Below are 50,366 nucleotides of genomic sequence, written 5' to 3' on the forward strand. Positions count from 1 at the left end.
GCCCAGCTCCTGATCGACAACGACTTCTACCGCGAGGTCAACGAGATCACCCGCCGCCAGCCCCGCAGCTGACCGGGATCGCGTCGGGAGTTGACCGCCCGGCCACGTGCGAACGGTCGCCCGCTGCTGGCCTGCGCACTTCAGTAGGCTCCGGAGCCACCCAGGACGGCACGTCCGGTCTTCCACAGGATCATCAGGTCCATCGTGATCGACCAGTTGTCCACATACCGCAGGTCCAGGTGGATCGACTCCTCCCAACTCAGGGACGCACGGCCGCTGACCTGCCACAGCCCGGTGAGGCCCGGCCGCACATGGAGCCGACGAAGCACACGGTCGCGGTAGCCGTCGACCTCTTCCGGGAGCGGCGGCCGGGGACCGACCAGCGACATGTCCCCCGTGACCACGTTGAGCAGCTGGGGAAGCTCGTCGATCGAGTAGCGCCGCAGAACCTTCCCGACCCGGGTCACCCGCGGGTCGTCCAGCATCTTGAACATGAGGCCGTCGCGGTCGGAGTGCTCGAGCAGCGCAGTCCGCCGCGCTTCGGCGTCCACGTACATGCTCCGCAGCTTCCACATCGTGAACTTCGTGCCATCGACGCCGACCCGCTGCTGCTTGAAGAACGCGGGGCCTGGACTCGTGGCACGGACGGCCACTGCGGCGGCTGCGATCACGGGGGACGCCGCGAGCAAGATCAGCCCGCCGAGCACTCGGTCGAGGACGGACTTCGCGATCATCCGGCGCCGCGGGGAGGCCGTCTCGACCTCGAGCAGTGACAGCCCGGCGGTCGGACGCAGCGACACGCGCGGGCCGAGGACCTCGACCAGCCCCGGGGCAACCACGAGCTGTGCGCCGACGCGGCCCAGCGCCCACGACAGGCGGCGCAGCGGCTCGCCGGACAGTTCACCACCCGCGACGATCACCACCTCGGCGGCGTGGTCGTAGGCGACCTGCGGGATGTCGGCGAGCGCCCCAAGGGTGCGCAGGCCCACCTGGGGCGCCGTGTCAGTGACCGACGGGAGGCAGATGCCGATCACCTGGTAGCCGTGGTGCGGCGCCGCTCTGAGATTGCGCACGACGCCTTCGACCGACGCCGGGTCTCCGACGACGAGCGTGCGCGACATCGACTCACCAGCGGAGCGGCGCCTGTGCAGCGCCTGCCGCAGGAGGTGCCGCCCGACGAATGCGCCGAGCACCAGGAGGACGAGCTGGGACGCCACGAGGACCCGGGGAACTTCCAGCTCCAGGGCGACCGCGACCAAGGCGATCGCGGCGAGGGCCAGGCCACCAGCCCGCAGCACCGCCTGGAACTCTCCCGGACCGTCGCCGAGCACCCGGCGGTCGTAGCCCCGTGCGACAGCGACCATGCCCAGGAACGCGACGAGCACGCCCACCCCCCAGGCGACGCTGCTCAGGGAGAGGGCGGATGTCGCGGCCAAGGTCAGCCCGATGACCCCGATGCCCACCACGAGGTCCATGCTGGCAACCGACCGCGCGTACCCCACCGCCTGGTCACGCCAGCGGACGCCCGACTCCTCTGAGCCAGCCAGCGGACGCGGTCGGGCGACGAACGGCTGGGCTGATGCCCACGAGAGGTGCGTTCCGGACGCCGTGCGTCGACGGTCCGCTTCACCGGGATCGCCGAGTGACTCTCGATCATCAAGCAGCGTCATGGTGGTCCCATCGGGTGTTCGGCTTGTCTCAGCCCAACGCTAGGCGGGACTTCGTGCCGGTAGGGACCGGTATGCCCGATTTCACCCACTCGGCGGCGAATTCTTACACGAGTGGATCAACCGTCGGCAGGAGACAAGGCGAGCTTCGGGCCAGCATCGCCGACGACCGGGCTAGGCGTTCTTCGTGTGGACCGTGAGCTGAGCCTTTTCGAGGCCCTGGGTGACCACGAGCTCGGTCGCGTCGGCCGCGGCATCGATGAGCCAGGGCAGCTCCTTGCGCTCCGCCGCAGCGAAGTCCCTGAGCACGTAGTCGGCCGCTTCCATCCGACCGGGCGGACGCCCCACGCCGACGCGCACGCGGACGTAGTCCTTCGTGCCGAGCGCCTTGGTGATGTCCCGGAGCCCGTTGTGGCCACCCTCGCCGCCGCCCGTCTTCAGCCGGAGGTCCGCGAACGGGATGTCGATCTCGTCGTGCACGACGACGACGTGATCCGCGTCGACGCCGTAGTACTGCGCGAGGCCCGCAACCGGGCCGCCGGAGACGTTCATGTAGGTCGACGGCTTCGCCAGCACGACCCGCGGACCGGGCACACCACCCGGGAGCATCCCGAGGCGCGCCTCCGCGGTGGCAGCGCGTGCCCCGCCGATGGCGCGCGCGGAGAAGGTCTCTCCCGCGCGACGGGCGAGCTCGTCGAGCACCATCTGCCCGACGTTGTGCCGGTTGCCGGCGTAGTCGGGTCCGGGGTTGCCGAGCCCGACCACGAGCCAGAGCCCGTCAGACATCGTGCGTCCTTCCGTTGCGGACAGGGGGACCGAACGCCGCAGCGCCCGGCACCGAGGTGACGGTACCGGGCGCTGCAGGTCGGTCTACGACCGAGGTTCGAGCAGGATCACACTGCCGGGGCAGCCTCAGCGGCCGCAGCGGAGGCGGCGGCCTGGACGGCAGCAACCTCGGCGTCGGCAGCCTCGTCAGCGGCCGAGCTCTGCGGGACGGCGATGGTCACGACGATGCCCTCGGCGGACTCGGCGAGCGTGGTGCCCTCCGGAAGGACCAGGTCGGCGACGCGGATCTGCGTACCGGCCTCGAGGCCCTCGATCGACACCTCGATGGCGCTGGGGAGGTTGGTCGCGTCGGCCTCGACCGCGATGCGCTGCATCTCGACGAAGTGGATGGTGCCCGGGAACGCCTCGCCGACGATCTTGACGGGGACCTCGACGGAGACCTTCTCGCCCTTCGCGACGATGAGCAGGTCGATGTGCTCGATGACGTCCTTGACCGGGTCGCGCTGGATGTCCTTGGCGATGGCGAGGTGGGCCTTGCCATCGAAGTCGATCGAGAACAGCGCGTTGGTGCGCTTGAGCGCGAGCATCGTCAGGTGGCCCGGCAGGGACACGTGCAGCGGGGCCTCGCCGTGCCCGTACAGGACGGCGGGGATCAGGCCGGCACGGCGGGTGCGACGGGCTGCGCCCTTGCCGAAGTCGGTGCGGGCTTCGGCGCTGAGCTTGATCTCGGACATGGTGACTCCCAGAAGACGAGGTGCGTGAAACTCGGGTGCTTGCTGACTGCCTAGCTACAGTGCGCAGATGTATGGCCTCGACGCGGGGCGCAGGACGGGCACGCGGAGGCGACCGCCTTGTCGATCACGGGATCGAGCGGATCAGAGAATCCTGACCGTCCGACCTCCCTCGCCGAGGCAACCTGAGAAGTCTACCTGGCGAGGGGACCGGTGCGAAACACGGTCGCCGAGAGACGGCGTCGCGACGCCGATCAGAGGCCGGCTCAGGCCTGACCGTCGAAGAGCGAGGTCACCGACCCGTCGTCGAACACCTCGCGGATCGCGCGGGCGATCAGCGGGGCGATGGACAGCACGGTGAGCTTGGGGAACCGGTGCTCGTCGGGGATGGGCAGCGTGTCGGAGACGACGACCTCGGAGATGCGCGAGTTCTTCAACCGGTCGACGGCGGGCCCGGACAGCACCGCGTGCGTCGAGGCCACGATGACCTCACCCGCACCGTTGTCGAACAGCGCGTCGGCCGCCTGCACGATGGTGCCGCCGGTGTCGATCATGTCGTCGACGATCACGCACGTGCGGCCCTTGACCTGACCGACGAGCTCGTGGACCTTCGTCTGGTTCGGGACGGACGGGTCGCGCCGCTTGTGGATGATCGCGAGCGGGGCACCGAGACGGTCGGCCCACTGGTCGGCGAGGCGCACGCGCCCGGCGTCGGGCGAGACCACGGTGAGCTTGCTCGAGTCGACCCGGCCGCGCACGTAGTTGGCGAGCAGCGGAAGCGCCATCAGGTGGTCGACGGGGCCGTCGAAGAAGCCCTGGATCTGCGAGGTGTGCAGGTCCACGCTCATCAGCCGGTCGGCGCCGGCGGTCTTGAACAGGTCGGCCATCAGGCGGGCCGAGATCGGCTCGCGACCGCGGTGCTTCTTGTCCTGCCGGGCGTACCCGTAGAACGGCACGATCACGGTGATGGTCTTCGCGGACGCGCGCTTGAGCGCATCCACCATGATCAGCTGCTCCATGATCCAGACGTTGATCGGCGCCGCGTGGCTCTGCAGCACGAACGCGTCGGCGCCCCGGACGGACTCCCCGTACCGGACGTAGATCTCCCCGTTGGCGAAGTCGTACGCGGTCGTGGGGATCAGCTCGCTGCCGAGCTGCTCCGACACCGCGGCCGCAAGATCAGGGTGGGCACGTCCCGACACGAGGACCAGACGCTTCTCGTGCTCGTGCGCGGCAATCCCGGTCATCACTGGAGATCCTTCTCGGTCGCGGCGGGCGCGGTCTGCGGAGGGCGGACCACTGGTTGGGGCAACGTGGGCGGTGGGGTCGGGGGCGTGGCCTGGGCGGCCTCGCCGGCGCGGGCGCGCTCGGCACGGGCCTGCGGCGACAGCGAGTCGTCGCCGCCGCGCTCAGCCAACGCCTTCGCGGCGGCCTCCGCCGCGGGAGTTCCCGACCGGCTGCGCAGGACCCAGCCCTCGATGTTGCGCTGCGCGCCGCTGTTCACCGCGAGGGCGCCCGGCGGCACGTTGCGCCGGATGACCGAGCCCGCACCGGTGTACGCGCCGTCGCCGACGACGACCGGAGCGACGAACATGTTGTCCGAGCCGGTCCGCGCGTGCGACCCGATCGTCGTGTGGTGCTTGGAGACCCCGTCGTAGTTGACGAACACCGAGGACGCCCCGATGTTGGTCTGCTCCCCGATCGTGGCGTCGCCGACGTAGGTCAGGTGCGGCACCTTCGAGCCGGCCCCGATCACGGCGTTCTTCGTCTCGACGAAGGTCCCGATCTTGCCCTTCTCGCCGAGCACCGTCCCGGGTCGCAGGTAGGAGAACGGACCGACGAGGGCACCGGCGCCGATCACGGCGCTCGAGCCGTGCGTCCGCACGACGGTCGCCCGCGCACCGATCTGGACGTCCGTCAGGGTCGTGTCCGGCCCGACGACGGCGCCCGTGGCGACCCGGGTCGTTCCGAACAGCTGGGTGCCGGGCAGCAGCGTGACGTCCTGCGCGAGCTCGACGTCGACGTCGATCCAGGTCGTGGCGGGGTCGACGATCGTGACGCCCGCGAGCATCCAGTCGTCGAGGATCCGTCGATTGAGCTCGGCCCGCAGCGTGGCGAGCTGGGTGCGGTCGTTGACGCCCTCGACCTGCAGCGGGTCGTCCGTGCGCACGGCCCGGACGGCGCCGCCGTCGGCGTGGGTGATCGCGAGCACGTCGGTCAGGTAGACCTCGCCCTGCGCGTTGTCGCGCCCCAACCGGCCGAGCGCGCTGCGCAGCGCCGCGGCGTCGAAGACGTACACCGACGTGTTGATCTCCGTGATCGCCCGCTGGGCGTCCGTGGCGTCCTTCTGCTCGACGATCGCGACCACGTCCCCCGTGCCGGGCTCGCGCACGATCCGGCCGTAGCCGGTCGGGTCGACGACCTCGGTGGTGAGGACCGTGATCGCGTTCCCGTCGGCGGTGTGGGCCGCGAGCAGCTCCGCGAGCGTCGCGCCGTCGAGCAGGGGCACGTCCCCCGCGATGACCACCACGGCGCCGTCGACCACGGCATCGGTCGGCTCGGCGGGCGTCTCGAGGCGCGCCAGGTCGGCGTGCGCGGCGGCGTCCAGGATCGACAGCCCGCACTGGACGGCCCGGCCGGTGCCGGGGATGTCGTCCTGGTCGGCGATCAGCGCGTCGGGGTCGAGGCCGCGGACGTGCTCGGCGACCAGGTCGCGGCCGTGGCGCACGACGACGACGACCCGTTTGGGCTCCAGCTCACGGGCTGCGGCCAGGGCGTGGCCGAGCATGGATCGCCCGGCCAGGGTGTGCAGAACTTTCGGAACGGCGGACCGCATGCGCGTTCCCTCGCCTGCGGCGAGGACGATGACGGCTGCGGGGCACAGGGCGGTCACGACTGAAGGACTCCCAGCGAATCTGCCCGAGAAAAGCCCCCGGGGGCGCGGATATGTCGCTGCGTCACTCTACCGCCGCACGGCACCCCCCAGGTCCGACGGCGGCTCGCTGCGCTCCGCCCCCAGGATTCGAACCTGGACTGCAAGGCTCCAAAGGCCTGCGTGCTGCCGTTACACCAAGGCGGATCGGCCACGCCGAGCGCAGCAGAGCACACAGTCTGCCAGGCCAAACACGGCATGATGGCCCCGTGGCATCCGAGAGCAAGCGACCCCCCCGGGCCCGAATGACGGGCAAGGAGCGTCGGGAGCAGCTTCTCGCCGTCTCCCGCAAGCTGTTCGCGGAGAAGGGGTTCGAGGGCACGAGCGTCGAGGAGATCGCGGCGCGCGCCCAGGTGTCCAAGCCCGTCGTCTACGAGCACTTCGGTGGCAAGGAGGGCATCTACGCGGTCGTCGTCGACCGGGAGATCGAGATGCTCACCGGTGCGCTGACGGATGCCCTGATGCTCGGCGGGCACCCCAAGGCGGTCCTCGAGCGCACCGCGCTGGCCCTGCTGACCTATATCGAGTCGAACACCGACGGGTTCCGCATCCTGGTCCGCGACTCGCCCGTGGCGCAGGCGACCGGGACGTTCTCGTCCCTGATCGGCGACGTCGCCACGCAGGTCGAGCACCTTCTCGGGGAGCAGTTCAAGCGGCAGAACCTCGACCCGAAGACGGCCCCGATCTACGCGCGGATGCTCGTCGGGATGGTGGCCCTCACCGGCCAGCACTGGCTCGACACCCGCAGCCCGGCGAAGACCGACGTCGCGGCGCACCTCGTGAACCTCGCCTGGAACGGCCTGAGCGGGCTCGAGCGCAAGCCCACCCTCGGACGCCGGACGGACGAGTCGGGGACGAAGGGCTGAGGTCGCACGCCGGACCGCCCAGGCCCGGGCCCGCCCCGAACGCAAACTATCTCGACGTCGAGTAACCTGGCGAACATGCCAGCGGCCCCGGACGTGCACCTGCCCCGGGGTGAGGACGAGGTCGACCGGATCGTCGCCGCGTGGCACCGCGAGCGCCCCGACCTCGACATCGAGCCGCTGACGGTCTTCTCCCGCGTGACGCGGCTGGCCCGCCACCTCGACCTGGCGCGGCGCGGATCCTTCGCCCGGCACGACCTGGAGCCCTGGGAGTTCGACGTCCTGTCGGCCCTGCGACGGTCCGGCGCGCCGTACCGGCTCTCCCCCGGGGTGCTGCTCACCCAGACCCTGGTGACCTCCGGGACGATGACCAACCGGATCGACCGGCTCGCCGAGCACGGCCTCGTCCAGCGGCTGCCGGCGCCCGGCGACCGTCGCGGGGTGCTCGTCCAGCTCACCGATCGCGGTCTCGCCCAGGTCGATGCGGCGATGGCCGAGCTGCTCGACGTCGAGCGCGCCCTGCTGGCCGACCTCTCCGCGGAAGACCGGACCCGCCTGGCGCAGCTGCTGCACGACGTCGTGGCGCCGTTCGACGCCCTCTGACCTCGTACCTGCCGGCCCTCCTGCCGACCTCGCTACCTACCGACCTCGCACCTGCCTACGCAGACTCGGACAGCTCGAGCCACAGCTCCTCGAGCTCCCCGCGCTCGGCCGCCAACGCCCGGAGCTCGGCGTCCAGCGCCGCCACGGCCACGAAGTCGGTGGACTGGTCGGCGAGCTTGGCGTGCAGCGCCTTGACGAGCTGGGCGATCTTCGCCAGCCGCCGGTCGATGCGGGCGAGCTCCTTGCGGGCGGCCCGCGACTCGGCCGCGCTCGGCGCGGTGTCGTCCGTGTCCGCCTGGGCCACCACGGGCTCGGCGCGCGCGACGGGGGACGACTCCGCCGCCAGCTCGGCCGCGTGCCGCAGCTCGAGGTACTGCTCGACGCCGCCGGGCAGGTCCCGGATCGCGCCGTCCCCCATCAGCGCGACCTGCCGGTCGCAGACGCGCTCGAGCAGGTACCGGTCGTGCGAGACGACGATGAGCGTGCCCGGCCAGCCGTCGAGGAGGTCCTCGAGCGCGGCGAGGGTGTCCGTGTCGAGGTCGTTGGTGGGCTCGTCGAGCAGCAGCACGTTCGGCTCGCCGACCAGCAGCCGCAGGAGCTGCAGCCGGCGACGCTCCCCACCGGACAGCTCGCGCACGAGCGTCCGGGCGCGTTCGTTCGTGAAGCCGAGGCGTTCGACCAGCTGGGCCGCGGTGAGCTCCTTGCCCCCGACGGACACGACCCGCTTCTCGCTCTCGATCACCTCGACCACCGACAGCCCGGCCACCGCGTCGAGGTCCTCGACGTCCTGGGTGAGCTCGGCGACCTGGATGGTCTTGCCGCGCTTGACCCGGCCCGACGTCGGCGTGAGCTTGCCGGCGAGCAGGCGCAGGAGAGACGTCTTGCCCGACCCGTTGACGCCGACGATGCCGTACCGGTCGCCGGGACCGAGCCGCCAGGTGAGGTCGTCGAACAGCACCTTCGGCGGCGCGCCGGGCACGTCGCCCCCGAACCGCAGCGTCACGCCCTCGAGATCGAGCACGTCCTTGCCGAGCCGCGACGTGGCCATCCGGGTCAGCTCGAGCGGGTCGCGCGGCGGCGGCTCGTCCGCGATGAGGGCCTCGGCGGCGTCCATGCGGTACTTGGGCTTGGTGGACCGGGCCCGCGCGCCGCGGTGCAGCCACGCGAGCTCCTTGCGCAGCAGGTTGTTGCGCTTGTCCGCGCTCGACGCGGCGGACCGCGCCCGCTCGGCCCGCGCCAGGACGTACGCGGCGTAGCCACCCTCGTACTGGGCGACCTCGCCGAAGCCGATGCTCCCCGTCACCTCCCACATGCGGGTGCAGACGGCGTCGAGGAACCACCGGTCGTGGGTGACCACGATGAGCGCACCCTTGCCCTGCGAACCGCGCCCGAACCGCTCGGAGAGGTGCTCGGCGAGCCACGCGACCCCCTCGACGTCGAGGTGGTTGGTCGGCTCGTCAAGCGCGATGATGTCGTGGTCCCCGACCAGCAGCGCGGCCAGGGCCGTGCGGCGGCGCTGCCCGCCCGAGAGCGTCGCGACGTCGCTGTCCAGGTCCAGGTCGGACAGCAGCCCGGCGTGCACGGACCGGACCCGCGGGTCGGACGCCCAGGTGTGCTCGGCGGACGCACCATGGACGAGCTCGCGGATCGTCGTGCCGGCCGGGAGCTCGTCACGCTGGTCGAGCAGCGCGACGTCCGCGCCGCCGGCCCGGGTGATGCGGCCGGCGTCGGGCAGGCCCCGCCCGGCGAGCATGCCCAGCAGGGTCGACTTGCCCGCGCCGTTGGGGCCGACGACGCCGATCCGATCGCCGTCGTCGATGCCGAGGCTCACGGAGTCGAACAGCGTGCGGGTACCGAGGGTGAGCGAGATCGAGTCCGCTCCGAGCAGGTGGGCCATCGAATCATTTCGTCGAGAAGGGGTGGGTGGGCGGACCGGGCGCCGGGCGCCCGGTCGAAGTCAGTCGGAGTCGTCGGTCCCGCCGACGGCCGCGCTGCCGCGGGTGGTCTGGATGACCCGGGCGCCGGGCACCGGCCCGACGGCGGTCATGACCTCGTCGGCGACCCCGGCGGCCGTCATGGCCGCGGCGATCACGAGCGCGTGCTGGCGGCTGCGGGCGAGGGCCGCCACGGTGGGTCCCGAGCCGGAGACGAGCACGCCGAGCGCACCGGCATCCTGCGCGACCGCCAGCGGTTCGGCGAGGGAGGGGGCGAGCTCGAGCGCGGCGTGCTGCAGGTCGTTGTGCAGGGCCCGTCCGAGCGCGTGCGGATCCCCGGCCCGCAGCGCCTGCATGAGCGCACGGTCGGCCTCCGGCTCGAGCCCGGTCGCCCCCGCGATGAGCTCGTCGAAGACCCCGAAGACCCGCGCCGTCGACAGCCCCTGCTCCCGGACCGCGAACGCCCAGTGATACTCGCCGCGACTCATCGCGGGCGCCAGCAGGTGACCGCGACCGGTGCCGATCGCGGTGTGGCCGATCAGCGGGAAGGGCACGTCCGAGCCGAGCTGCGCGGCGAGCTCGACGAGCTCCTCCCGGGGCAGCCCGGTTCCCCACAGCGCGTCGCACGCGACCAGTGCCGCGGCCGCGTCCGCCGAACCCCCAGCCATCCCGCCCGCGACCGGGACGGCCTTGTGCAGGTGCAGGTGCACGCCCGCCTCGATGCCGGTGTGCGCGGCGAGCAGCTGGGCCGCGAGCAGCGCGAGGTTGGTCATGTCGGTCGGCACGCGGTCGGCGTGCTGACCCGAGACGGTCACCCGCAGGTCGTTCGACGGGCGCGCGACCACCTCTTCGAAGAGCGAGACCGCCTGGAACACCGTCGCCAGGGGGTGGAAGCCGTCGGACTCGCGCGCACCGACGCGGAGCGACAGGTTGACCTTGCCGGGCGCACGTACTCGCACCTCACGGTCTGCGCGGGGCGGACTGGCGGGAATCACGCCTCCACTGTGCCAGGTTCGCGGCTCGGGTCGCCTTCGGAGCCCGCCGGCGCTGCGCCGTCGGTCGGGTCGACGGTCTCGGCGATGGCCTGGGCGATGCGAGCGAAGTCCTCGATCGCGAGCCGCTCCCCGCGCGCCTGGGGATCCACCCCCGCCGCGGTGAGCACCTGGACGGCCCGCTCGGGCGAGCCCGCGAGCGAGGCGAGGGCCGAGCGCAGCATCTTGCGTCGCTGCGCGAAGGCCGCATCCACGACCGCGAAGACCTCCTGCCGGGAGGCGGTCGTGGCGGGCGGCTCGCGCCGCTCGAGGGCGACGAGCGCGGAGTCGACGTTCGGCACCGGCCAGAACACGCTGCGCGAGACGGTCGACGTGCGCCGGGCCGAGGCGTACCAGGCCGCCTTGGCGGAGGGCACCCCGTACGTCCTGCTCCCGGGCGGGGCGGCCAGACGATCGGCCACCTCGGCCTGGACCATGACCACGACCCGCTCGAGGCTCTCGAACCGCTCGAGGAACGTGAGCAGCACCGGTACCGAGACGTTGTACGGCAGGTTCGCCACCAGGGCGGTGGGCGGCGGCCCCGGCAGCTCGGTCACGTTCAGCGCGTTCGCGAGCACGACGTCGAGCCGGTCGCAGGTGCCGTCCTCGCGGGCGAGGCCGGGCAGGTGGGCCGCGACCGTGGCCGGCAGCTCGCGGGCGAGCAGCGGATCGATCTCGACCGCCACGACGGACGCGCCCGCCTCGAGCAGTCCCAGGGTCAACGAGCCGAGCCCGGGGCCGACCTCGACCACACGCTCGCCCGGTGACACGCGCGCCGAGCGGACGATCTTGCGCACGGTGCCGCCGTCGATCACGAAGTTCTGGCCGAGCGTCTTGGTCGGGCGAAGGCCCAGGCGCCCCGCCAGGTCCCGGATCTCGGCCGGGCCCAGCAGGGCGCCTGGGATGTCAGTCATGGTCAACGAGCCTAGGGCCACGACCGGAGTGCTCCCGGACCGCGCCCGTCCGCAGGCGTTTCCTCAGCTGAACAGCCGCGGGCCGCAGTGCGGCCACTGGCCGGCACCCGAGCGGTTGTAAAGCATCTTGGCGCGCATGGTCTGCTCGTCGGCCGGGGCCGCCGAGGGCAGCCCCGAACCGCCGACCGAGCCCCAGGTCGACACCGAGAACTGGTACAGGCCGTGGTACGCGCCGCTGGCCGAGACGGCCGTCGGGCGGCCACCGGACTCGCACGCGGCGAGGGCAGCCCAGTTGAGCGAGTCAGCGCTGCCGCCGACGTTCGGGTCGGCCGCGGCGCCGCTGCTGGCTGCCGGGGCCGGGGTGGCCACGACCACCGGGCGCACCTTGGTGCCGACGCTCACGATCTGGCCGACGGGTGCGGCCACGACGGCGTCCGAGATCAGCTCGCGAGCGGTCTCGACGCCGTCGACGGTGGTGATCCGGTTGACGATCGTGCGCTGCCCCTCGACGCCCACGGTCGTGACCTTCTTCTGCCCGACGTAGCGGGCCGGGTCTGGCTGGTCGACCGACTCGAACGCGATCGGCTGGCTCTCGGCGACATCCGCGACGACGACCCGGGACACCACGATCGTGACGGCGCCGGTGGTCGAGTCCTGCACCGAGACGCGGTCGTACTCCGTCAGCACGACCCCGAGCTCGTCCAGCACCGCGGCGAGCCCGAGCGAGCCGTCGCGGGCGGTGAGAATCTGCCCGTCCACGGCGACGTCGACCGGCCCATCGAGCGTGAGCTCGATCGGCAGGGCCGCACGGCCGCCGGCGGCGGAGCGGCTGGCCACGAGGCGGACGTCCGCACCGCGGCTGGCCAGGGTGGTGAGGGCCTCGTCGGCGCTCAGCGCCGTGGTCCAGACCTCGGTCTGGACGCCGTCCACCTGCACGTCGACGCGCTTCGCGTACCGGACGACGATCTCGGAGCCGTCGGTCAGCGCGCTCGAGGTCTCGGGGGCGACCGTGTCGCGCTCACCGACCTCGATGTCGTTCTTCTCGAGGAAGCCCTCGACGCTGCCGGCGTACGTCGTCACGCGGGTGACCTTGCCGTCGACGTCGAGCGTGATGGTCTTGTTGGCCGCGCCGAAGGCGACCGTGCCGCCGGCGACGACGGCCGCCGAGGCGACCAGTGCGGCGATGGCGAAGCCGCGACGGCCTCGCGGGGCGCCGGGGCGGTCAGCCCGCGCGGCGCGATGGGTGCGATGGGATCGGAGAGGGGCGGACAGGGCGGAGGTGAACGAGGTGATGGGGTGCACGCGGATCCAGTCGTCGAGCTACCCGGGCACGTGGGATGGGCCACGCCCACTAGGAGCGCACAGCGTCCGGACGACGAGTCGCCACGAATGGTTCTCTCCCGTGTACCGGGTCGAACCTGCTGGGCCCGGATCCCCGATCCGGCCGTCATGGCACGGGGCTGAAGGGCCCCGAACCAGGTGTCAGGCGACGCGAGGCCCGCATAGCATGCGGGCCAATACCACCAGTGCGACACGCCAAAGTAACCGATTCGTGACCTTCGTGCCAATCGGCGAATCAGTTCCAGCCCTCGGCTGTGTCAGTACCAGCCCTTGGCGGTGAAGGACTGCCAGGCCCCGCACGGGGTCCCGTAGCGGCCGCCGATGTAGTTCAGACCCCAGGTGATCTGGGTCGCCGGGTTGGTGCGCCAGTCGTCGGCGACGGTCGCCATCTTCGAGCCCGGCAGGGCCTGCGGGATGCCGTAGGCGCCGCTCGAGGTGTTCTCGGCGGAGACGTTCCAGTGGCTCTCGTGGTTCCAGAGCTCGACCAGGCAGGAGAACTCGTCGTCGCCCCACCCGCGGGCCGCAGCGAGCTCCTTGCCGATGGCCTGCGCGCTGCCGGGGGTCACCGATGGGGCATCGGGGACGACCCGCGTGCCGACCGTGACGACCTGTTCGACGGGCGCATGCAGGACGACCTCGGCGATCACGGTGCGCGCGACCTCGGCGCCGCCGAGCGAATCGGTCGCGAAGGTGATCTGACGCTCGCCGGCCCGGCCGGTCGTCGTCACCTTGCGGGTACCGGCGGCGATCGAGTCGTCCTCGACGATGCGTTCGGTGAACGGCATCACCTCGCTCGTGGTGCCGCTGCCCTGGGCGGCGCGCGTGACGAGGACCACGAGCCCGTCCACCGAGGTCGCGGCCAGGGGCACGGACACCTGATCGCCGTCGGCGAGCACGAGCCCGATCTCCTTGAGCGCCTCGCGGACGGTCGGGGCGCTCGTGAGTCCGTCGATGACCTGACCGTCGACGGCCAGGTGGATCGTCTTGAGCGTCGACACGCGCAGCACGGCGCCGCGCCCGAGCGTGGCGGACCGCGACGCGGACAGACGCGCACCGTCGCCGCGGACCCCGAGGTCGGCCACGGCCTCGCCCACGGTGAGTGCGGTGGTCCATACCGTGCGGTCCTCGCCGTCGAGCGCCACGGTGATCTCGCGACCATGCCGCACGACGATCTCACCGCCGTCGGCGATCGCGTCGGCGAGCGCGGGGGCGACGAGGTCTCCCTCGCCGACGTCGATCCCGGCGCCGGCCAGGACGTCGTCGACCGTGCGCCCGAAGGCGCTGACCTGGCGGGCTGCGCCGTCGACGTCGACCGAGACGGACTTGTGCATGACCGCGAACGCGCTGCTGCCGCCGGCGACCAGGGCGAGGACCACGCCCTGCGCGGCCAACCGGCTCGCGCGTTCGGCCGGGCGCCAGGCGAGCAGTCGCGCGAGGGGCGAGCGGGGACCGGCACCGAGGCCGACGAGTGCGCTCTCGCGCCCCTCGGCGATAGTCCGGTCCGGCACGCGATCGCACCCTTCGTTGGTTCTGGCTCGGGGACTGCGGGGAACTGCGCCTTGCAGGTGGTCACGGGTGCTGCCTCTCGGCGGCAACCGGCGCTCGACCGTAACCGATCCGTGACCAGGACCGTTAACCGGGCCGGCTGCGGTGTGGATGACGATTCGGGGCAATTCGCCCGGCCGACGGCGCTCGGCCACCCGTCCGGCGCAATCGTCCGCAATCGTCCCGTCCGACCAACCTCACCAGGATCCGTAGACCTCGGTGGACGTCGCGGCGAGCGTGCGGCACATCTGGTCCAGGTCGACGCCCCGGACCTCCGCGACGGTGCGGACGGTCAGCGGCAGGAGGTACGGGGCGTTGGGTCGACCGCGGTACGGGTGCGGGGTCAGATAGGGCGCATCGGTCTCGACCAGCACCTGCCCGAGCGGCACCTCGCGGAGCGCATCGCGCAGCGCGGCGTTGTTCGGGATCGTGACCGGGCCGGCGAACGAGAGGTACCAGCCCTGCGCCGCGCAGAACCGCGCCATCTCGGCGTCCCCCGAGAAGCAGTGGAAGACGGTGCGCTCGGGCGCCCCGTCGCGCGCGAGGACGTCGAGGACGTCGGCGTGCGCGTCCCGGTCGTGGATCTGCACCGCCAGGCCGAGCTCCTTCGCGAGGGCGAGGTGGGCCCGGAACGCGGCGACCTGGGCGACGCGACCGTCCGGGCCGCAGCGGAAGTAGTCGAGCCCGGTCTCGGAGATCACCCGGATGCGGTCGTTGGCCCGCGCGAGATCGGCGATCTCGGTGATCGCCGCATCGAGCCCCCGGGCGTGCTCGGGCCGCGCCTGCGGGGCGAGCCCGTCCGGGCCGACGTCGCGCGCGCCGGCGAACAGCGTCGCCTCGTTCGGGTGGATGGCGATCCCGCCCAGCAGCTCCGGGTGCACCCGCACGACCTGATCGGTCCACCGGGCCGCGGCGAGGTCGCACCCGATCTGCACCATCCGGGGCACCCCGACAGCGGCTGCGCGGGCGAGCTGTTCCGCGAGGGTCGGGGCGGTCTCCCCCGACGGGAGCTCGGCGGCCGAGTCGAGGTGCGTGTGGTTGTCCACGACGTCGGCCGGCAGCCGTTCGGGCGCCTCCGGCCAGCTCCGGTCCCGCGCCCGCCGACTCACCGGCACCGCCCGCCGGCGCGAGGGTCGGTCACGTCAGGGGCTCTTGGGGGTCTTCCAGCCGGGGGAAGAGGGCGGCACCCTTCGTGATCGGGGTGCCCGCCGGAAGCTGGCCGAACACGCCCGCGGCGGAGACCTGCTGCTCGGCCAGCGGACCGAGCGGACCCTGCGCGCCGAGCAGCGTCCACAGCTCGGCGGCGGCCTTCGGCGTGACCGGGTTGAGCAGCACGGCGAGCGCGCGCAGGGCTTCGGCAGAGGTGACCAGGATGGTGGCGAGGCGACCGCCCTGGCGGAAGGCGCCGGCGTCGGGCAGCCCTGCGGAACTCTCCCGCTCTGCTGCGCCTTCCCGCTCTGCTGCGCCTTCCCTCTCTGAGGGATCCTTCGCCACCTGCCACGGTGCCTGCTCCGTGATGTACCCGTTGGTCGCCTCGACGATGGTCCAGACGGCGTTGATCACCTCGTGCAGGGCCATCCGGTCGATCGCGTCCTCGGCGTCGGCCACCGCCTTCGCCGCGACGTCGGCCAGGGCGAGCTCCCCCGGCCCGGGCTCCCCGGCGGCCGGCAGCGCGCCGCCGAAGTACTTGGCGACCATCGCCGCGACGCGGGAGGCGAGGTTGCCGAACCCGTTCGCGAGCTCGGCGTTGTACCGCGCCGAGAGGTCCTCCCAGGAGAACGAGCCGTCCTGGCCGAACGGGATCGCCCGCAGGAAGTAGTACCGGAACGCGTCGGAGCCGAAGTGGTCGATGATCTGGCTCGGCGCGATGCCGGTCAGCTTCGACTTGCTCATCTTCTCGCCGCCCACGAGCAGCCAGCCGTGCGCGAAGACCTGCTTGGGCAGCGGGAGCCCGGCGGCCATCAGCATGGCCGGCCAGATCACCGCGTGGAACCGCAGGATGTCCTTGCCGACGAGGTGCACGCTCGCGGGCCAGGTCCGCTCGAACCGCTCGCGCTCGGCCGGGTCGTCGCTGCCGTAGCCGACGGCGGTCGCGTAGTTGAGCAGCGCGTCGAACCAGACGTAGAGCACGTGGGTGGTGTCCCACGGGATCGGGATGCCCCAGTCGAACGTGTTGCGCGAGATCGACAGGTCCTGCAGGCCCTGCTTGACGAACGCGAGCACCTCGTTGCGCGCGCTCGGCGGCTGCACGAAGGTCGGGTTGGCCTCGTAGAAGTCGAGCAGCTTCTGGGTGTACTCGCTCATCTTGAAGAAGTAGTTCTGCTCGGCCAGCATCTCCACGGGCCGGCCGTGGAGGGCGCAGACGAGCTCGCCCTCGTACTCGCCGGTGCCCGGGACCAGATCGCCCGGGAGCTTGTACTCCTCGCAGCCGACGCAGTACGGACCCTCGTACGACCCGGCGTAGATCTCGCCCTTGTCGTGCAGGTCCTGGATGAACGTCTGGACCCGGGTCGTGTGCCGGTCCTGCGTGGTGCGGATGAAGTCGTCGTTGCGGACGTCGAGCACGCCCAGGACGGGCTTCCAGGACGCCTCGACGAGCCGGTCCGCCCAGGCCTGCGGGCTCACGCCGTTGGCCTCGGCGGTGCGCATGACCTTCTGCCCGTGCTCGTCCGTGCCGGTCAGGAACCAGACCGGCTCCTGCCGCTGCCGGTGCCAGCGCGTGACCATGTCCGCGGCCACCGTCGTGTACGCGTGCCCGATGTGTGGGGCGTCGTTCACGTAGTAGATGGGCGTGGTCAGGTAGAAGGGCTTGCGGGGATCGGGCATGGGGTCATCGTAGGGCTGGCCGGACAGCAGGCCGCCCCGGGTGTCGCAGGGCGGGCAGGAGGGCCGGACGGCGGTCCGGCGGGCGGCAAGGCGGGCTGCTGGGCTGGCGGCGGGCGGGCGGGCGGGGGCGGGCGGGTCGTCCGGCCGGCGGCCGGGGCGGCGGGCGTCAGCCGACGGTGACCCGCACGATGCGATCGTCGCCCGGTCGGGGGTCGCCGCGACCGTCGGTGTTGTTCGTCATGACCCAGAGCGACCCGTCCGGCGCCACCACGACGGCCCGCAGCCGGCCGAGCTCGCCCGCGAGCAGCGCCTGGGGGCGGCCGACGCCGTCGGCCGTCAGGGGCGCACGCCAGAGCCGGGCGCCCCGCAGGCCGGCGAGGTAGACCCCCTCCGAGGTGACGGCGAGGCCGCTCGGCGAGGCGTCCGACGTCGGCCAGGTGATGAGCGGGTCGGTGAAGCCGCGGTCGGTGCCGCCGGTGCCCTCGACCACCGGCCAGCCGTAGTTCGCGCCCGGCACGATCGCGTTGAGCTCGTCGAACGTGTTCTGGCCGAACTCGGCGGCGAACATGCGGCCGTCCGGCGCCCAGCCCAGGCCCTGCACGTTCCGGTGCCCGAGCGTCCACACCGGCGAGCCGGGGGCCGGGTTGCCGGGGGCCGGGTCGCCGTCGGCCGTGATGCGCAGGATCTTGCCGCCGAGGTTCGCCGGGTCCTGCGCGTTCGCGGGGGTCGCCGCGTCGCCGGTGGTGACATACAGGAAGCCGTCGGGACCGAACGCGAGCCGACCGCCGTCGTGGTTGGCAGCCTTGGGGATGCCGTCAAGGACGGGCTGGAGCGCTCCGAGCGTGTCGCCCGCGAGGGTGGCTCGGACGACCTCGTTGCCGTCCGCGACGGTGCGGTAGAGGTAGACCTCGCCGGCGTGCGGTCCCCCGGCGGGGGCGATCGCGATGCCGAGCAGGCCCGCTTCGCCGTCGGGCATGGTCGTCGCCGCGAGGTCGGCTGCGCCCGGTCCGTCGACGCGCGTCACGTCGCCCGCCGGGCCGACGACGACCACCCGCGCCTCGTCGCGAAGCGTCACCAGCGCGGCCCCGTCGGGGCGGAAGGCCAACCCCCAGGGGGCGTCCAACCCGGTCGCGACGTCGGTCGCGCTCGTGACGTCGACGGTCGGGATCTCGACGACGGCTGGCGGCGTCGGGGCAGCGGTCGCGGTCGGAGCTGCCGGGCTGGCGGGGGTGGCCGTCGGCGAGTCCTGCGAACCGGCCGTGGTGCCCGCTCGGGGGGCCTCGCCGGTGCCGACGCAGCCCGCGAGCGCGACACACCCCGCGACGACGGCACCAAAGCCGGCTGCGCGCCAGGGCCGTCGCCCGGCCCCGCCCGCACGCACGGCTCCAGGCCGATCTGCCCGCCCGCCGGGAGCGTCCCCGCCAGCGGCGCCGCCCACCATCCTCGGGACGATCCCCATCTGCCCCCTCCGCCGCCGTTCTGTCGAAGTCATGCTGCCAACGTCATGCTGCCAAAGTCATGCTGCCGCAGTTCGGCACCTGCCCAAAGCGATGCCCACAGCCGCGCCTGGTGCGAGTGCGGCGCACGAGGCCACTGGGACTCCACTCTGGACACTGACTGACTCATTCGCCACTGGCGCGGCTGTCAGCACCGGCGAGGGTCGCGAGAACGGCGCGCACCACGATCTGCGGATCACGGACCACGTCTTCGAACGTGAACCGAAGCACGACGTACCCCTGCCGCACCAGCTCCCGGTCCCGGCGCCGGTCCTCCCGGTACTCGGCGCGGCCGGAATGGTAGGCGAACCCGTCCAGCTCGACGACGATCCGGCCCGCGACCAGGAGGTCGACCCACCCGACGCCCAGGATCCTGACGGCTGGCTCGGCCGACAGGCCCGCTCGGGTGAGAGCGAGGCGGGCAAGGGTCTCCGTCAGGGACTGGCTCCGCCCGTCCGCCTGGCGGAGCGCGGTCAACGCCCGAACCCGCAGAGGGCCACGCACGTGAGCGGCGATCTGGTCCACCGTGACCCGCCGGGCCGCGAGCGCTGAGTCGATCGTCACCAGGGCCGCATCCGAAGGGACGCACGTCAGCATGCGAGCGAGCGTGTGTGCCACCGCTGCGACCGGTCCGCGCGCGTCCTGCGCCAGCTCGCTCCCATCCTCGCGATGGAGCACGGCGGGCCAGGCTTTCCGAACCCGGGAGGGTGTGCGGCCCCTCGAGCGGGGGACGGACAGGTGCGGGGCGGGCGGGACCGTGAGCACCGTGAAGCCGTACAACACAGCGGCGGTCACACAGGTCACCCGTGCCCGGTGCACGCAGGCCGAGACGAGAGTCGCGTCTACACCGGCGCACGCGTAGACGCCCTGCGCAACCCGCACGACCTCCCCCACCTGCACCGATCGGGCGAGCTGTCTCGCTTCAGCGGAGGTCGCGGCGAGGTCAGACCAGCGCGCGACCCCTCCACGGCTCATCAGATTCTCGAGTGGGTCCATGGCCGAGAGGCTCACCCCACAACCGGCCAGCCGGCCCGAGGCAGACGGCCGGGTGTGGAGAGCCGTGCGCAACCCCAGACCGGGGACGGGTCAGGACCGGGAGACGCGCCGGCCCGACACGCACACGGGAACGGGGCGGGTCCGGCAGACGAGCTGGCCCGACACGCGAGCGGGAACGGGTCGGGACCGGCAGACGGGCCAGTTCCACCCGTGCACGGGAACGGGTCGGGACCGGCAGACGAGCTGGCCCGACCCGCGCGCGGAGACGGGACGCGAGTCGGGCCGACTGGCGGGGTGTCGGAGCACGGAATGCGGCCGAGGCGCGGTCCGGACAGCCGCACCTGTGACGGGTGGTGCTCGAGGACCTCACTGGGGCGCCCCACTTTCCCCACCGGTCACGTGAGCACCACGCGCGGCTGTCCGCACCGGAGACGGGACGGTTCGGGGCGGGGGGGCGGGGCGGGGCACCGGGGACGGCGGGCGGGGCGGGGCGGCCCGGAGGAGGAGGGCGGGTTGTGGGGGGGGGCTACTCGAGGCGGGTGAGGCCCTTGCGTAGGCCGCGGACGGCCTGGGCGATCCGCTGCTCGTTCTCGATCAGGGCGAATCGCACGTACTCGTCGCCGCCCGGGCCGAACCCCAGGCCCGGTGAGACGGCCACGTCGCACTGCTGGACCAGATGCGTCGCGAACTCGATCGACCCCATGTCCCGGTAGGGCTCCGGGATCCGCGCCCACACGAACATCGTGCCCCGCGGCCGGTGGACCTCCCAGCCGATCCGGTCCAGCCCGTCCACCATCGCGTTGCGGCGGGACTCGTACACCGCGTTCACCTCGGCCGGGAACTGCCCCGCTTCCTGGAGCACGACGGTCGCCGCGATCTGGATCGGCTGGAACGTCCCGTAGTCGAGGTAGCTCTTCAGCTTGGCGAGCGCGGCCACCACGTCCGGCCGGCCCGCGAGGAACGCCACGCGCCAGCCGGCCATCGAGAACGACTTGGTCATCGAGTACAGCTCGACGGCCACGTCCTTGGCGCCGACGCACTGCAGGATCGACGGCGGCCGCCAGCCGTCGAAGGACACGTCCGCATACGCGAAGTCGTGCACCAGCACCACGTCCCGCTCGCGGGCCCAGTCCACCAGCCGCTGCAGGTCGGCGAGCTCGACGGTGGTCGTGGTCGGGTTGTGCGGGAACGAGAGCACCACGACGCGCGGCCGCGGCCACCCGAGCTCCCAGGACTCCATCACCCGGTCGATGTACCCCGAGCCGCCGGTCCCGCCGCCGATCGGGACCTGCCGCGTGTCGGCGCCGGCGAGGTACGGACCCCAGATGTGGATCGGGTAGCTCGGCGTCGGCACGATCGCCGCGTCACCCGGCTGGAGCAGCACCCACATGAGGTGGCTGAACCCCTCCTTCGCCCCGATCGTCGAGAGCACCTCGGTGTCGGGGTCCAGCACGACGCCGAACGAGCGCAGGTAGTGGTCCGCGAGCGCCTGGCGCAGCTTGGGGATGCCGCGGGACGCCGAGTAGCGGTGGTTGCGCGAGTTTCGGGCCGCCTCGCCCAGCTTCTCGACAGCGATCGCGGGCGACGGCAGGTCCGGATTCCCGAACCCGAGGTCGACGACGTCGCGACCGGCACGACGGGCCTCGAGCTTGATCCCGTCGATGATCGTGAACACGTAGGGCGGCAGGCCGGGGATGCGTCGGAACTCCATGACCGAACGCTAGTCGCCCGCGGGAAGTCCCGACCGCCTCGCGGCGTTCTCACTGTGAACGACGCCGAGAAGAGGAACCCATGCCCCCCACGACGCACCCCGGTTCCGGTTCCGGACGAGAGGCGACCCATCGGGCCCTGCTGGTGGTCGACGTGCAGCCGACGTTCTGCGAGGGCGGATCGCTCCCGGTCGACGGCGGCCACGACGTCGCGGCTCGCATCGCCGACTACGTGAAGGCGAACCGCGACCGCTACGACCTGGTCGTGACGACGCAGGACTGGCATGTCGACCCCGGCACCCACTTCGCCCGCCCGCCGGCGGTCCCCGACTTCGTCGACACCTGGCCCCCGCACGGCATCGCCGGCACCCCGGAAGCCGAGCTGCACCCCGCGCTCGCGGACCTGCACCCCGACGCGAGCGTCAAGAAGGGCGCGTACGTCGCCGCCTACTCGGGCTTCGAAGGGGTCGACGACGTGAGCCGGTCGTTGCGGATCATCCTGACCGACGCCGCGATCACCGACGTCGACGTGGTCGGCCTGGCGGAGTCGCACTGCGTCCGGGAGACCACGATCGACGCGCTCCACCTCGGGCTGCGGGCGCGCGTGCTGACCGACCTGACCGCGCCGGTGAGCCCGGCGCAGGGTGCTGCCGCGCGCGCGGACATGGCGTCGGCCGGCGCAACCCTGGTGCCGTCGACGGCGCTCTGACCTGCGGACCGATCGTCGGCGCGGTCCCGACGGGACTCAGTTCCCGGCGGGCCGTGTGCTCCCGACGGGCCGCGAGCGCTGCGCGATCGCAGCGGCGTACAGCTCGCGCTTGCCGACGCCGGCCGCCTCGGCGACCTCCGCGACGGCTTCCTTGAGACGCTCGCCGTTGTCGGCCCGGGTGAGGACCTCCGCGACGACGTCGGCGACCGACGCCGTGCGGGTCGGCGCCCCACCGACCACGACCGAGATCTCGCCGAGCACCTCTCGCGCCGCCGCCCAGGCCGCGAGCTCGCCGAGCGGGAGCCGGACGACCTCCTCGTAGGTCTTGGTCAGCTCGCGGCACACCGCCGCGGGCCGGTCGGACCCGAACCCTGCGGCCATCGCGACGAGCGTGTCCGCGAGCCGGCGCGGGGACTCGAAGAAGATCATGGTGCGGCGTTCGCCGGCGAGGTCGGCGAACGCCCGGCTGCGCTCGCCGGACTTGCGCGGCGGGAACCCCTCGAAGCAGAAGCGGTCGGTCGGCAGCCCTGACAGCGCCAGGGCGGTGAGGACGGCGCTCGGTCCGGGCGCGGCCGTGACGGGCAGCCCCGCCTCGACCGCCGCGCCCACGACGCGGAACCCCGGGTCCGAGACGGTCGGCATGCCGGCGTCGGTGACGACCAGCACCGTCCCGCCGCCGCGCACGACGTCGAGCAGCTCGCCGGCCCGTGCGACCTCGTTGTGCTCGTGGAAGCTGACGACCCGCCCGCCGATCTTCACCCCCATGCGTGCCGCGAGCGCGTGCAGGCGCCGGGTGTCCTCCGCGGCGACCACGTCGGCCTCGGCCAGCAGGCGGCGCAGGCGGAGCGAGGCGTCCTCGACGTCGCCGATCGGAGTCGCGGCAAGGACAAGGCGGCCAGCGGTCATGGGCCTGAGTTTCCCATGCGCACCGCCGGGGAGGCGCACGCGCCCGGGTCGCCCACCTACGATGACGGCGTGACGATCAGCCCAGGGGCCGGCGGCGAGACCGGTCGTTCCCCTCATGGACGTCACCTGGCGGTCCACCCGGTGCAGCACCCCGATGGCGAGACGTCCACCGAGCCGGCCGAGCTGACCGAACTCCCCGAACCCCCGGAACCCCCCGAGCCCACCGAGACGCGCCTGCTGCGCCGCCTGCTCGGGGACGCGACGCTCCGCCTCGGCACGACCCGCACCGACCGGCTCTGGGGCTGGCTCGGACCGGCGCTCGTCACCGTCCTGGCGGCGTTGGCCCGGTTCCCGAACCTGGGCCGCCCGCACAAGCTCGTCTTCGACGAGACCTACTACGTCAAGCAGGCGTACACGCTGCTGCGGGTCGGCTACGAGGCCCGCTGGGGCACCGATCCGAACCCGGCGTTCGAGGCCGGCGACGTCGACACGTACCTGTCCCGTGCGGATTACGTCGTGCACCCGCCGGTCGGCAAGTGGATGATCGCCCTCGGCATGGAGGTCACCGGACCGACCAGCTCGGTCGGCTGGCGCCTGTCGGCCGCCGTCGTCGGCACGCTGAGCGTCTTCATGCTGGCCCGCATCGCCCGCCGCCTGTTCGCCTCGACCCTGCTCGGCACGATCGCGGGCGGGCTGCTCGCGGTCGACGGCGAGGCGATCGTGCACTCGCGCACCGGCCTGCTCGACGCCTTCGTGATGTTCTTCGCGCTGGCGGCGTTCGGCGCGCTCCTGATCGATCGCGAGCAGGCCCGACGGCGGCTGGCGCACCTCGTCGCGGGCCGACTCGACTCGGGCGGCGCGCTGACCGGGTGGGGTCCGGGTCTGTCGATCCGCTGGTGGCAGGTCGTGGCGGGGGTCCTGCTCGGGCTGGCGATCGGCACCAAGTGGTCGGGCCTGTACTTCCTGGCGGTGTTCGGGCTGCTCACGGTGGCCTGGGACGTGTCTGCTCGGCGTGCGGTCGGCGTCCGGCAATGGCTCCCGGCCGGGATCCTGCGCGACGGCGTGCCCGCCGCCCTGACCCTGGTCCCCCTGGCGGCCGTGACCTACCTGGCGAGCTGGTTCAGCTGGTTCCGGTCCCCGGGGGCGTACCTGCGCGACTGGGCGGCCACCCACCCCGGCGAGGGCGTGGCCTGGCTGCCGGAGTCGCTGCGCTCGCTGTGGAAGTACCACGGAGACATGTGGGAGTTCCACAACAACCTGGCGACCGCGCACTCGTACGCGGCGCACCCGCTCGGCTGGCCCGTGCAGTGGCGGCCGACGTCGTTCTTCTACGAGACTCCCGTACCGGCGAACGCGGCCTGCGGCTCCGACCGCTGCTCGCAGGCGATCACCGCGCTCGGCAACCCGATCCTGTGGTGGGGCGCGACCGTGGCCATCGTGGCGGTGGTGTGGTGGCTGGTGCGCACCCGCGACTGGCGCGCCGGTGCGGCCCTGTCCGGCATCGTCGCCGGCTGGTTGCCGTGGTTCGCGTACGCGCACCGCACGATCTTCACGTTCTACTCGATCGCGTTCCTCCCGTGGATGGTCCTCACGCTCACGTACGCGATCGGAAAGGTCCTCGGCAATGCGAGCGACGCCCCCGCCCGCCGCCGCCGCGGCGTCCGCTGGGTGGCCGGCTACCTCACGCTGGTGCTCGTGGTGAGTGCGTTCTTCTACCCGGTGTGGACCGCGCAGGTGGTGCCGTACTGGTTCTGGCGGCTGCACATGTGGTTCTCGACCTGGGTGTGACGGCTACCAGTCGACCTGCGGGCTGCGGTACCAGGCGAGCCCGGCGTGGTCCCACAAGGCGGCCTGTCCGGCCACCCGGGTCCGGAAGCCCTCCCAGTCCCGGCTGTCGGCCGGCGACCAGGCCACCTCGGCGACCGCCGCCAGCCGCGGCAGCAGCATGCCGAACAGGTCGTCGCCGGTCGTGATCGTCTCGGTCCAGACCGCGGCCTCCACGCCGAGGATCGACCCCGCCGGCAGCCCCGGGATCAGGTCCTCGGGCTCCCACTCGTAGGCGTCGCGCAGCTCGATGTGCCCGGCCCACTCGAGGCCGAGCTCGGTGGCGGCGTCGTACTTCATGTCGAGGTACACCTTCGAGCCGGGCGAGAGCAGCAGCGTGGCCCCCGCGAGGGCCGCCGCCACGAACGGCTCGGTGGCCACCCGCGTGTCCCAGTACTGCACGACGGCGCCCGGGTCGAGCGGCGCGCCGACGATCTCCTGCCAGCCGACGACCTTCTTGCCGGCCGCGTGCGCGATGTCCTGCGCCGTGCGCACGAACCAGGCGTACTCCGGCGCGCCGAGGCCGAAGACCTCGTCGCCGCCGATGTGCAGGTACTCCCCCGGCGTCATCGCCGCGAGGTCGGTGAACACGTCCGTGAGGAAGCGTGCCGTCGCGGGCAGGTCCGGGTCCAGCTGGCTGAAGCCCACCTCGATGCCCGTGTACGCGCTGGTGGCCTCGCCGGTCGGGGTGAGCTCGCCGTACGCGTGCAGCGCCGCATTGATGTGCCCGGGCATGTCGATCTCGGGCACGATCGTGATGTGCCGCGCCGCCGCGTAGGCCACCAGGGTCGCGTAGTCCTCGGCGGTGTAGAACCCGCCCGCGCCCCCGCCGACCTCGCCCTGCCCGGAGAGCTCGGTGAGCAGCGGGCGCGACGGCAGCGCGATCCGCCACCCCTGGTCGTCCGTGAGGTGCAGGTGCAGCACGTTGAGCTTGTAGTCGCCCATCACGCTCAGCACCGCCTTGACCAGGTCGACGCTCAGGAAGTGCCGCACGACGTCCAGGCTCAGCCCCCGCCAGGCGTACCGGGGCCCGTCCTCGATGACCACCGCGGGCACCTCGAGCACGCCGTCCGCGCCGCGCACGCCGAGCTGGCGCAGGGTGGTCAGCCCACGCAGCAGGCCGGCCGGCGTCGGCGCCGTGATCTCGATCCGGACGTCGGTCACGGTCAGTGCGTACCGCTCGGCCGCCTCCGCGCCCGCCGGACCAGCCTGCGGGTCGAGTGCGAAGGCGATGACCTGCCCCTCGCCGTCGGCCCCCATCACCAGGTCGATCGGGTGACCGACCCGGCGCCCGACGAGGTCCGCCGCGAGCACCCCGAGCGAGATCTCCTCGGGGGTGTCCCCCGTCACGAGCCGCAGACCGGGTCCGAAGCGGAAGGCCGGCCCGTCGACCCGGACGAGAGAAGAGGGCACGGGGACGAGGGCGATCGAGTCGGGCACGGTGACCATTCTGGCGAGGTTTCGGTCCGGGGTCGGGCGGGCCGGCACGTGGACGGTGCTCAGGATCCGCACTCGTCGGGGACGACCGGGCCGGTCCGCGGGAGGGCCCGTTGGCGCTGGTCGACCGCCTCGAGGCCGGCGGAGATCGCGAGCGCGATCACGCGGAGCAGTTCGACCTGGTCGGGTCGCAGCGGGTCGAAGACCCCCGCATGCACCGCCTCGACATGGCCGGGGGCCGCAGCCACCAGGACGTCGAAGCCGACGTCGGTCAGGACGGCCACGTAGCCGCGCCCGTCGGTCGGGTGCCGCTCACGACGCACCCAGCCGGCCTCCTCGAGCCGGGCGACCGCGTGGGAGGTCCGGGAGGCGGAGGCGTTCAGCAGGCCCGCGAGCTCACTCATCCGCAGCGACCTGCCCTCGGCTTCGGAGAGCATCGCGAGGACCAGGTAGTACGCGTGCGGCATCCCCGAGGTGTGCTGGAGCTGGCGGTCGAGCACGGCCTGCAGGGTCCCGCTCATGGTGATCAGCGCGCGCCACGCACTCTGCTGCTCGTCGGTCAGCCAACGGGTCTGGGTCACTGCCACATCGTAGAGCCGCGGACCCTGCGCGCCCTGCCGAAGCACGCCTGGGTCTGCGCGGAGCATCCCTGGGCTCGGAGGGCACCGGCTGCTTACAGTGGAAGTGACGACGATCCCTTCGCCCGTGCGTTCGCCCGCGAGAGGAGTGAACCGTGACCCCCAGCCACGACGACGAGAGCGCAGCCGCCCGATCCGGGCCGCGTCCCGACCCGATCCCCGGCACCCCGAACCCGGACAGCCCCAGCCCGAGCCCGAGCGGCCCCCGCGCCCCGAGCCGGCGCCCGACGCCGAGACGCCTCGGCTGGGCGCTCGTCGCGGGGGTCGCCGCACTCGGGCTGGGCGCCGCCCTGGTGGTGGGCCTGGGCAACGATCCGGAGGCGGCGCCAGCGACGACGGCAACCCCGGCGGCCTCCGCCCGGGCCCTGCGAGGCGCCGCCGTCGCCCCGGGAGTCGCCGCGGCGTCCGACGCGACCCTCATCTACGCCGTCGTCGGGGCACCGACCACCGCGGGCTTCACCGTGTCGACCAAGACCGCCGGTGCCGTCTCCGTGCGGCTGGTGGTCTCGCCGGATCCCACCCTCGCGACGGGCACGGTGTACGGCGCCCCCGCGGTCCCCGACGCGGACGGCTGGGGCAAGCCGTCGGTCACCGGACTGGCGCCCGGTACCGCGTACTTCTACGCCGTCGAGCTGACGGACGCCGCCGGCGCGACCACGACCACGGACGTGCAGGGCGCCCCGGCGACGCTCGCCGGCGGACCGGCGTCGTTCACCGTGGCGTTCGGCTCGTGCCTCAAGCTCGGCGCCGACGACGAGGTGGCGTTCACCCATCTCCTGGCGCGGTCCCCCGACCTGTTCTTCCACCTGGGCGACTTCCACTACGCGGACAACTCCTCGACGTCGCAGGCCTCGCACCTGGCCGATCTGGAGGACCAGCTGGCCGGCAACCCCGCCCTGCGGTCGGTCCTGGCCGCCGTGCCCACGCTGGCGATCAAGTCGGACCACGACGCCGGCGGCGGCAACGACGCGGGGCCCGGCCCGTACACCGCCCCCAACCGGGCCGCGTACCAGCAGATGTTCGCGACCCCGCCGCTGACCGATCCGGCGGCCCTGTACTGGTCGTTCACGACGGGGCGGGTGAAGTTCATCTTCACCGACCACCGCTACCCACGGACGGCGACCTCGATGATGGGGGCGGCGCAGGAGGCATGGTTCAAGAACGAGCTCACCACCCCGGAACCCGTCAAGGTGTGGGTGCAGGACTCGACCTGGAACACGCGCGCGGACCCCGAGCCCGGTGGGGACAAGTGGTCCGACTACCCCGCCGAGCACGCCGCGCTCGGGAGCTTCATCGCCGACTCGGCCGTCGGGAAGGTCATCTCGCTGCACGGCGACCAGCACGCCCTCGCCGCCGACGACGGCTCCCACAACGACTGGGGCGGGTTCCCGACGTTCTCCGCCGGCCCGTTCCGGCAGGCGGCGTCCCACAAGGGCGGGCCCTGGTCGGACGGTCGCTACCCGAAGTCGACCGGCTCGGTCGTCCAGCAGTACGCGGTGCTGTCGGTCACCGACACCGGCTCGAGCCTCGACGTGACGGTCACCGGGTACGACTCCGACGACGAGGCCCGGGTGAGCCTGACCGTGACGGTCGACGCGCCGGTTGCCGTGGGCTGAACCTGGACCGGGCGCACCGCCGTGCGTCCGGACCGCGGTGCGCCCGGACCGCGGTGCGTCCGGACCGGGCGCCGGGCGTGGGACGATCGGGCACCGCCTGGTGCGTCCGGGTCAGATCTTGCGAGGAGCCAACATGTCGGCCTGGGCCGACCACGCCATCTGGTGGCACATCTACCCGCTCGGCTTCACCGGGGCGCCGCCCGCCGCGCTCCCCCCGGGCGCTTCGGTGGCGCACCGGCTGGACCACCTGACCGCGTGGCTGGACTACGTCGTCGAGCTCGGCGCGAACGGACTCCTGCTCGGCCCGATCTTCGCGTCCGAGACCCACGGCTACGACACGACCGACTACCTGCGGATCGATCCGCGGCTCGGCGACGACGCCGACTGGGACGCCCTCGTGCTCGCCGCGCACGGCCGCGGCCTGCGCCTCATGCTCGACGGCGTCTTCAACCACGTCGGGCGCAGCCACCCGCGGTTCGTCGCGGCGCTGGCCGACGGCCCCGACTCCGCCGCCGGCCGCTGGTTCCACTGGCACCCCGACGAGTCCGGCACGCTCGTCCCGCAGGTCTTCGAGGGGCACGACGCGCTGGTCACCCTCAACCACACCAACCCCGAGGTGGCCGCGCACGTCGCCCACGTGATGGGGCACTGGCTCGACCGCGGCGCGGACGCGTGGCGCCTGGATGCGGCGTACGCCGTCCCGGCGGACTTCTGGCGCCAGGTCCTGCCCGCCGTCCGCGCGACCCATCCCGATGTCTGGGTCGTGGGCGAGATGATCCACGGCGACTACGCGGAGTACGTCGCGGCCGCCGGCATCGACTCGGTCACGCAGTACGAGCTCTGGAAGGCCCTGTGGAGCTCGGTGCTCGACGGGAACTTCTTCGAGCTCGCCTGGGCGCTCGAGCGGCACGACGCGTTCGCCGCGGCGTTCCTGCCGCTGACGTTCGTCGGCAACCACGACGTCACGCGGATCGCGAGCCGGATCACCGACCCCCGGCACATCACGCACACCGCCGCCGTGCTGTTCCTCGTCGCGGGCGCGCCCGCGGTGTACTCCGGCGACGAGCAGGGCTACCGCGGGATCAAGGAGGAGCGCTTCGGGGGCGACGACGCCATCCGCCTGACCTTCCCGGCCACCCCCGCGGGCCTCGCCCCCGAGGGCTGGTCGGTGTACCGCGAGCACCAGCGGCTCATCGCCCTGCGTCGCAACCACCCGTGGCTCACGCACGCGCGGACCACGGTGCTGCACGTGGCGAACGACCAGCTCGTGCTCGCGGCCGACTCGCCCACCGGCGACGACCGGCTGGTGCTCGCCCTGAACCTGGGCGACGAGCCGTTCGCCCCGCCGGTGGCGCTGGGCGGCAGGCTCCTGACCTCGGGCGACGACCCTCCCGAGAGCGCGGACCGGGTACCTGCCCACGGCTGGGCGGTCCACCGCGGCTGATCCCGCGTCGGGTACGCAAAAGGGCGGTCGATCTGCAGTGACGCAGATCAACCGCCCTTTTCCTGGTGGAGCTGAGGGGATTCGAACCCCTGACCTTCTCATTGCGAACGAGACGCGCTACCAACTGCGCCACAGCCCCCCAAGCGGGGTAAAGATTAGCACCCACGGAGCGGAAACCGAGAAATCGGGTTCAGATCACCGCGAGCGGCCACTCATCCGGCGGCCCGGCGACGCGCGAGGATCGCGTCCAGGTCGAGCGGGGCACTCTCCGGCGCGAGCGGTGGGGCGACGGCGTCCGTGACCTGCGAGGCGGCGACGTCGCCGTCGGCGGCGGCGGCGGGTTCGGCGAGGTCCTGGGTCGGCTGCGCGGCCGATGCCGCCGGCATCTCCGGTTCGGAGATGACCAACGGGATGGGTTCGCGGCGGGGCGCGGCGGCCTTCGTCGTGTACGTCGGGCGGGGCACGGGCACCGGGGACCAGCCGGCCGGTTCGGACTCGGGTGCGGCAGCCTCGGTCGATCCGCCGTCGGCGTCGGCCACGGGAGCGCTCGCCACGGCGCCGGCTGAGCCGCCCGCCTCGGCGTCGTCGGCCGGCGCGGTCGCGTCGTCGCGGATGCGGGCGATGACCTGGGTCGGCGCGTCGGACGGGTGCAGCGCCCGGCCGGTGACCGGTGCGTTCGCAGCTCGAGCCGCACCGCCGGTGGCGCTTCGCTGGCGCTCCCAGGCGGCGTCGGCCACCTGGCCCTGCACCACGGCGCGACGGCCGAGCACGAGGACGCCCGTGAGTGCGACCGTGGGCGCGATCGCCGCGACGACCGCGACGGCGGTCAGGCCGACGACGACCCAGCCCGCCACGCTCATCACGAGCAGCGAGAGCGTCAGCACGCCACGACGACGCGCGGCGGCTCCGCGTCGCGCGAGGCTGGCCGCCCGGTGGGCACGGCGCTGGGCCGCACGCCTCGCGGCGTCGGCGCTGATCCTGTCCTGCGTCCCGTGCGGTCGATCCACGATCCTGCCTTCCGTCACCGCGACAACCCCGAGGTTCTGCACCGGTATCCCCCGGCAAGGAGTGAGCAGCGACGAACGTCTCTCGACGCTCGTGCCGCAGTCCGTCCGCGCCTCGCTCACGCGCGGGTCCCGGCCCGGCCGGCCGGTCACCGCGAGCACGCGCAACGCCCCGGAGAACCTGTCTTCGGCACGCGACTCGAGCAGCTGTTGCCGGTGCCGCAACCGATGCGGCACCAGGTAGGCGATCCAGAGGACGGCCGCCGCGAGGGCGACTACTCCTGCTGGATCTCGCACCCTTCGACGTTAGGCGAGTCGCGTGCGACGCCGCCGCAGCCCGCGCGGCGTGTCGGCGGGCGACCGCACGGGTTTCAGCCCTCGGGCGGGTTCGCCGGCCCCGCGTGCCACCGCGCGAGCAGCCCGCCGGGCACGTCCTCGGTCGTCAGCGCGAACGACCGGTGGTCGCGCCACGAGCCCGCGATGTGCAGGTAGCGCCGCCGAAGACCCTCGTCGCGAAAGCCGAGCTTCTCCACGACGCGCAGGCTGGGCCCGTTCTCGGTCCGGATGTTGATCTCCATCCGGTGCAGCCCGAGCTCCTGGAAGCAGTGGTCGGTGGCCAGCGCGACGGCGGTCGGGGTCACCCCGCGCCCGGCGACGTGCTGCGAGACCCAGTAGCCGATCGTCGCCGAGCACAGCGACCCGTACGTGATGCCGGAGACGGTCAGCTGGCCGACGAGCGCGCCGTCGAGGTCGACCGCGAACGGCAGGGTGGTCCCCTGCCGCGCCTGGACCGCCAGGGTGTGGACGAAGTTGCCGAACGTCGGCGCGGGGCCGACGACCGGGACCGGCGAGGACGCCTCCCACGGCGCGAGCCAGGCCGAGTTGGCGGCGCGGAGCGCGAGCCACACCCGCCCGTCGCGGCGGCGCAGGGGTCGCAGCCGCACGCCTGAGTCGGTGAGGACCGCGGGCCACCCGGTCGCCATCTCAGCCCTCGAGGACGAGGCAGTGGACCCGGTCGCCGGCCTGGACGGCTACGTCGCGCTCGGGCACGACGGCGAGCGCGTTCGCGCGCGAGAGCGCGACGACCGAGAGCTCACCCGGCTCGCCGAGCGGCGTCACGCGATAGCCGCCGTCCGGGCTCCCGGCGAGGATCGCCGGCACGAACTGACGCTGCCCCGCCGGGGACGGCCACCCGGCCGTGGCCACGGCCGGGACCGAGGACCGGAACAGCTCCGCGCGGCCGGAGATCGCCCGGAGCACCGGGCGGACGAACACCTCGTACGAGATGTACGCCGCGACCGGGTGCCCGGGCAGCGCGAAGATCGGCACCCCGGGGTGGTGGTCGTCGCCCCCGACGCGCCCGTAGCCCTGCAGCCGACCCGGAGTCATCGCGACATGGTCGAAGCGCACCGTCCCGAGAGACGCGAGCACGTCCTTGACGGTGTCCGAGGCGGACTCGCTCAGCCCGCCGGTCGTGATGAGCAGGTCGGCGCGGACCAGCTGGTCCTGGATGACCTCACGCAAGGCGGCACGGTCGTCACCCACGACCCCGATCCGGATCGCGTGCGCACCCGTGTCGCCCACGGCGCTCACCAGCGCGGGACCGTTCGCGTCATGCACCATGCCGTCGAGCGGAGCCGCGCCCGGGGCGGTCAGCTCGTCGCCGATCGAGAGCACGACGACGCGCGGCGACGGGTGCACCGTCACCCGGCCCCGCCCGAGCGCGGCCGCCAGGGCGACCTGGCGGGGCCCGAGCCGGGTCCCGGCCGCGAGCACGACGTCGCCGCCCCGGGCGTCCACGCCTTCGCGGCGGACATGCTCACCGGGCACGGTCGGGCGCGGCACGAGCACCCGGGCCGTGCCGCGGTCGGTCTGGTCGAGCGGGACGACGGCGTCGGCTCCCCGCGGCAGCGGCGCACCCGAGGCGATGCCGACCGCGTACCCGGACACGAGGCGCAGCGGCGCAGCGGCGCCCACGTGCACGTCGTGAACCACCGGGAGGTGCAGCGGCAGCCCGTGGCCGGCGGCGGCCGTGTCGGCGGACGCCACGGCGTAGCCGTCCTGCGCGGCGAGCGCGAACGGCGGCAGGTCGTGCGCGGCGACGACGTCGACCGCGAGGATGCAGCCGACGGCGTCGGCCAGCACGACCTCGAGCGGCGCGACCGGGCCGACGGCCGCGAGCACCGCCGCCAGCTGGTCCTGGACCGATCTCACGCCGGCAGGCTCGGAACGTACTCCGCCAACCAGCGGCGGAACTCGGGGCCGAGGTCGGGTCGGTCGGCGGCGATCCGCACGACGGCCTTGAGGTAGTCGAGCCGGTCGCCGGTGTCGTAGCGGCGCCCGCGGAAGATCACGCCGTACACGCCGCCGCCCTGCTCGACCGGCATGCCGGCGAGGGTCGCGAGGGCGTCGGTGAGCTGGATCTCGCCGCCGCGGCCGGGCGCGGTGTCCTCGAGCACGCGGAACACCGCGGGGTTCAGCACATAGCGTCCGATGATCGCGAGGTTGCTCGGCGCGTCGGCGGTGTCGGGCTTCTCGACGAGCCCGGTGATCCGGACCTCGTCGGACCCGCCGCCCTCGAGCGGCTCGGCCGCGGCGCAGCCGTACAGGTGGATCTGGTCGGGGTCGACCTCGAGCAGCGCGATCACCGACCCGCCCGTGCGCTCCTGGAGCGCCACCATCGCAGGCAGGATCGGGTCGCGACGGTCGATCAGGTCGTCGCCCAGCAGGACGGCGAACGCCTCGTCGCCGACGTGGCGCTTCGCGCAGAGGACCGCGTGGCCGAGCCCCTTGGGCTGCCGCTGCCGCACGAAGTGCACATCGGCGAGGTCGGTCGAGGCCCGGACGAGCGCGAGCCGTTCGGTGTCACCCTTCGCCTCGAGCGAGGCCTCGAGCTCGGGTGCGGCGTCGAAGTGGTCGGCCAGGGAGCGCTTGCTGCGGCCGGTGATCATGAGGATGTCGTCCAGGCCGGCCGCGACCGCCTCCTCCACCACGTATTGGATCGCGGGCTTGTCCACCACCGGGAGCATCTCTTTCGGAGTGGACTTCGTCGCCGGCAGGAATCGGGTTCCGAGACCTGCGGCCGGGATGACTGCCTTGTAGATCGCCATGGCCGAAAGGTTATCCGCCCGACGGCGGTCCGCCGCGCTGCCCGACCCGATTCGACCCCGTTCGCGTACGTCCGCACCCGCCGGTGTTCGTCGCGCGCCCCGCCCGCGAGCGGGGTGCGAGACACTGGGGGCATGAGCACCGCCGCCCAGCCCTATCCCCCTGCCCTCGGAGTCATCGAGCCTGAGGACGCAAAAGACACAATGCGGACGGCAATACGCTCAGCCCGGCAGCAGCGTTCCGAACGTCGCCGCCAGGAGGCCGCGCAGGCGTTCGCCGATGTGCTCGAGACGATGCCCGAGCTGCGCGCGGCCCGTTGCGTCGCCGCCTACGTCGCTCGACCCTTCGAGCCGAGCACCGGTCCCCTGCTCGAGCTGCTCGCCGATCGCGGGGTCCGGGTCCTGCTCCCGGTGCTCGGCACCGGGCTGCAACGCGACTGGGCCGCGTACAACGGCGCCGACGACCTGCAGCAGCGGGCACCGGGCCGCCCGCGCGAACCCGGTACGGCGGGGCTCGGTGCCGAGGCGCTGCAGTCGGCCGACGTGATCGTCGCGCCCGCGCTCGCCGTCGACACCTCCGGCGCCCGCCTCGGGCAGGGCGGTGGGTGGTACGACCGCGCCCTGGAGCACGCGCGCCCCGGGACCCCGGTGATCGCGATGGTGTTCGCCGAAGAGGTCTACGACGCGGGCACGCGCCCGCTGCCGCGCCAGCCGCACGACCGGTTGGTCGACGCGGTCGCCACGCCCGAGGGCTGGCGCTGGCTCAGGCTCCAGACCGCAGAGTGAGCCGGTCGGCCGCCGACTCGTCGACGGCCGCGGCGGAGTAGGGCCACGGGTAGGTCTCGCCCCGGGCCCAGGCCCCGAACTGGTCGCTGTAGTGCGCGCTCGCCGGGTGCCCCGAGGTTCCCGTGAGCGTGACCCATGTCGAGGCGTCAAGATCGGCGAGGTCCACGACCATCCGCATCGACGGCCCCTTGGTGACCGCGAACGAGTCGGTCGCCGCGTCCCAGCTGGTGGCATTGACGATGGACGACCCGCCCGCGACGGCGATCGCGTCCGGGTTCACCAGCCGCCGGACGACCGCCGGGACGGTCGGGCCGCCGAGCGCCGCATGCTCGGGCGCGGCGGTGTGCAGCTTGCCCCAGTTCCAGTCGGACGGGTCCTTGCCGAGCTCGACCGTCAGCTCGCGGCGGGCCGAGGTGAGCGCCTGCGAGAGGATCTCGTCCCGCCCCTCGACGATGCCGACCGTGGTCCGGTCGTCCCACCACAGGTCGTCGGGCCGCTCGAGCATCCCTCGCACGACCTCGAGCCAGCGGCTGCCGCCGTCGGGCCGGGCACTGTCGGGCAGGTCGTCCCAGAAGGTGAGCTCGAGCAGGTTCGACCAGACCGACGCGAAGTACGCCGCCGCCGCCGAGTCGGTCGTCGAGTGCCCGTCCCAGCCGCGCAGCAGGTCCTGCCCGGCCCGGTCGAACGTCGTGGGGACCTTCGCCGAGAGCAGCATCGGGACGAGCATGGTCGCGTACGGGTTGGCGTCGTCGAGCTGCAGCTGGGACGTCGCCGCGCCGTCGATCGCGTCGCCGCGGGCGATCGAGGCGACCAGCACGTCGCGCACCCGCTGCGAGCGGTAGCCGAAGTCCCAGTCGCTGGTGAGGAACGGGCCCGCACCGGTGGGGGTCACGGCCTGGTTCGCGGCCACGATGAAGCCCTCCGGCGGGTCGAGCACGGCCGGCATGTCCGCCGCCTCGACGTAGCCCTGCCAGTCGTAGCGGCTGTCCCAGCCGGGTCGCGGCCAGGTGCCGTTCGAGGGGACCGGCCCGTCGGCGACCGCGGCGCGCACCGGGATCTTGCCCGGGGCCTGGTAGCCGATGTGACCGTCGGTCGTCGCGAAGACGATGTTCTGCGAGGGCACCTCGAACAGGGTCGCGGCGGCCGCGATGTCGGCGGCCGTGCGAGCGAGGTCGATCGCGAAGACCGCGTCGGCCGTGCGGCCCGGGGTGAGCGCGGTCCAGCCCAGCGAGATCTCGTAGACCCCTTGGGGGGCGCCGTCGGGCAGGGGCGCGACCCGGGCGCTGTTCACCTCGGGCAGCACGCCCGAGATGATCGGTCCGTGCCCGGTCGAACGGACGGTCACCTCGACGTCGTCGGCGCCGTTGACCTTGATCGTCTCGGTCCGGGTGGTGACGTCGCGGCGCTCGCCCTCGCGCAGGTACTGCTCCCCCGAGGTGCGCTCGAGGAAGAAGTCGGTGACGTCGGCGCCCAGGTTCGTGATGCCCCAGGCGAGCGCGTCGTTGTGGCCGATGACGACGCCGGGGAAGCCTGCGAACGAGAAGCCGGTGACGTCGAACGGGCAGCCGTCGTCGACGACGGCGCAGTGCAGCCCCACCTGCGACCAGACCCCGGGGGCGGAGATCGCCAGGTGCGGGTCGTTCGCGAGGATCGGCAGGCCGGACGCCGTGTGCTCGCCGGCGACCACCCAGGAGTTGGAGCCGACACCCTCACCCTCACCGAGCAGGTGCGGCACGGCGGCGAGCGCATCCTTCGCGGAGGTGAGCGCATCCTGCAGAGCGTCGGACGCCAGGCCCTGGCCGGACAGGTCACCCGCGGACAGGTCACCGGCCGAGAGGTCGCCCGGGGCGGAATCGGCCACCGGCGCAGCGGTCGGCGCCGCCGAGGCGAGGATCGGGGCGTTCACCTCCTGCCGGTAGGCGGGGAACAGCTCGTCGACCCGGGCGATGTCCCGCACGGAGGCGAAGCTGGTCGCGCGGTCGAGCTCGTCGTCGTAGTTGCCCCGCAGGTCCCATGCCATCGCCTTGAGCCAGGCCAGCGAGTCGATCGGGTCCCACGGCTCCGGCTCCGCGACGTCGACCTGGAGCCCGAGCACGGTGTACTCGATCCCGAGCGTGTCGGGGTTGCGGGTCTCGAGGTAGGCGTTGACGCCGTCGGCGTAGGCCTGGAGGTACTCCCGCGTGCTGGGCAGGAGCAGATCCCACTCCTGCTCGGCGACCCGGCGCCAGCCGAAGGTCCGGATGACCGTGTCTGCCTCGAGGGCGTCCGCGTTCTCACCGACCAGCTCCGAGATCCGGCCAGCCGTGACGTGGCGGCGGTAGTCCATCTCGAAGAAACGGTCCTGGGCGTGCACGAATCCCTGGGCGCGGAAGAGGTCGGCGGACGTCTCGGCGGTGATCTGCGGCACGCCCCGGGCGTCGCGCACGACGTCGACGTCGGCTGTCAGGCCCGGCAGGTCGAGCGTGCCGCCGACCTGCGGCAGCGGGCGGCGGACCACCACGAGAGCCAGCACGGACGTGGCGATGAGAGCAAGGACCACGACGCCGGCGACGACGAGGATGAGGCGGACGGCTCGACGGCGGGGCACGCAGCGAGAATAGCCCGTCGGTCGCGGGGCCCGACGGCGTCCTGCGTCGGGGCGGCGCCGGGCCTGCCCGGGCCCTCGGATCCACCCTGCGCGCAGACGACGTACGATTGGCACTTGAACCAGGAGAGTGCCAGCGGTCGCTGGCGCTGACGGAGCAAGGAGGATCAATCGTGCCCACCTATGCCTACGCGTGCACCGCGTGCGACCACCGGTTCGAGGCGCAGCAGTCCTTCACCGATTCTTCGCTGACCGTCTGCCCCGAGTGCGAGGGGCGCCTGCGCAAGGTGTTCCCGAGCGTCGGAGTGGTGTTCAAGGGCTCCGGGTTCTACCGCAACGACTCGCGGTCGAGCAACCACGGCAAGATCCCGGCGAGCTCCACCGCCTCGCACGGCGACTCCGGCTCGTCGGGTTCCGGCTCGAGCGACTCCGGCAGTGCGAGCAGCTCGAGCGAGTCGAGCAGCAGCCGGGCCGCGGCGTCGGCTGCACCCGCGGCGGCCTCGAGCACCGCCTCCTCGGGCGGCAGCACGGGTTCCGGCAGCAAGGGCTCCGGCAGCAAGGTCGCCGCGAGCTCGGGCGCCACGACGTCCAAGTAGCACCGCCTTCGGGTAGCACCGCCTTCAAGTAGCACCGCCTCGAGGTGGCACCTCCTCCACCTCGGTCGGCGCTCGGGCGGGCGCCCGACCCGCGGGTCGGCGACCGTCGCGTCCGTGCACAACCCGTTCCCGGCGGTCCTGCCTACCGGTCGACGTCGTCCTACCGTCGCGACCATGCCCCGCCTCCCTGCCCGTGTGCCGGCCGCCGGATCGATCCGCGTCTCCGGCCGTGTCTACGGCCGTGGCCAGCCCGACAGCGGCCCGCGTGACCGGCACCGGACCCCGGGGGTCCGATGGCGCCTGCTCGCCTGGCGGGTGCGCTTCCCGGTCGCGGCGGCCCTGCTCGCGCTGGCAGCGACGCTCGTCATCGCCGAGCTCCGCCCGGCGCCGGCCGTCACCGTCCCGGTCGCCGTCGCCGGGCGCGAGCTCGCACCCGGGGTGCCCCTGGCGGCCGCCGACCTGCGGGTCGTGCGCATGCCGCCCGCACTGGTGCCGAGCGGAGCCCACCCGAGCGTGGACACCGTCGTCGGGCAGCGGCTCGTCGTCGGTGCCCCGGCCGGGCTGCCGATCGTCCACGGGCTGCTCGCGGGCGATCGGCTCGCCACCGCGGGGCCGGCCGGGACGGTGGTCGCTCCCGTCCGGCTGGCCGACCCCGCGGTCGCCGCCCTGCTCCGGCCCGGCGACCGGATCGACCTCCTGGCGGCGGCGGGCACCGCTGATGGGGAGCCAGCCGTGCACCAGCTCGCCACACGCGCCATCGTGCTGGCCGATCCCGGCTCCGACTCCGCGAGCGCGGGGGCTTCAGCGGGCCAGGACGCGGGGGCGGGTGCGATCGGGGGGCTGCTCGGTGGCGGCGCCGACCCGGGCACCGGGGCGCTGACGCTGGTGGCGGTGACCCCGGCCGAGGCGGCCGCGCTCGCCGGAGCGGTGGGCTGGGCGAACCTGAGCGCGGTCGTCGTGGAGTGAGGTCGCGGTCGAACGGACCGCCGCACGAGCCGTGCGAGGATCTGTCCCGATCTGACCACCGACTGGAAGGGGACTCCGATGCGATCGGTCCTTGAGGGGTTCAAGAACTTCATCATGCGTGGCAACGTGGTCGAGCTGGCGGTCGCCATCGTGATCGGCGCCGCGTTCACCGCGCTGATCAACTCGATCGTCACCGGGATGTTCACGCCGCTGATCGCCGCGATCCTCGGCAGCGCCGACCTCAGCCAGGCCGGGATGTTCGAGATCAACGGCGCGATCTTCATGCCGGGCCTGGTGCTCGACGGGCTGATCAAGTTCCTCGTGATCGCCGCGGCCGTGTACTTCGTGATCGTGCTCCCGCTCAACAAGCTGGCCGAGCGCCGCAACCGGGGTGTCGAGCCCGAGGTCGCCGCGATCGCCACGGACACGCTGCTCCTGCAGGAGATCCGCGACCTGCTCGCCGCGCAGCAGGGCTCCGGCCCGCGGCACTGAGCACCGGCCGCAGGACCCGCGGGCGGCGGCCCGCGGTTCTGCGGTGCGTTCACCAGTGCGGCGGGACGTCCCGTCGCAGGCGGTCGTCGTTCGAGGAGTCACCGCTGGACTCGTGCCAGCCGACGTCGGTGTCGTCTGTGCTCTGCCCGGGCGTCGCGTCCCCCACGCCCGGCCGCACGACCCGTCGGCGCTTGCGCCGCCCCGGACCCGGCGCATCGGTGGGGGTGGCCGGATCGGGGGGGACATCGTTGCGGGGCACGGTTCGCCAGGGTACGTCGTTCGGTCATGCGGCCGTGCGGTCAGCGGCGGCCGTGCGGTTGACGGAGCCCGTGCGGTCGGTGCGGGTGGGCCGGTCTACGGGAGGATCCGGCGCACCGCGCTGGCGATCGCCGTGTCCACGCGAGCCCCGCGGCGGGCGATGCCCAGCTCGGAGCGCAGCGCGGCCGCGAGCTGCAGATGGTCACGCACCACCGAGTCGGACACGATCCAGCTCAGCAGGTCGTCCAGCTCGTCGTCGCCGTAGGCGCTGATCGGCAGCCCGGGCACGACCGGCGGGCGCGGCCGGCTGGGGAACGGCAGGGTCGGCTGCTCGTGGCCGACGGCGTGCGCACGCTCTGCCTCGGGATGCTCCACCGGTCCCGCCGTGGGCAGGTTGACCGGTTGCGCGGCGCGGGCGCGGGCCGCGACCCGGGCGAGCACGGTGCGCGCGATCGCGTCCGCCTCCCCCTGCGGGTCGAGGAACGCGGCCGCAGACCAGACCTGCGCCACCGACCAGCCGAGCCGCTCCAGTCGCCGGGCGCGCTGACGGTCGCGCACCCGCACGCTGGGCTCGGCGACGTAGTCGGCGTCGTCGGTCAGCACCGCGACGATGAGCTCACCGGGCAGGTCGGGGTGGCCGACCGCCAACGGGATCCGCGACCCGCCGGCCACGCCGTAGTCGATCTCCACGAGCAGGCCCGCGCGCCACAGCCGTTCGGCCAGGTCCATCACGAGGCGGTCCGGGCTGGTCGGGTCCGGGGCACGCAGTGCGATCCCGGTCTCGTCCCGGCCCCGCGCGGAGGCGAAGGCGAGCACGTCCGCGAGCAGGCGGGCGCCGGGGGCGCGCAGCCGCTCGGGGTCCAGCTCCGGCGCACCGAAGCAAGACACCACCACGAGCCGGTGCCGGGTCGCCCCGAGCGCGTCGAGCAGCAGGGCCGCGCCGCCCGGTCCGCTCAACGGGCCGAATCCGTGCAGCACCCGACCGTGGGGAGTCTTGCCGAACCCGATCGAGAAGATGATCGCCTCGCGCCGCAGCCCGGCCACGCCCGCGAGGTCGGCGACCACGAACGGCTCGGTCCGCCGGGAATCGAAGAACGTCGCGAGCGACGGGTTGTCGCGGACCTCGGCGAGCACCGCCTCGCGCACCCGGTTGGCATGGGTCGGCGAGGACGTGATGACCGCGAGGGACTCCTCGGGGCGGGTCAGGGCGTGGGTGATGGCGAGCTCGACGACGTGCTCGACCTCCGCCCGGGTGCTGTCCACCGCACCCGTCTCCGAGTCGGGCATCCCCGAACCATCGACCAGGTCGAGCCGGACGAGCGGTGCCGCCGCCGGCAGCGGGGTCGCCTCGAGCACGCCCGCGTAGCCGTGCTCGGCGAGGAACGCGGTCAGGTACGGGTCGCGGCGGGTGGAGTCGGCCCGCAGCGCGACCTCGGGGAGCACGGCGGCCAACTCGCGCACCGCGGTACCGGACGCGCACCGCGCATCGCCGACGACGACGACCTGGCGACCGCGCACGAGCGCCGCCAGGGCGACCTCGAGCGGCAGGTGCTGGACGGCGTCGAGCACGACGAGGTCGACGGTGCGGGTCGCGGGCAGCAGCTGCGGCACGAGCATCGGCGACGCCGTGAGCACCGGGCGCAGCCGCCGGACGAGGTCCGGGTAGCGCTCGATGGTCTGGCGCAGGCTGGTCAGTCGCTCCTCGACCAGCTCGGCGAACAGCGACTCGGCCTGCTCGCGGTGGGTGTGCAGGGTGGTGGAGATGTGGCCGACGACGGCGGAGCGCACCGGCGCCGAGAGGCTGGCGACCTGCTCGAGGTCGAGGCGGCGGAACTCCGCGGCGAGCGCCGACAGCGCCGCGCCGTCGTACCCGGCGAGGGCCGGGTCCGCGCGCAGCAGCTCGTCGAAGACGGTGCTCCACCACGCCAGGTCGAGCTCGGCGCCGACCAGCTCGGAGCCCATCCGCCGGCGGGCGAGGTCGTCGAGCAGCGGGTCCAGGCCGGCCGCACGCAACGTGCGCACGAGTGCGGTGCGCTCGGGCAGCACCTCGAGTGCGGACCGGTCGGCGAGCAGCCGCCGCAGCCGGTCGGTGAGCTCGGGGAGCGGCGCGTTCGCGAGCCCGCCGCCGCCCGGCGTGGTCGCCAGGGCGGCCTCGAGGCTGGCGAGGTCGTCCGCCACGAGCCGGTACTCGGCCTCGATGCCGGAGAGCCCCTCGGGCAGCCGTGGCCAGCCGCCGCCGGGGCAGTGCGCCTGCCAGATCTCGCGCTGGTGCTGCACCTCGACGAGCGCGGCGTGCAGGTCGGGGACGGGCCGGCCGGGCCGCGCCATGTCCTTGGCCTGCTTGCGCAGGCGCCGGCGGTGCATCCGGCCCATCGGCTGGTCGTGCTCGACCCGCCAGGCCTTGGTCGCGGTCGCCGCCACGAGGTCCGCGGCCGTGCGCTCGAAGATCATCGGCTGGAAGACGTCCAGCGCGCCGCGGATCCCGCCGAGCATCCACAGCTGCTCGCCCCAGGCGGCCACCGTCGTCGCGGTCGTCAACCCGGTGGCGACGGCGACCTCCTCGGCGCGGCCGGCGAGGACCGGCAGGCTCTGGTTCACGAGGCGCTCGATCCGCGCCAGCGCGTCGTCGGCGGCCTCGGTCGTGATCAGGTCGGCGCCGAACCACGGCGTCTCGGCCGGACGCAGGGAGAAGGCCCCGAGCGCCGCCGCCCGGGCGAGGCCCACGGCGAGGGTCTCGCGCCGCTCGACGTCAAGACCCCGGGCGACCTCGGGCGTCAGCCGCGCGGTGGTCTGCGGCGCCGGACGCGTCGCGGTGAGCCGGGCGAGGGCCTGCAGGGCGTCATAGGCCGACGCACCCCACGGCTCGCGGGCCTGGTGCAGCGCGCTGACGTAGCCGCTGAGCCGGTCGCGCTGGGCGACGAGGTTCCGGCGCAGCGCGTCGACCCGGTGCGGATCGATCGTGGTCTGCTCCAGCGTCATGGCGCCGAGGAGCCGGCGCGCGACGGCGGCGCGCCAGTCGGCGTCGGGCGCGACGTCGAGCACCAGGTCACCGAGACCCAGTTCCCCCAGCCGCGCGGTCAGCGCCGTCGCGCCCCGCCGGTGGCCCGGGACGTACAGCACGCTGCGGCCGTTCGCCGCGGCGTCGGCGACGACGGCGGCCAACGTCCCGGTCGCGTCGCAGCCGGCGGGGGCGTCGATGAACAGGTGGCTGCCGCCGGCGAGGAGGTCGAGGATGTGGCGCTGGACCGGGTCCAGATCCCCGACGCCGCGCTCGGTGGCCGGATCGTGGTCGCCGCGCACCCGCTCGGGCAGCGGTCGGGCCAGCAGCTCCAACGCCGCGTCGTCGCCGGCGAGCGCCGCGATGACGTCGTGCCGCGCCAGCGTGGCCGAGTTCTGGTCCAGGTCCTCGACCAGCACCTGTCCGGGGTGGACGAACGTGCCGACCAGCAGCCGCTCGGTGAGCGTGAAGTCCTCCAGGACGGCGGAGCCGAGCGCGGCCAGCCGTTCGAGCGCCGGGCGCGGGTTGAACCCCGAGCCCGTGAACGCACCGCGGGCGAGCGCGACGGGGTCGAGCAGCGCACCGCGCCCGCGCAACGCGCGGGCCAGGATCGGGTTGAGCTCGAGGGACGGTTCGAGGCTCAGCTCGTAGTCGCTCGCGCCGCTGCCCTTCGCGTGCAGCCCGACCGGTCGCAGCAGCACCGGCGCGCGCACCGTCCGGGGGCTGGCGGTGGTCGCGTCGGCCGGGGTCCCGTCGCCCGGGGTCTCGTCGGTCGAATCCGGGTGGTCGTGCGCCGGGCGGGTCCGGGTCACGGCGGCGAGGGCGCCGACGTCGTCGGTCGCGACGTCGGGCGAGGTCCGCTCGGTCCAGGTCGCGACCCCGATCGCCAGGTAGGTGGGGGCGATCCCGTATCGCTGGGCGTACTCCTCCGCGCGCGCTCCGACCGCCCGTGCGCGGCGCTTGGCGGTCGCGAGCGCCGCACCCTCCCGGACCAGGTTGGACAGGCGGGTGTCGCGACCGGCGAACAGCTGCGCGATGCCCGACGGATGGGCTGCGGACAGGTCGAGGGCGGCATCGCCCAGCAGCTCGACGTTGGCGAGGGACGAGCCCCCGGCGGCCTCGACGAGCGAGGAGCGCCACGAGGCGACGGCGGCGGCCACGAGCTCGGCGGTGGTGGGCGGGACGACCGCGACGGGCTGGTTGCCAGCCGGGGCGGCAGGCTCCGGAGCGCCGGACGGTGTGCCTGCGGAGGATGCGGGAACAGTCACCCTGGGAACGCTAACCGGCTATCGCCCCTACCAGTGCATGGCACGCCGTGAGGCCAGAAATCGTTCGGGTCGTCGCGCTCCGCAACACAAAATGAAAGACAGTGCGCACCGCGCAGGGGGCCGGCGATGCGCACTGTCAGGATTAATTCTGCGGCCCCGTACGGGCTCAGGTCAAATTGCCCCACGACCCGCCGGGGAGCACCCGTCAGCACCTGGGCGAGATCACTTAAACGTACTGATCAGTACGTTTGTCCGGGCCGCCGGCTCAGCTCGGTTGGACGAGGACCCACGGGGAACCGCCCGCCACGGACTCCCCGGGCGTCTGCCCCTGGGACCACCACTTGGCCTCGTACGGCACCAGGTCGAGCTGGACCCTGGTGCCGGCGAGGTAGGCCGTGGTCGCGTCCCACTGCGGGTAGCTCCCCGCCGGGAGGGTGGGCAGCGGAGCGGGGGTGTCGCCGGGCAGCACCGGGCCGATCAGCGTCCAGGGAGAGTCCTCGGCGGCCGCCACCGGGGTGTCCGGCGCGAAGCCGCTGGTCCAGTACCGGGCCTGGAAGACCTGGCCGTGCCACACGGTCTTGGTCCCCGCCGGGTAGGTGCCCAACGCGTCCCAGATCGGGAAGGGGCTGTGTGCCGGGTCGTCGACGACGGCCGTCACTGTCGGCGTCGCCGCCTCGTCGTCCTCCGACGCAGAGGGCGACGGGGCCGGCGAGAACGGGGCGGCGGTCAGGTCGGCCGAGAGCACGACGGCGAACCGCTGCGCCCCCTGGTCGACCCCGCTGCACGACGTCTGCACGACCGACAGCACCGACGGCAGCGGCGGGCCGCAGGTGGCGTCCCGGTTGAGCGACCACATGGACAGCGCGCCCACGCCGTTGGTGCGGGCGAACTCGTTGAGCACGCCGGCGTCGGCGAGCGTGAACCGCTCCGAGATGACGTCGTTCTGGCCGATCATCGGGGTGATGCCGACCTTGCCCCAGGCGTCGCCGATGCTCAGGGCCTGGCCGGCCCGCGCGAAGGCGGCGCGCACCTGGGTGTGCAGCGCGGTCGCAGACCGGACGACGACGTCGGAGTAGGGCTCGCCCGGCGTCGTGCCGGAGTTGAAGTCCATGGTCATGCCGTTCACGCCCGCGAGCTCGACGCCCGCGGAGAGCATCCCGGCCACGACCGCCTCGCCGGGGCCGGTGAGCCCGGTCGGCGCCACCGGCAGCGTCAGCCAGACGGCCAGGCTGCGGCCGTCGTCGGCCGCCCGGTCCTGGACGTCCTTGATCGCGACGGCTCGCCGCTCCGCTCCCGCGGTGTCGTCGAGCGCGGCGCCCTCGATGTCCAGGTCGATGCTGGTGAGCTCGTACCGGTCCACGACCGCCTCGTAGGCGCGGCTGAGCGCCGTCGGGCTGGTGCACCTGATGGCGAGCTCGTCGCCGCGCTGCCCGCCGAACGAGACCCGGGCGTCGCCCCCGGTGAGCCGCAGCTGCGACATCCGGCGGTCCAGCTCGAGCTCGGAGGCGGCCGCGTCGAGGGTGTACACCCCGCCCCACATGGGGGTGCAGTCGTCGTCGGCCCCGGCCGTGACGAAGGACAGGATGACGTTCGACTGGGCAGGCCCGGCCGGGGTCTCGAACGGGTAGGCGGGCGTCACCGTCACGTCCACGTAGGCGGCGAAGACCGACGGTCCGGGCGTCGCGGGAGTCGTGACGACGGCCGAGACGGCCCGGACTCCCGTCCAGCCGATCGCGGTGGCGCAGAGCAGGACGACGCCGACCCGGAGGAAGGAGACCCGCATCCGAGGACGCGGTGCAGCGGTGGTCAAGGTCATCGGGAGCCTCTTGCGGTCGAGGTGCGTGGTAGCAGGCAGGGGGTCGCGGGGCGGCCGACGCCGGGGCGGGCCGCCGGGGTGCAGCTCATGAGGTCCGCTGGTGTGCGCGGGTGTCACCACGGCGTGGTGCCGGGGCGGCGGTGACCGCGATGCTCGACGGCCCCTGGGTGGCGCCGGTCTGGTCGGGGCCGAAGTAGAGGACCGACTCCCAGTCGGGATCGGCCGTCGCGACCACGACCGGCTTGCGCGGCCCGCGCACGCGGGCCGGGACCCGCACCCAGGCCACGGTCCCGAGGATCACGTCCACGATCGAGTTGCGCACCCCGATGAAGGCGACGATGGCGTAGCAGGTGAGCGTGCCGTTGAACGCGGCGAAGGCGGCGTTGGTCCAGTTCTCCGTGCGGATGTCGTTCGCGAGCGTGTAGAAGCAGTACGCGGCGATGAGGTACGCGGCCAGCACGTACAGCGCGGGCGCCGACGTGCGGTTCTTGACCTTCGGGGTGCGCGCGAACGCGATCTTGGACTTGGCCGCGGCCTGCTGCAACGACTTCAGGGTGCCGGCAAGGTTGACCGGCAGCAGGATCAGGTTGAACGCGTACACCCGCAGGATGTCCGACCGCTTGTAGCCGAGCCGGCGGAAGTCCGAGGCCATCGCGATGAAGTACGGCAGGGCCGCCGCCAGGATGATCGGGCTGAGCAGCTGGTCGTCGAACGGGAACACGAGCAGGAACACCAGCCCGACGCTCGCCCAGCAGATCGAGGCCATGTAGTTGAACCGCAGCGCGACCGCCGCCCGGGGCACGCGGTGCCCGGCCTTGCGCTCACGTCGGACCAGCCGCGCGAACTTCGGCGCGATCAGCAGCCCGCCGTTGGCCCACCGGGCGCGCTGCACCACGAGGGAGCCGAAGTCGGGCGGGGTGGCGCTGTAGCTCAGCCGCTCGGGGTAGTTGAACAGGGTCCAGCCGTGTGCGACCAGGTCGATGCTCGACTCGGTGTCCTCGATGACGGTGCGGTCCTGCACGTACCGGCGGACCTCCTGCCCGGCGACGAACGAGACCTCGACGATGTCGTCCAGCGCGGGCTTGCGGATCACGGCGTTGGCACCCACCCAGAACGTGGCCCCGAAGTAGGTCATGCCCTGGTGGACGATGTGCTGGATGTCGGTCGTGGCGCCGGCGATCCGCTCGAGGCGGGTGCTGGCGCCCCGGAACGCGGCGTACGGGGTCTGGATGACCGCGATGCGCTCGTTGCCGGGGAGCTCAAGGTGGTAGACGAGGCGCAGGCAGTACTCACGCAGCAGCACGCTGTCGGCGTCGAGCGTGAGCAGGTAGTCGCTGTCGGGGATCAGGAACGAGTCGTCGGCCTCGGTGTCCCGCAGGACGAGCCCCAACCGGGTCTCGACCTGGCGGACCCGGCGGCCCATGAGCCCGATGTAGGCGTTGAGGTTCATGGCCTTGTTCGCGTCGTGCGGCAGGTGCGCGTACGCCTTGCGCTCGAAGGACGAGAGGTCCGCGTCGAAGGTCCACACCAGCCGGCGCCACAGCTGGCTCAACCGCTCGGCGGGCACCGCGGCGCGCTGGTCGAGCGCGGCGAACAGCGCCCGGGCCGTGATCTCGAGGTCGCCCGCGAGCCCACCGAGGACCTCGTCGGCCACGAAGTCGTCGGAGTTGGACGTGCGCGGACTGGCGGCCGCCTGGTCACGGAGCCACCGGCCCGCCCAGGCGAAGTCGATCGCGAGGGCGCGGATCTGGTCCGTCGTGCTCGCGCCACCGGCCGGCGCCAGCGCCTCGTGCAGGGCCAGGGAGGCGCTGAACCGTTCGAACGGTCCCCGCAGCAGGGCGTTGATCTCGCCCGGGAGCGCCCGGCAGCCGGCCAGGCTCGCGATCGCGTCCGGGTCGGTCGGCGTCGGCGGGTCGTCCAGCAGCAGCACGATCCGCATGCCGGGGTACTCCTGGAGGGCGGCCGAGAGCAGGGTCGACCGCACGACGGCCGGGTCCTCGCAGTAGGACGGGACCAGCACGGTCAGTGAGGGGCGCGAGTTCGTCATGAAGGCATCGATCTCGGCGCGGGGCACGCGGACGTGCCCCCGGGACCGGTACAGGGCACCCTGCCGCGCGAGCAGGTACATGAACGACGAGAAGGTGAGCAGGCTCATCACGACGACGTAGGCGATCGTCTGCGCGAGGAACCGGCTGTCGTGCAGCCCGTTGTCGATGAACTGCGAGATCACCGTCCGGGCGAGGTACACCACCCAGGCCACCGCGGTCGCGGTCAGGGCGAATCCGCCGAGCCAGGTGGCGGCGTTCCCCGCGGGCTTCTCCATGATGGGCAGGGGCGGCTTGGGGCGCTCCGCACCCCACTGCCGGCGGGGCCGCTTCGACGACGCGGGCGACGAGGCCTTGCCCAGCGGCGCGCCGGCCTCGACCGCCGTCACGACGAGACCGTCCGGCGACACCTGCTGCGGAATCCCGGCGCTGACCCGGTCCGGCGCACGGTCACGCGAGCCGGCGGCACCCGAAAGTGGTGCGTCGGAGCCGTGGGAGTGTTCGACCTTCACCTGTTAACCCCTGTTGTTCGTGGACGGACGAACCCCACATCGGCACCGCGCGGCGATGCATGAGTGGTGGGGCTGGTCGGATCCCGGACAATCCGTGCGATTCACCGGAGCCCCCTCGGCCCCGCGCCTCACTAGGCTCGCGCCATGACCCGCCCCGCCGCCGTCGTCGTCGACGCGCACGAGATCAGCCGACCGGTGGAGCTGCAGCACCCGGACGGCACGCTCGATGCGGCCGCCGTCGGCTGGACCCGCACCCCGCTGCACCGCACCGACCGGGTGGGCCAGGTGGCCCGGCGCTGGGGCCGGGCCAAGCGCTGGGAGTACTGGGCGCTGATCACCCCCACGCACGTCGTCGGCCTGACCGTCAGCTCGCTGGACTACGCCGGCCTCACCCAGGTGTGGGTGCTCGATCGAGCGTCCGGCGAGCAGGCCGACGAGGTCGTCGTCGTCCCGCTGGCCCGCGGCACCCGCCTGCCCGGGACCTACGGCGCCGGGCCCGCGAGCGCCCGCACCGCTCGGGCCGCGGTGCGGTTCACCGAGACCCCCGCCGGGACCCGGCTGCGCGCCGCCACCGCCCGCGTGCGTCTCGACGTGCTCGTCCCGCTGCCGGCGGGCCACGAACGGCTCGGGGTCGTCGTGCCGTGGGACGACCGGACCTTCCAGTACACGCTCAAGGACGTCGGCCGCCGGGTCGCCGGGCAGCTGCGGGTCGACGGGGTGACCCACGAGCTCGAGTCCGGCTGGGCGACGCTCGACCACGGTCGCGGCTACTGGCCGCGCGAGCTCGCCTGGAACTGGGGCTTCGGGGCCGGCGTGGTCGACGGGCGCACGATCGGGCTGCAGCTCGGCGGCCGCTGGACCGACGGCACCGGCTCGACCGAGAACGCCCTGGTGGTCGACGGACGACTGCACAAGATCCGCGAGGACCTGGCCTGGTCGTGGACCCCCGGTCGGTGGACCGACCCGTGGCACGTGCGGGGGGACGGGGCCGACCTCACGTTCACCCCGTTCTTCGATCGGGTGTCGCTGACCGACCTGCGCCTGGTGCGCTCCTCGACCCACCAGTGCTTCGGCACCTGGACGGGCTGGGTGCTCGACGAGAACGGCGGCCGGCAGCGGGTCGACGGCATCGAGGGCTCCGCGGAGGACGTCGAGCAGCGCTGGTAGCTCCCGCCGCCCGCCGCCCGCGCTAGCCTGCTGACGTGGTCGATCGCTACCGCTCCGTGCAGGAGTTCCTCGACGCCCAGCCCGGTGACCGCCTCCCGGTGACCGCCTCCCGGTGATCGACGCCCTGCGCGCCCTCGTGCTCGAGGCCAACCCCGCCGTCCACGAGCACATCAAATGGAACTCCCCCAGCTACGTGCTCGACGGGGTCGACCAAGCCACCATCAGCGCCCAGGGCAAGGACGGCGTCCGCCTCGTGCTGCACCGCGGCGCGACGACCGCCGAGACCACCGGGGCCCCGACCGCCTTCACCGGCGACCCGCACGGCCTGCTCACCTGGCACTCCGACATCCGGGCGAGCCTGCTGGTGCGCGACCTCGCCGACCTCACGGCGAATCGCGCTGCCGCGGTCGACGTCGTGCGCGCCTGGCTCGTCTCGTGACGACGAGCGCGGCGTTCCCGCGGGAACGTCCCTGACGAACGGCACGCCCTGAGTACTCTCCGGACATGTCCCGGGCGAGCCACAGGGGTTTCGTCGTCGTCTCCCTGGCCACCAGCGTGGCCGCGTTCATGCTCCTCGCTCAGGGAGTCGTCGACCTCTCGTCATCGAGGGGACCGTCGAGGCGCGGGGCGTTGCCCGCACGGGCGCTGTGCTCGTCAACCTCGGGGTAGCGCTGGCAGTGGCGAACGGGGCGCCCGCCGTCGTGGTCATGCGGTCACGTTGGCACGTCGTGGCCTGTCGCGCCCCTACGGGTCAGGATGAGTTGAGGCCGGTGGTTCATAGCAAGTCCGCCAGCGTGGGGCGTGAACCAGGAGTTCATC

39 protein-coding genes and 2 tRNA genes are annotated in these 50,366 nt (G+C 73.2%); 12 read left to right on the forward strand and 29 right to left on the reverse strand.

The genetic code is table 11. From position 1 onward, the window contains the following. Positions 1–140: 140 nt before the first annotated feature. The 6 genes from EUA98_RS13795 to EUA98_RS13820 form a co-directional block, all read right to left on the reverse strand. Positions 141–1,475 (reverse strand): sugar transferase, encoded by a 1,335-nt coding sequence (locus EUA98_RS13795; RefSeq protein WP_242511523.1) that lies wholly within the window; start codon positions 1,473–1,475, stop codon positions 141–143. A 366-nt stretch (positions 1,476–1,841) separates the two neighbouring features. Further along, complete coding sequence (gene pth, locus EUA98_RS13800; protein WP_130103273.1) at positions 1,842–2,453, reverse strand: aminoacyl-tRNA hydrolase; 612 nt, start codon at positions 2,451–2,453, stop codon at positions 1,842–1,844. A gap of 107 nt (positions 2,454–2,560) precedes the next feature. Beyond that, the gene (locus tag EUA98_RS13805) at positions 2,561–3,187 is read right to left on the reverse strand and encodes a 50S ribosomal protein L25/general stress protein Ctc (RefSeq protein WP_130103274.1); all 627 of its coding nucleotides are present in this window, start codon (positions 3,185–3,187) and stop codon (positions 2,561–2,563) included. A gap of 263 nt (positions 3,188–3,450) precedes the next feature. Continuing rightward, positions 3,451–4,431, reverse strand: coding sequence for a ribose-phosphate diphosphokinase (locus EUA98_RS13810; protein WP_130103275.1), 981 nt, complete (start codon positions 4,429–4,431; stop codon positions 3,451–3,453). Then, positions 4,431–6,020 (reverse strand): bifunctional UDP-N-acetylglucosamine diphosphorylase/glucosamine-1-phosphate N-acetyltransferase GlmU, encoded by a 1,590-nt coding sequence (gene glmU, locus EUA98_RS13815; protein ID WP_242511524.1) that lies wholly within the window; start codon positions 6,018–6,020, stop codon positions 4,431–4,433. The genes EUA98_RS13810 and glmU overlap by 1 nt, the downstream gene beginning before the upstream one ends. A gap of 171 nt (positions 6,021–6,191) precedes the next feature. After that, positions 6,192–6,263, reverse strand: a tRNA-Gln gene (locus EUA98_RS13820). A gap of 98 nt (positions 6,264–6,361) precedes the next feature. Between EUA98_RS13820 and EUA98_RS13825 the strand changes: the two genes are divergently transcribed. Both EUA98_RS13825 and EUA98_RS13830 read left to right on the forward strand, forming a co-directional pair. Continuing rightward, positions 6,362–6,982, forward strand: a complete 621-nt coding sequence (locus EUA98_RS13825) for a TetR/AcrR family transcriptional regulator (RefSeq protein WP_130103306.1) — start codon at positions 6,362–6,364, stop codon at positions 6,980–6,982. A gap of 75 nt (positions 6,983–7,057) precedes the next feature. Beyond that, positions 7,058–7,582, forward strand: coding sequence for a MarR family winged helix-turn-helix transcriptional regulator (locus tag EUA98_RS13830; RefSeq protein WP_130103277.1), 525 nt, complete (start codon positions 7,058–7,060; stop codon positions 7,580–7,582). 55 nt (positions 7,583–7,637) lie between these two features. Here the strand turns inward: EUA98_RS13830 and EUA98_RS13835 are convergent, their stop codons facing one another. The 10 genes from EUA98_RS13835 to EUA98_RS13880 all read right to left on the reverse strand — a co-directional run bounded on the left by EUA98_RS13835 (position 7,638) and on the right by EUA98_RS13880 (position 21,376). Beyond that, complete coding sequence (locus EUA98_RS13835; protein WP_130103278.1) at positions 7,638–9,479, reverse strand: ABC-F family ATP-binding cassette domain-containing protein; 1,842 nt, start codon at positions 9,477–9,479, stop codon at positions 7,638–7,640. A gap of 60 nt (positions 9,480–9,539) precedes the next feature. Then, positions 9,540–10,511, reverse strand: a complete 972-nt coding sequence (locus EUA98_RS13840) for a 4-(cytidine 5'-diphospho)-2-C-methyl-D-erythritol kinase (RefSeq protein WP_130103279.1) — start codon at positions 10,509–10,511, stop codon at positions 9,540–9,542. Then, the gene (gene rsmA / locus EUA98_RS13845; protein ID WP_130103280.1) at positions 10,508–11,461 is read right to left on the reverse strand and encodes a 16S rRNA (adenine(1518)-N(6)/adenine(1519)-N(6))-dimethyltransferase RsmA; all 954 of its coding nucleotides are present in this window, start codon (positions 11,459–11,461) and stop codon (positions 10,508–10,510) included. Before rsmA ends, EUA98_RS13840 begins: the two co-directional genes overlap by 4 nt. A 63-nt stretch (positions 11,462–11,524) precedes the next feature. Beyond that, entirely contained in the window at positions 11,525–12,763 is a 1,239-nt protein-coding gene (locus EUA98_RS13850) for a resuscitation-promoting factor (RefSeq protein WP_242511525.1), read from the reverse strand. 296 nt (positions 12,764–13,059) lie between these two features. Beyond that, positions 13,060–14,310, reverse strand: coding sequence for a resuscitation-promoting factor (locus tag EUA98_RS13855; RefSeq protein ID WP_242511526.1), 1,251 nt, complete (start codon positions 14,308–14,310; stop codon positions 13,060–13,062). 234 nt (positions 14,311–14,544) lie between these two features. Then, a complete protein-coding gene (locus tag EUA98_RS13860) occupies positions 14,545–15,456 on the reverse strand; it encodes a TatD family hydrolase (RefSeq protein WP_130103282.1) in 912 nt (303 codons plus the stop codon). A 28-nt stretch (positions 15,457–15,484) separates the two neighbouring features. Continuing rightward, positions 15,485–17,173 (reverse strand): methionine--tRNA ligase, encoded by a 1,689-nt coding sequence (gene metG / locus EUA98_RS13865; protein ID WP_130103283.1) that lies wholly within the window; start codon positions 17,171–17,173, stop codon positions 15,485–15,487. 166 nt (positions 17,174–17,339) lie between these two features. Next, positions 17,340–18,632, reverse strand: coding sequence for a PQQ-dependent sugar dehydrogenase (locus EUA98_RS13870; RefSeq protein WP_242511527.1), 1,293 nt, complete (start codon positions 18,630–18,632; stop codon positions 17,340–17,342). A gap of 163 nt (positions 18,633–18,795) precedes the next feature. After that, on the reverse strand, positions 18,796–19,233 hold the full coding sequence (locus EUA98_RS20295; protein ID WP_242511528.1) for a DUF559 domain-containing protein: 438 nt from the start codon (positions 19,231–19,233) through the stop codon (positions 18,796–18,798). Between the two features lie 958 nt (positions 19,234–20,191). After that, entirely contained in the window at positions 20,192–21,376 is a 1,185-nt protein-coding gene (locus EUA98_RS13880; RefSeq protein ID WP_130103285.1) for an aminotransferase class I/II-fold pyridoxal phosphate-dependent enzyme, read from the reverse strand. An 80-nt stretch (positions 21,377–21,456) separates the two neighbouring features. Between EUA98_RS13880 and EUA98_RS13885 the strand changes: the two genes are divergently transcribed. Then, positions 21,457–22,083, forward strand: a complete 627-nt coding sequence (locus tag EUA98_RS13885) for an isochorismatase family protein (RefSeq protein WP_130103286.1) — start codon at positions 21,457–21,459, stop codon at positions 22,081–22,083. Positions 22,084–22,119: 36 nt separating this feature from the next. On the opposite strand, the gene rsmI is transcribed toward EUA98_RS13885, so the two are convergent. Further along, positions 22,120–22,989: a 16S rRNA (cytidine(1402)-2'-O)-methyltransferase gene (gene rsmI, locus EUA98_RS13890; RefSeq protein WP_207219095.1), complete on the reverse strand. Its 870-nt coding sequence runs from the start codon at positions 22,987–22,989 to the stop codon at positions 22,120–22,122. A gap of 69 nt (positions 22,990–23,058) precedes the next feature. Between rsmI and EUA98_RS13895 the strand changes: the two genes are divergently transcribed. Beyond that, positions 23,059–24,777, forward strand: coding sequence for a dolichyl-phosphate-mannose--protein mannosyltransferase (locus EUA98_RS13895; protein ID WP_242511529.1), 1,719 nt, complete (start codon positions 23,059–23,061; stop codon positions 24,775–24,777). A gap of 3 nt (positions 24,778–24,780) precedes the next feature. Here the strand turns inward: EUA98_RS13895 and EUA98_RS13900 are convergent, their stop codons facing one another. Together EUA98_RS13900 and EUA98_RS13905 are read right to left on the reverse strand one after the other, a co-directional pair. After that, positions 24,781–26,262: a beta-N-acetylhexosaminidase gene (locus EUA98_RS13900; protein ID WP_130103289.1), complete on the reverse strand. Its 1,482-nt coding sequence runs from the start codon at positions 26,260–26,262 to the stop codon at positions 24,781–24,783. A gap of 50 nt (positions 26,263–26,312) precedes the next feature. Continuing rightward, the gene (locus tag EUA98_RS13905) at positions 26,313–26,831 is read right to left on the reverse strand and encodes a MarR family winged helix-turn-helix transcriptional regulator (RefSeq protein ID WP_130103290.1); all 519 of its coding nucleotides are present in this window, start codon (positions 26,829–26,831) and stop codon (positions 26,313–26,315) included. A 152-nt stretch (positions 26,832–26,983) separates the two neighbouring features. Here EUA98_RS13905 and EUA98_RS13910 point away from each other — a divergent pair, with 152 nt between their 5' ends. Then, the gene (locus tag EUA98_RS13910; RefSeq protein WP_130103291.1) at positions 26,984–28,504 is read left to right on the forward strand and encodes an alkaline phosphatase D family protein; all 1,521 of its coding nucleotides are present in this window, start codon (positions 26,984–26,986) and stop codon (positions 28,502–28,504) included. A gap of 133 nt (positions 28,505–28,637) precedes the next feature. After that, a complete protein-coding gene (locus tag EUA98_RS13915; protein ID WP_130103292.1) occupies positions 28,638–29,948 on the forward strand; it encodes an alpha-amylase family glycosyl hydrolase in 1,311 nt (436 codons plus the stop codon). 63 nt (positions 29,949–30,011) lie between these two features. Here the strand turns inward: EUA98_RS13915 and EUA98_RS13920 are convergent. The 5 genes from EUA98_RS13920 to galU form a co-directional block, all read right to left on the reverse strand. Continuing rightward, positions 30,012–30,087 (reverse strand) — tRNA-Ala (locus EUA98_RS13920). A gap of 73 nt (positions 30,088–30,160) precedes the next feature. Further along, positions 30,161–31,249 (reverse strand): hypothetical protein, encoded by a 1,089-nt coding sequence (locus EUA98_RS19810; protein ID WP_165372840.1) that lies wholly within the window; start codon positions 31,247–31,249, stop codon positions 30,161–30,163. A gap of 74 nt (positions 31,250–31,323) precedes the next feature. Continuing rightward, positions 31,324–31,935, reverse strand: a complete 612-nt coding sequence (locus tag EUA98_RS13930; RefSeq protein ID WP_130103294.1) for a GNAT family N-acetyltransferase — start codon at positions 31,933–31,935, stop codon at positions 31,324–31,326. Position 31,936: 1 nt separating this feature from the next. Further along, complete coding sequence (locus tag EUA98_RS13935) at positions 31,937–33,166, reverse strand: molybdopterin molybdotransferase MoeA (protein WP_130103295.1); 1,230 nt, start codon at positions 33,164–33,166, stop codon at positions 31,937–31,939. After that, the gene (gene galU / locus EUA98_RS13940; protein ID WP_130103296.1) at positions 33,163–34,062 is read right to left on the reverse strand and encodes a UTP--glucose-1-phosphate uridylyltransferase GalU; all 900 of its coding nucleotides are present in this window, start codon (positions 34,060–34,062) and stop codon (positions 33,163–33,165) included. Before galU ends, EUA98_RS13935 begins: the two co-directional genes overlap by 4 nt. A gap of 132 nt (positions 34,063–34,194) precedes the next feature. On the opposite strand from galU, the gene EUA98_RS13945 reads away from it, so the two are divergent. Beyond that, entirely contained in the window at positions 34,195–34,845 is a 651-nt protein-coding gene (locus EUA98_RS13945; protein ID WP_130103297.1) for a 5-formyltetrahydrofolate cyclo-ligase, read from the forward strand. Here the strand turns inward: EUA98_RS13945 and EUA98_RS13950 are convergent. Further along, on the reverse strand, positions 34,823–37,432 hold the full coding sequence (locus EUA98_RS13950) for a penicillin acylase family protein (protein WP_130103298.1): 2,610 nt from the start codon (positions 37,430–37,432) through the stop codon (positions 34,823–34,825). The genes EUA98_RS13945 and EUA98_RS13950 overlap by 23 nt on opposite strands. A gap of 170 nt (positions 37,433–37,602) precedes the next feature. On the opposite strand from EUA98_RS13950, the gene EUA98_RS13955 reads away from it, so the two are divergent. From EUA98_RS13955 to mscL, 3 genes are all read left to right on the forward strand, one after another. Further along, on the forward strand, positions 37,603–38,025 hold the full coding sequence (locus tag EUA98_RS13955) for an FmdB family zinc ribbon protein (protein WP_130103299.1): 423 nt from the start codon (positions 37,603–37,605) through the stop codon (positions 38,023–38,025). A 174-nt stretch (positions 38,026–38,199) separates the two neighbouring features. Next, positions 38,200–38,991, forward strand: a complete 792-nt coding sequence (locus tag EUA98_RS13960; RefSeq protein WP_242511530.1) for an SAF domain-containing protein — start codon at positions 38,200–38,202, stop codon at positions 38,989–38,991. 78 nt (positions 38,992–39,069) lie between these two features. Next, positions 39,070–39,483 carry a large conductance mechanosensitive channel protein MscL gene (gene mscL, locus EUA98_RS13965; RefSeq protein WP_130103300.1) on the forward strand — a complete coding sequence of 138 codons (414 nt, stop codon included), beginning with the start codon at positions 39,070–39,072 and terminating at the stop codon, positions 39,481–39,483. Between the two features lie 49 nt (positions 39,484–39,532). Here the strand turns inward: mscL and EUA98_RS13970 are convergent, their stop codons facing one another. The 4 genes from EUA98_RS13970 to EUA98_RS13985 form a co-directional block, all read right to left on the reverse strand. Further along, positions 39,533–39,742, reverse strand: a complete 210-nt coding sequence (locus tag EUA98_RS13970) for a hypothetical protein (RefSeq protein WP_130103301.1) — start codon at positions 39,740–39,742, stop codon at positions 39,533–39,535. Between the two features lie 95 nt (positions 39,743–39,837). Further along, positions 39,838–44,007 carry a hypothetical protein gene (locus EUA98_RS13975; RefSeq protein ID WP_165372841.1) on the reverse strand — a complete coding sequence of 1,390 codons (4,170 nt, stop codon included), beginning with the start codon at positions 44,005–44,007 and terminating at the stop codon, positions 39,838–39,840. A 265-nt stretch (positions 44,008–44,272) separates the two neighbouring features. After that, positions 44,273–45,823 (reverse strand): chitinase, encoded by a 1,551-nt coding sequence (locus EUA98_RS13980; RefSeq protein ID WP_130103302.1) that lies wholly within the window; start codon positions 45,821–45,823, stop codon positions 44,273–44,275. An 85-nt stretch (positions 45,824–45,908) separates the two neighbouring features. Then, a complete protein-coding gene (locus EUA98_RS13985) occupies positions 45,909–48,380 on the reverse strand; it encodes a glycosyltransferase family 2 protein (protein WP_130103303.1) in 2,472 nt (823 codons plus the stop codon). A gap of 144 nt (positions 48,381–48,524) precedes the next feature. Between EUA98_RS13985 and EUA98_RS13990 the strand changes: the two genes are divergently transcribed. Next, positions 48,525–49,547, forward strand: a complete 1,023-nt coding sequence (locus tag EUA98_RS13990) for a DUF2804 domain-containing protein (protein WP_130103304.1) — start codon at positions 48,525–48,527, stop codon at positions 49,545–49,547. A gap of 112 nt (positions 49,548–49,659) precedes the next feature. After that, complete coding sequence (locus EUA98_RS13995; RefSeq protein WP_130103305.1) at positions 49,660–49,986, forward strand: DUF1801 domain-containing protein; 327 nt, start codon at positions 49,660–49,662, stop codon at positions 49,984–49,986. Positions 49,987–50,366 lie beyond the last annotated feature (380 nt).

This window comes from Pengzhenrongella frigida, assembly GCF_004168625.1.
Classification (GTDB): domain Bacteria; phylum Actinomycetota; class Actinomycetes; order Actinomycetales; family Cellulomonadaceae; genus Pengzhenrongella; species Pengzhenrongella frigida.

Bases quoted from the DNA above. Each gene is read 5' to 3' on its own strand.
- EUA98_RS13795 (WP_242511523.1), bottom strand. From the start codon at position 1,475: ATGGACCTCGTGGTGGGCATCGGGGTCATCGGGCTGACCTTGGCCGCG.
- pth (WP_130103273.1), bottom strand. From the start codon at position 2,453: ATGTCTGACGGGCTCTGGCTCGTGGTCGGGCTCGGCAACCCCGGACCC.
- EUA98_RS13805 (WP_130103274.1), bottom strand. From the start codon at position 3,187: ATGTCCGAGATCAAGCTCAGCGCCGAAGCCCGCACCGACTTCGGCAAG.
- EUA98_RS13810 (WP_130103275.1), bottom strand. From the start codon at position 4,431: ATGACCGGGATTGCCGCGCACGAGCACGAGAAGCGTCTGGTCCTCGTG.
- glmU (WP_242511524.1), bottom strand. From the start codon at position 6,020: ATGCGGTCCGCCGTTCCGAAAGTTCTGCACACCCTGGCCGGGCGATCC.
- EUA98_RS13825 (WP_130103306.1), top strand. From the start codon at position 6,362: ATGACGGGCAAGGAGCGTCGGGAGCAGCTTCTCGCCGTCTCCCGCAAG.
- EUA98_RS13830 (WP_130103277.1), top strand. From the start codon at position 7,058: ATGCCAGCGGCCCCGGACGTGCACCTGCCCCGGGGTGAGGACGAGGTC.
- EUA98_RS13835 (WP_130103278.1), bottom strand. From the start codon at position 9,479: ATGGCCCACCTGCTCGGAGCGGACTCGATCTCGCTCACCCTCGGTACC.
- rsmA (WP_130103280.1), bottom strand. From the start codon at position 11,461: ATGACTGACATCCCAGGCGCCCTGCTGGGCCCGGCCGAGATCCGGGAC.
- metG (WP_130103283.1), bottom strand. From the start codon at position 17,173: ATGCCCGATCCCCGCAAGCCCTTCTACCTGACCACGCCCATCTACTAC.
- EUA98_RS13870 (WP_242511527.1), bottom strand. From the start codon at position 18,632: ATGGGGATCGTCCCGAGGATGGTGGGCGGCGCCGCTGGCGGGGACGCT.
- EUA98_RS13880 (WP_130103285.1), bottom strand. From the start codon at position 21,376: ATGGAGTTCCGACGCATCCCCGGCCTGCCGCCCTACGTGTTCACGATC.
- EUA98_RS13885 (WP_130103286.1), top strand. From the start codon at position 21,457: ATGCCCCCCACGACGCACCCCGGTTCCGGTTCCGGACGAGAGGCGACC.
- rsmI (WP_207219095.1), bottom strand. From the start codon at position 22,989: ATGACCGCTGGCCGCCTTGTCCTTGCCGCGACTCCGATCGGCGACGTC.
- EUA98_RS13900 (WP_130103289.1), bottom strand. From the start codon at position 26,262: ATGGTCACCGTGCCCGACTCGATCGCCCTCGTCCCCGTGCCCTCTTCT.
- EUA98_RS13915 (WP_130103292.1), top strand. From the start codon at position 28,638: ATGTCGGCCTGGGCCGACCACGCCATCTGGTGGCACATCTACCCGCTC.
- EUA98_RS13930 (WP_130103294.1), bottom strand. From the start codon at position 31,935: ATGGCGACCGGGTGGCCCGCGGTCCTCACCGACTCAGGCGTGCGGCTG.
- galU (WP_130103296.1), bottom strand. From the start codon at position 34,062: ATGGCGATCTACAAGGCAGTCATCCCGGCCGCAGGTCTCGGAACCCGA.
- EUA98_RS13945 (WP_130103297.1), top strand. From the start codon at position 34,195: ATGAGCACCGCCGCCCAGCCCTATCCCCCTGCCCTCGGAGTCATCGAG.
- EUA98_RS13960 (WP_242511530.1), top strand. From the start codon at position 38,200: ATGCCCCGCCTCCCTGCCCGTGTGCCGGCCGCCGGATCGATCCGCGTC.
- mscL (WP_130103300.1), top strand. From the start codon at position 39,070: ATGCGATCGGTCCTTGAGGGGTTCAAGAACTTCATCATGCGTGGCAAC.
- EUA98_RS13980 (WP_130103302.1), bottom strand. From the start codon at position 45,823: ATGACCTTGACCACCGCTGCACCGCGTCCTCGGATGCGGGTCTCCTTC.
- EUA98_RS13990 (WP_130103304.1), top strand. From the start codon at position 48,525: ATGACCCGCCCCGCCGCCGTCGTCGTCGACGCGCACGAGATCAGCCGA.